55 protein-coding genes and 2 tRNA genes (1 of these 57 only partly in view) are annotated in these 55531 nt (G+C 64.2%); 25 read left to right on the top strand and 32 right to left on the bottom strand.

Going from position 1 to position 55531, the window contains the following annotated elements; genetic code table 11:
• Positions 1–77: 77 nt before the first annotated feature.
• Positions 78–1148, bottom strand: coding sequence for a PQQ-dependent sugar dehydrogenase (locus LPA37_RS08045; protein WP_228975718.1), 1071 nt, complete (start codon positions 1146–1148; stop codon positions 78–80).
• Positions 1149–1411: 263 nt separating this feature from the next.
• On the opposite strand from LPA37_RS08045, the gene rpsP reads away from it, so the two are divergent.
• From rpsP to LPA37_RS08015, 6 genes are all read left to right on the top strand, one after another.
• Positions 1412–1666, top strand: a complete 255-nt coding sequence (gene rpsP / locus LPA37_RS08040) for a 30S ribosomal protein S16 (protein WP_006476550.1) — start codon at positions 1412–1414, stop codon at positions 1664–1666.
• Between the two features lie 105 nt (positions 1667–1771).
• Entirely contained in the window at positions 1772–2467 is a 696-nt protein-coding gene (gene rimM / locus LPA37_RS08035; RefSeq protein WP_228975675.1) for a ribosome maturation factor RimM, read from the top strand.
• A 52-nt stretch (positions 2468–2519) separates the two neighbouring features.
• Complete coding sequence (trmD, locus tag LPA37_RS08030; RefSeq protein ID WP_229012207.1) at positions 2520–3287, top strand: tRNA (guanosine(37)-N1)-methyltransferase TrmD; 768 nt, start codon at positions 2520–2522, stop codon at positions 3285–3287.
• Positions 3288–3443: 156 nt separating this feature from the next.
• Positions 3444–3830 (top strand): 50S ribosomal protein L19, encoded by a 387-nt coding sequence (gene rplS / locus LPA37_RS08025; protein WP_011489456.1) that lies wholly within the window; start codon positions 3444–3446, stop codon positions 3828–3830.
• A 105-nt stretch (positions 3831–3935) separates the two neighbouring features.
• On the top strand, positions 3936–4616 hold the full coding sequence (locus tag LPA37_RS08020) for a CoA pyrophosphatase (RefSeq protein WP_229012202.1): 681 nt from the start codon (positions 3936–3938) through the stop codon (positions 4614–4616).
• A gap of 115 nt (positions 4617–4731) precedes the next feature.
• Positions 4732–5670 carry a CobD/CbiB family protein gene (locus LPA37_RS08015; RefSeq protein WP_229012201.1) on the top strand — a complete coding sequence of 313 codons (939 nt, stop codon included), beginning with the start codon at positions 4732–4734 and terminating at the stop codon, positions 5668–5670.
• Between the two features lie 92 nt (positions 5671–5762).
• On the opposite strand, the gene LPA37_RS08010 is transcribed toward LPA37_RS08015, so the two are convergent.
• Genes LPA37_RS08010 through LPA37_RS08000 form a run of 3 tightly spaced genes read right to left on the bottom strand, consistent with a single transcriptional unit; the run spans position 5763 to position 8304 of the window.
• Entirely contained in the window at positions 5763–6083 is a 321-nt protein-coding gene (locus LPA37_RS08010) for a putative signal transducing protein (RefSeq protein ID WP_228975716.1), read from the bottom strand.
• A 23-nt stretch (positions 6084–6106) separates the two neighbouring features.
• Positions 6107–7048: a ribosome small subunit-dependent GTPase A gene (gene rsgA / locus LPA37_RS08005; RefSeq protein ID WP_228975664.1), complete on the bottom strand. Its 942-nt coding sequence runs from the start codon at positions 7046–7048 to the stop codon at positions 6107–6109.
• On the bottom strand, positions 7045–8304 hold the full coding sequence (locus LPA37_RS08000; protein WP_228975663.1) for a M48 family metallopeptidase: 1260 nt from the start codon (positions 8302–8304) through the stop codon (positions 7045–7047). The genes rsgA and LPA37_RS08000 overlap by 4 nt, the downstream gene beginning before the upstream one ends.
• Before the next feature lie 154 nt (positions 8305–8458).
• Between LPA37_RS08000 and orn the strand changes: the two genes are divergently transcribed.
• A complete protein-coding gene (gene orn, locus LPA37_RS07995; protein ID WP_229012200.1) occupies positions 8459–9076 on the top strand; it encodes an oligoribonuclease in 618 nt (205 codons plus the stop codon).
• A gap of 51 nt (positions 9077–9127) precedes the next feature.
• Here orn and mog read toward each other — a convergent pair whose 3' ends face one another.
• Both mog and yjgA read right to left on the bottom strand, forming a co-directional pair.
• On the bottom strand, positions 9128–9790 hold the full coding sequence (gene mog, locus LPA37_RS07990) for a molybdopterin adenylyltransferase (protein WP_228975714.1): 663 nt from the start codon (positions 9788–9790) through the stop codon (positions 9128–9130).
• On the bottom strand, positions 9729–10343 hold the full coding sequence (gene yjgA / locus LPA37_RS07985; protein ID WP_228975659.1) for a ribosome biogenesis factor YjgA: 615 nt from the start codon (positions 10341–10343) through the stop codon (positions 9729–9731). Before yjgA ends, mog begins: the two co-directional genes overlap by 62 nt.
• Before the next feature lie 182 nt (positions 10344–10525).
• Between yjgA and pmbA the strand changes: the two genes are divergently transcribed.
• On the top strand, positions 10526–11902 hold the full coding sequence (gene pmbA, locus LPA37_RS07980; protein ID WP_228975657.1) for a metalloprotease PmbA: 1377 nt from the start codon (positions 10526–10528) through the stop codon (positions 11900–11902).
• 116 nt (positions 11903–12018) lie between these two features.
• Here pmbA and LPA37_RS07975 read toward each other — a convergent pair whose 3' ends face one another.
• From LPA37_RS07975 to LPA37_RS07935, 9 genes are all read right to left on the bottom strand, one after another.
• Entirely contained in the window at positions 12019–12519 is a 501-nt protein-coding gene (locus tag LPA37_RS07975; RefSeq protein ID WP_228975655.1) for a dihydrofolate reductase, read from the bottom strand.
• Between the two features lie 111 nt (positions 12520–12630).
• Positions 12631–14001: a sigma-54 dependent transcriptional regulator gene (locus LPA37_RS07970; RefSeq protein WP_228975712.1), complete on the bottom strand. Its 1371-nt coding sequence runs from the start codon at positions 13999–14001 to the stop codon at positions 12631–12633.
• Positions 14002–14220: 219 nt separating this feature from the next.
• Positions 14221–15696, bottom strand: coding sequence for a DUF4813 domain-containing protein (locus tag LPA37_RS07965; RefSeq protein ID WP_228975653.1), 1476 nt, complete (start codon positions 15694–15696; stop codon positions 14221–14223).
• Between the two features lie 117 nt (positions 15697–15813).
• Positions 15814–16647, bottom strand: coding sequence for a peptidase C39 (locus LPA37_RS07960; protein ID WP_228975650.1), 834 nt, complete (start codon positions 16645–16647; stop codon positions 15814–15816).
• 7 nt (positions 16648–16654) lie between these two features.
• Complete coding sequence (locus LPA37_RS07955; protein WP_407672500.1) at positions 16655–17377, bottom strand: C39 family peptidase; 723 nt, start codon at positions 17375–17377, stop codon at positions 16655–16657.
• A 67-nt stretch (positions 17378–17444) separates the two neighbouring features.
• Positions 17445–19028 (bottom strand): hypothetical protein, encoded by a 1584-nt coding sequence (locus LPA37_RS07950; protein WP_229012199.1) that lies wholly within the window; start codon positions 19026–19028, stop codon positions 17445–17447.
• 28 nt (positions 19029–19056) lie between these two features.
• Entirely contained in the window at positions 19057–19656 is a 600-nt protein-coding gene (locus LPA37_RS07945) for a hypothetical protein (protein ID WP_229012206.1), read from the bottom strand.
• Positions 19657–19682: 26 nt separating this feature from the next.
• Positions 19683–20189, bottom strand: a complete 507-nt coding sequence (locus LPA37_RS07940) for a hypothetical protein (RefSeq protein ID WP_228975709.1) — start codon at positions 20187–20189, stop codon at positions 19683–19685.
• A gap of 71 nt (positions 20190–20260) precedes the next feature.
• The gene (locus LPA37_RS07935) at positions 20261–20716 is read right to left on the bottom strand and encodes a hypothetical protein (RefSeq protein ID WP_228975644.1); all 456 of its coding nucleotides are present in this window, start codon (positions 20714–20716) and stop codon (positions 20261–20263) included.
• 540 nt (positions 20717–21256) lie between these two features.
• Between LPA37_RS07935 and LPA37_RS07930 the strand changes: the two genes are divergently transcribed.
• Together LPA37_RS07930 and LPA37_RS07925 are read left to right on the top strand one after the other, a co-directional pair.
• Entirely contained in the window at positions 21257–22654 is a 1398-nt protein-coding gene (locus LPA37_RS07930) for a sigma-54 dependent transcriptional regulator (protein WP_228975642.1), read from the top strand.
• A 178-nt stretch (positions 22655–22832) separates the two neighbouring features.
• Positions 22833–23804 carry a thymidylate synthase gene (locus LPA37_RS07925; RefSeq protein WP_228975639.1) on the top strand — a complete coding sequence of 324 codons (972 nt, stop codon included), beginning with the start codon at positions 22833–22835 and terminating at the stop codon, positions 23802–23804.
• Positions 23805–23911: 107 nt separating this feature from the next.
• Here LPA37_RS07925 and LPA37_RS07920 read toward each other — a convergent pair whose 3' ends face one another.
• Together LPA37_RS07920 and LPA37_RS07915 are read right to left on the bottom strand one after the other, a co-directional pair.
• Complete coding sequence (locus LPA37_RS07920; protein ID WP_228975638.1) at positions 23912–26431, bottom strand: DUF6600 domain-containing protein; 2520 nt, start codon at positions 26429–26431, stop codon at positions 23912–23914.
• 157 nt (positions 26432–26588) lie between these two features.
• The gene (locus tag LPA37_RS07915) at positions 26589–27308 is read right to left on the bottom strand and encodes an ArsR/SmtB family transcription factor (protein WP_228975636.1); all 720 of its coding nucleotides are present in this window, start codon (positions 27306–27308) and stop codon (positions 26589–26591) included.
• A gap of 172 nt (positions 27309–27480) precedes the next feature.
• Here LPA37_RS07915 and LPA37_RS07910 point away from each other — a divergent pair, with 172 nt between their 5' ends.
• The 4 genes from LPA37_RS07910 (at position 27481) to LPA37_RS07895 (ending at position 30975) form a co-directional block, all read left to right on the top strand.
• The gene (locus LPA37_RS07910; RefSeq protein WP_228975634.1) at positions 27481–27627 is read left to right on the top strand and encodes a hypothetical protein; all 147 of its coding nucleotides are present in this window, start codon (positions 27481–27483) and stop codon (positions 27625–27627) included.
• A 130-nt stretch (positions 27628–27757) separates the two neighbouring features.
• Positions 27758–29014 carry an MFS transporter gene (locus tag LPA37_RS07905; RefSeq protein WP_229012198.1) on the top strand — a complete coding sequence of 419 codons (1257 nt, stop codon included), beginning with the start codon at positions 27758–27760 and terminating at the stop codon, positions 29012–29014.
• Positions 29015–29047: 33 nt separating this feature from the next.
• The gene (locus tag LPA37_RS07900; protein ID WP_229012197.1) at positions 29048–30229 is read left to right on the top strand and encodes a GlxA family transcriptional regulator; all 1182 of its coding nucleotides are present in this window, start codon (positions 29048–29050) and stop codon (positions 30227–30229) included.
• Positions 30230–30456: 227 nt separating this feature from the next.
• Entirely contained in the window at positions 30457–30975 is a 519-nt protein-coding gene (locus tag LPA37_RS07895) for an acyl-CoA thioesterase (RefSeq protein ID WP_228975626.1), read from the top strand.
• A 193-nt stretch (positions 30976–31168) separates the two neighbouring features.
• Here the strand turns inward: LPA37_RS07895 and fumC are convergent, their stop codons facing one another.
• The 5 genes from fumC to LPA37_RS07870 form a co-directional block, all read right to left on the bottom strand.
• Positions 31169–32569 carry a class II fumarate hydratase gene (gene fumC, locus LPA37_RS07890; protein ID WP_228975624.1) on the bottom strand — a complete coding sequence of 467 codons (1401 nt, stop codon included), beginning with the start codon at positions 32567–32569 and terminating at the stop codon, positions 31169–31171.
• A 49-nt stretch (positions 32570–32618) separates the two neighbouring features.
• Positions 32619–34235, bottom strand: coding sequence for a phospholipase D family protein (locus LPA37_RS07885; protein WP_229012205.1), 1617 nt, complete (start codon positions 34233–34235; stop codon positions 32619–32621).
• Between the two features lie 413 nt (positions 34236–34648).
• Complete coding sequence (gene panS, locus LPA37_RS07880) at positions 34649–35620, bottom strand: ketopantoate/pantoate/pantothenate transporter PanS (RefSeq protein WP_229012196.1); 972 nt, start codon at positions 35618–35620, stop codon at positions 34649–34651.
• Between the two features lie 113 nt (positions 35621–35733).
• Entirely contained in the window at positions 35734–37170 is a 1437-nt protein-coding gene (locus LPA37_RS07875; RefSeq protein WP_229012195.1) for an MATE family efflux transporter, read from the bottom strand.
• Positions 37171–37286: 116 nt separating this feature from the next.
• Positions 37287–37505 (bottom strand): RNA-binding S4 domain-containing protein, encoded by a 219-nt coding sequence (locus tag LPA37_RS07870; protein ID WP_228975618.1) that lies wholly within the window; start codon positions 37503–37505, stop codon positions 37287–37289.
• Between the two features lie 285 nt (positions 37506–37790).
• On the opposite strand from LPA37_RS07870, the gene LPA37_RS07865 reads away from it, so the two are divergent.
• From LPA37_RS07865 to LPA37_RS07855, 3 genes are all read left to right on the top strand, one after another.
• Positions 37791–38267, top strand: coding sequence for a hypothetical protein (locus tag LPA37_RS07865; protein WP_228975617.1), 477 nt, complete (start codon positions 37791–37793; stop codon positions 38265–38267).
• 115 nt (positions 38268–38382) lie between these two features.
• Positions 38383–38655, top strand: coding sequence for a hypothetical protein (locus LPA37_RS07860; protein WP_228975616.1), 273 nt, complete (start codon positions 38383–38385; stop codon positions 38653–38655).
• A gap of 230 nt (positions 38656–38885) precedes the next feature.
• Complete coding sequence (locus LPA37_RS07855; protein WP_229012194.1) at positions 38886–41063, top strand: ATP-dependent helicase; 2178 nt, start codon at positions 38886–38888, stop codon at positions 41061–41063.
• Between the two features lie 103 nt (positions 41064–41166).
• On the opposite strand, the gene LPA37_RS07850 is transcribed toward LPA37_RS07855, so the two are convergent.
• The 5 genes from LPA37_RS07850 to LPA37_RS07830 all read right to left on the bottom strand — a co-directional run bounded on the left by LPA37_RS07850 (position 41167) and on the right by LPA37_RS07830 (position 44848).
• On the bottom strand, positions 41167–41925 hold the full coding sequence (locus LPA37_RS07850; protein WP_228975612.1) for a DUF4088 family protein: 759 nt from the start codon (positions 41923–41925) through the stop codon (positions 41167–41169).
• 344 nt (positions 41926–42269) lie between these two features.
• Positions 42270–42593: an AzlD domain-containing protein gene (locus LPA37_RS07845; RefSeq protein WP_228975610.1), complete on the bottom strand. Its 324-nt coding sequence runs from the start codon at positions 42591–42593 to the stop codon at positions 42270–42272.
• Positions 42590–43267, bottom strand: a complete 678-nt coding sequence (locus LPA37_RS07840; RefSeq protein WP_228975706.1) for an AzlC family ABC transporter permease — start codon at positions 43265–43267, stop codon at positions 42590–42592. The genes LPA37_RS07845 and LPA37_RS07840 overlap by 4 nt, the downstream gene beginning before the upstream one ends.
• Positions 43268–43459: 192 nt before the next feature.
• On the bottom strand, positions 43460–44299 hold the full coding sequence (locus LPA37_RS07835) for an AraC family transcriptional regulator (RefSeq protein WP_228975607.1): 840 nt from the start codon (positions 44297–44299) through the stop codon (positions 43460–43462).
• A 60-nt stretch (positions 44300–44359) separates the two neighbouring features.
• Complete coding sequence (locus tag LPA37_RS07830; RefSeq protein WP_407672497.1) at positions 44360–44848, bottom strand: CreA family protein; 489 nt, start codon at positions 44846–44848, stop codon at positions 44360–44362.
• Between the two features lie 177 nt (positions 44849–45025).
• Here LPA37_RS07830 and LPA37_RS07825 point away from each other — a divergent pair, with 177 nt between their 5' ends.
• Genes LPA37_RS07825 through LPA37_RS07815 form a run of 3 tightly spaced genes read left to right on the top strand, consistent with a single transcriptional unit; the run spans position 45026 to position 47740 of the window.
• Positions 45026–45769 carry a (Fe-S)-binding protein gene (locus LPA37_RS07825; protein WP_228975605.1) on the top strand — a complete coding sequence of 248 codons (744 nt, stop codon included), beginning with the start codon at positions 45026–45028 and terminating at the stop codon, positions 45767–45769.
• Positions 45766–47157, top strand: coding sequence for a lactate utilization protein B (locus LPA37_RS07820; RefSeq protein WP_229012193.1), 1392 nt, complete (start codon positions 45766–45768; stop codon positions 47155–47157). The genes LPA37_RS07825 and LPA37_RS07820 overlap by 4 nt, the downstream gene beginning before the upstream one ends.
• A complete protein-coding gene (locus tag LPA37_RS07815) occupies positions 47144–47740 on the top strand; it encodes a LutC/YkgG family protein (RefSeq protein ID WP_229012192.1) in 597 nt (198 codons plus the stop codon). Before LPA37_RS07820 ends, LPA37_RS07815 begins: the two co-directional genes overlap by 14 nt.
• A 106-nt stretch (positions 47741–47846) precedes the next feature.
• Here LPA37_RS07815 and LPA37_RS07810 read toward each other — a convergent pair.
• The 3 genes from LPA37_RS07810 to fdxA form a co-directional block, all read right to left on the bottom strand.
• Positions 47847–47922, bottom strand: a tRNA-Asn gene (locus LPA37_RS07810).
• Between the two features lie 77 nt (positions 47923–47999).
• A tRNA-Asn gene (locus LPA37_RS07805) sits at positions 48000–48075 on the bottom strand.
• Between the two features lie 124 nt (positions 48076–48199).
• Positions 48200–48523 carry a ferredoxin FdxA gene (gene fdxA, locus LPA37_RS07800; RefSeq protein WP_228975599.1) on the bottom strand — a complete coding sequence of 108 codons (324 nt, stop codon included), beginning with the start codon at positions 48521–48523 and terminating at the stop codon, positions 48200–48202.
• 314 nt (positions 48524–48837) lie between these two features.
• Between fdxA and pncB the strand changes: the two genes are divergently transcribed.
• The 5 genes from pncB (at position 48838) to LPA37_RS07775 (ending at position 54822) form a co-directional block, all read left to right on the top strand.
• Entirely contained in the window at positions 48838–50034 is a 1197-nt protein-coding gene (gene pncB, locus LPA37_RS07795) for a nicotinate phosphoribosyltransferase (protein WP_228975597.1), read from the top strand.
• 112 nt (positions 50035–50146) lie between these two features.
• Positions 50147–50809 (top strand): LutC/YkgG family protein, encoded by a 663-nt coding sequence (locus tag LPA37_RS07790; RefSeq protein ID WP_229012191.1) that lies wholly within the window; start codon positions 50147–50149, stop codon positions 50807–50809.
• Positions 50810–50852: 43 nt separating this feature from the next.
• Entirely contained in the window at positions 50853–52283 is a 1431-nt protein-coding gene (locus LPA37_RS07785) for a sodium:proton antiporter (protein WP_229012190.1), read from the top strand.
• Positions 52284–52351: 68 nt separating this feature from the next.
• Positions 52352–53341 carry a 2-hydroxyacid dehydrogenase gene (locus LPA37_RS07780; protein WP_229012189.1) on the top strand — a complete coding sequence of 330 codons (990 nt, stop codon included), beginning with the start codon at positions 52352–52354 and terminating at the stop codon, positions 53339–53341.
• Positions 53338–54822 carry a DNA recombination protein RmuC gene (locus LPA37_RS07775; RefSeq protein ID WP_228975591.1) on the top strand — a complete coding sequence of 495 codons (1485 nt, stop codon included), beginning with the start codon at positions 53338–53340 and terminating at the stop codon, positions 54820–54822. The genes LPA37_RS07780 and LPA37_RS07775 overlap by 4 nt, the downstream gene beginning before the upstream one ends.
• A gap of 147 nt (positions 54823–54969) precedes the next feature.
• On the opposite strand, the gene LPA37_RS07770 is transcribed toward LPA37_RS07775, so the two are convergent.
• Entirely contained in the window at positions 54970–55467 is a 498-nt protein-coding gene (locus tag LPA37_RS07770; protein ID WP_228975589.1) for a GNAT family N-acetyltransferase, read from the bottom strand.
• Positions 55467–55531, bottom strand: partial view of a hypothetical protein gene (locus LPA37_RS07765; protein ID WP_090529165.1) — the 3' end only. The gene runs 211 nt beyond the window's last position; the window shows 65 of its 276 coding nt (coding positions 212–276); its start codon lies off the right edge, out of view — the gene reads right to left on this strand; it ends in the stop codon at positions 55467–55469. The genes LPA37_RS07770 and LPA37_RS07765 overlap by 1 nt, the downstream gene beginning before the upstream one ends.

Here is a 55531-nt window from a genome sequence, read left to right as displayed (position 1 = left end):
GGCGCGCGCCGTGGGTCACTTTGGAAGTCCCGGCGCGGGTGTCGTTCTTGCCTCGTGCGCCTGGCTGGGTGAACTGGTCAAGGCGCCGTCCAGGTGACACGATAGATCGCGCCCGCATAGTCGTCGCTGATCAGAAGCGAGCCGTCGGGTAATGGCAGCACGTCGGCGGGGCGACCCCACACGCTTTCATCCGGCATCAGCCAGCCTTGGGCGAAGACCTCCTGGCGCGGATTGCTGCCGTCGGCGTTCACGATCACCCGCATGACACGGTATCCGACTTTCCGGCTGCGATTCCACGATCCGTGCTCGGCGATGAAGATGTTGTTCCGGTAGTCGGTCGGGAACATCGTACCGGTGTAAAAACGCATCCCGAGCGATGCGACATGCGCGCCGAGCTTCGCGACCGGCGGCGTGAATTCGCTGCACGGGTGGTTCTTGCCGAATTCCGGGTCGGCGATGTCGCCCGCATGGCAGAACGGATAGCCGAAATCCATGCCGCTGCGCGGAGCGCGATTGAGCTCGTCGTCGGGGCGATCGTCGCCGAGCATGTCGCGGCCGTTGTCGGTGAACCACAGCTCGTGCGTCACCGGATGCCACGCGAAGCCGACCGTGTTGCGAATGCCACGCGCGATCGTTTCGTAGTGGCTGCCATCGGCGTCCATGCGGCCGAGCATGGCGTAATGGTCACGATCCGGCAGGCAGATGTTGCAGGGCGCGCCCTGCGGCACGTACAGCTTGCCGTCGGGGCCAAAGGCGATGAATTTCAAGCCGTGGTGATGCCCGGTGGGCAATCTGTCCGTGACGACCGCCGGCTTTGGGGGATCGGCCAGATGGTCGTCGATCGCATCGAAACGCAGAATCTTCGACACCGCTGACACGTACAGCGCCCCGTCGCGCCACGCGACGCCGGCCGGCATGTCGAGTCCGGACGCGATCACGTGCCGGGCGGTGACCCGCCCGGCACGCAGTTCCAGGGCGTAAACGTGGCCGTCGATGCTGCCCGCATACAGAATGCCCTTCGGCGACAAGGCCATTTCGCGTGCCGAAGGCACGTTGTCCGCCAGAACTTCGATGTGAAATCCGGGCGGCAGCTTGATTCGCCCGATTGGCAACGACGCTGCCGTGGCGGCGGTTGCAGTCAGATTCATCAGGAAAAATGCGATGACGAACAGCCAGTCATGCCGGCTGTCCGGGCGTCCAGACCGCAGTCCGGGCATCGTCAGAAAAGCAGTTTTCATGTGCCTCCCGCATAGATAACCGGGCGAGCCCGCTGCCGCTGCGTCGGGCGCGATGTCTCGTCGCAGCGGCCCGGCATTGCAGTTTATCCCCGTAAGTGTTTGTTATGGCATTGCTTTCGGGCTATAATCTCGCGTTTCAGTGGTTTCGAACCCCGGATTTCAAGGATTCCAGTATGGTCATCATCCGCTTGGCTCGTGGCGGCTCCAAGAAGCGCCCGTTCTACAACATCGTCGCAACCGATTCGCGTAACCGTCGTGACGGCCGCTTTATCGAACGCGTTGGCTTCTACAACCCGGTCGCTACGAAGGGTGAGTCGCTGCGTATCGCTCAGGACCGCCTGACGTACTGGCAAGGCGTTGGCGCGCAGCTGTCGCCGACCGTCCAGCGTCTCGTGAAGGAAGCCCAAAAGGCGCAGCCGGCTGCCTGATGGTAGCCAGCATGCGCATCGCGGGCGTGTCGCGCGAACTGTGCGGCGTGCCGGATGCGCACGTATTGTCTGAAGTTGGCCCGAAGCAGGCTGCGAGGTTGACCCATGTCCACGCGTGATTCTGACGGCTCGGGCCGTAGCAAAACCGCGAACCGTGGCGAAGCTTCATTTGGCGCCTTTGTCCGCAAGCCGGTAGCGCGGGTTGCTCCGGCAGCGGCGGGTCCGGTTGCAGCAGAAATGCGCGCTGAACCGGCAGAAAGCTGGCCGGACGACGCTGTCGAAGTCGGTGCAATTGTCGACTCGTATGGCCTGAAGGGCTGGGTGAAGGTGGCCGCGCATGCGGACGCCGGGCGAGGCGGCGACGCCTTGCTGAGCGCAAAACGCTGGTGGCTGCAGAAAGGCCGCGAGCGTCGCTCTGCAACCGTTCTGCAGTCGAAGATACACAGCGATAGTATCGTTGCCCATCTGGGCGGCACGGCCGACCGTGACGAGGCGTTGTCGCTGCGCGGTCACAGCGTGTACGTGCGTCGCAGCGACTTCCCGGCACTCGATGCCGACGAATTTTACTGGGTCGACCTGCTCGGCCTCTCTGTCGTCAACGAATCTGGCGTCGCGCTGGGCACGGTTGCCGACATGATCGACAACGGTGCGCATTCGGTTCTGCGCATCGAGTATCCGACCACGGGGAAAGACGGCAAGCCGGTTACTGGCGAACGTCTGATTCCGTTTGTCGGCGTCTACGTCAAATCGGTGGATCAGGCGGCGAAGAAGATCGTCGTCGACTGGGAAGCCGATTATTAATCGCGGTGCCGGCATCACGGTACCGGGCACGATTCGCTGAATGGGGAGAGCGATGCAGTTCGATGTCATCACGCTCTTTCCTGACATGTTTCATGCATTGACCGATTGGGGTATCACCAGCCGGGCAGCGAAGCAGCAGCGATACGGTTTGCGTACGTGGAATCCGCGCGATTTCACGACCGACAACTACCGTACCATCGATGATCGCCCGTATGGCGGCGGCCCTGGCATGGTCATGCTTGCAAAGCCGCTTGAAGATGCGATCGGTGCAGCGAAAGCCGCGCAGGCGGAGCAGGGTGTGACCGGTGCGCGCGTCGTGATGATGTCGCCGCAGGGCGCAACGCTCAATCACGATCGCGTGATGCAGTTCGTGCAGCAACCGGGTTTGATCCTGCTGTGCGGTCGCTACGAAGCGATCGATCAGCGTCTGATCGAACGGGTTGTCGATGAAGAAGTCAGCCTGGGTGATTTCGTACTGTCCGGTGGAGAGTTGCCGGCGATGGCGTTAATGGATGCTGTCGTACGCCAGTTGCCCGGCGTACTGAACGATTCGCAGTCGGCGGTGCAGGATAGTTTCGTCGATGTATTACTGGACTGTCCGCATTACACGCGGCCTGAAGAATATGATGGCGTGCGCGTGCCCGATGTGCTGCTCGGCGGCCATCATGCGGAAATCGAGTTGTGGCGTCGGCGCGAAGCGCTGCGCAACACAGTGGTCAAGCGCCCCGATCTGATCGAGCGCGCGAGAAAGAACAAGATGCTGAGCCGTGCCGATGAGGCATGGCTTGCAAGTCTCGCGAAAGAAGCGTCGAAGGCGTAAGCCTTCACGATTCCGAGTGAGCACCAGGCGGTGTCGCACATGCGTGTGCGGCGCCAGATGTGAACCCATCCTCTATCGGGGCCGTAGCCGCGCGCAGCAGGCAAAGCCAGCGCAAGGCAGGTACGAACGCCGACAAGATGGACATAGGAGTCAGTGATGAATCTGATTGCAAAACTCGAGCAGGAAGAAATCGCGCGCGCCCTCGGCGAGAAGACCATCCCCGAATTCGCCCCCGGCGATACGGTGATCGTCAGCGTGAACGTGGTTGAAGGCACGCGCAAGCGTGTGCAGGCTTATGAAGGCGTCGTGATTGCCAAGCGCAATCGTGGCCTCAACTCGTCGTTTATCGTCCGCAAGATTTCGTCGGGCGAAGGCGTCGAGCGTACGTTCCAGACGTATTCGCCGCTGCTGGCAAGCATCGTCGTGAAGCGTCGCGGTGACGTGCGTCGCGCAAAGCTGTACTACCTGCGCGATCGTTCGGGCAAGTCGGCCCGGATCAAGGAAAAGCTGGTCTCGAAAGGCCGTGCTGCTTCGCAGGCTTGAAACCTGTAAGAGCTGTAAGAAAAAGCACCCCTCGCGGGTGCTTTTTTCTTTGGTGCGTCAGAATAGCGCCTTGTCCAATTCAATCGCCCGATTCCGGGAAACCCGTTGACCCGCCCCGTTTTTGAACCCGAAGCCCTGCCTGTCGAATCGACGGGTATCGATCTGCCTGCCGTTGCGCCCGAACGGCTGACGCCCGACGGTCTGCGCGCGCGTTTTGAAAAAACGCTCGCGTGGGCGCCGGAGCCGCTGGTGGAAACGCGTCTGCATGACGGCGATCCGCGACTGGCCGCCGTGCTGGTGCCGCTGATCGTGCGCGACGAAGGGCTCACCGTGCTGTTGACGCAGCGCGCCGACCATCTCAACGACCATGCCGGCCAGATCAGTTTTCCGGGCGGCCGCCGGGAATCCTGGGATGCGGACGCAACCGCGACCGCGCTGCGCGAAGCTCAGGAAGAGGTCGCGCTGGATCCTGCGCGCGTCGAAGTGCTGGGTTCGCTGCCCGACTACCTGACGGGTACCGGTTTTCGCATCACGCCCGTGGTCGGTCTCGTGCATCGGCCGTTCACGGTCGAAGCCGATACGCTCGAAGTCGCCGAAATCTTCGAGGTGCCGCTCGCCTTTCTGATGGACCCGGCGCGTCACGAAGTCCGCGTGTTTCGCTGGGAAGGTGGGGAGCGTCGTTTTTTTGCGATGCCTTATCCGCGTGGCGAACCGGACGGTCATCACTTCATCTGGGGTGCAACGGCGGGCATGTTGCGCAATTTCTATCGCTTCCTCGCCGCGTGACCCGAAAGGCAGTCTTGCGCCCCAGGCGTTTGCGCCCCTTGCACGCTCAGGCTCATCCGACCCTGTGCTATCGTTATAAAAGAATCACATAAACCTGAATGGCACGGCGCACCGCATGACATTTTTCTCCGTATTGCTGGCTCTTATCATCGAACAGTTACGCGCGCTGTCGCCTGGCAATCCGGTGTCGGCGCTGCTTCAGTACCATGCGGAGTCTGCCGCGCAAGGCTTTGACGCCGGCAAGCAGAAGCACGGAATCCTCGCCTGGCTGGTCGTGGTGCTGCCATGGACGCTCTTCGTCGGCGCCGTTTACTACGTGTTGTATGAGATCAACTTCGTGCTCGCGTTCCTCTGGAACGTCGCGATCGTGTACTTCACGCTCGGCTTCCGGCAATTCAGCCACTATTTCACCGACATCCATCTCGCGCTCAATAACGACGATGTGCCGCGCGCGCGTGAAATTCTCAATGAGTGGACTGGCCTTGAGACCATCGATATGCCGGTCAGCGAGATCGTGCGTCACACGCTGATTTACGCGGTGATCGCGTCGCATCGTCACGTGTTCGGCGTGTTCTTCTGGTTTCTCGTGCCGGTCGGGCCGGCCGGCGCGGTGCTGTATCGCATCGCTGAATATCTCGCGAGGACGTGGTCGAAGCCGGCCGACGACCGCACGCCGGCGTTCTCGACGTTCGCGCAGCGGGCGTTTTTCGTGATCGACTGGATTCCGGCGCGTTTGACGTCGCTGGGTTTCGCGATCGTCGGCAATTTCGAAGATGCCATCTACGCGTGGCGCAATCACGCCCGCCAGTGGCCCGATGCGAACGATGGCGTCCTGCTCGCCGCAGGCAGTGGTGCGCTCGGTGCGCGTCTGAGCGGGCCGCTTGCCGAACCGTCGAGTCTCGATGCGCTTTCGACCGGCGACGGTGGCCCAATGCAGGTCGGCGACGACTGCACGCCGCGCACGCTGCAATCCGCGGTCGGGCTGGTGTGGCGCGCGGTTATCCTGTGGATGATCATCCTGCTCATGCTGACGATCGCCGTGTGGCTGGCCTGAGTCTCGCGCCCCGGAACCATCAGTCGCAAAGCAGAAGAGGCCGGAATGAAAACCCGGCCTCTTTTTTTATTCGCTAATCGAGCTGGTGACGATCAGCCGTCAAGCGGATCCCGTGCGGTTCCACATTGCCAGCACACCGTGAACTGCGCTTCCAGCGTCTCTCCACACCCGGCACAACGCCACGCTGGCGCGCCCGCGGCAGGACCGTTCGTGGCGGCGTCGATCAACCGGCGCGCAAGCGCTTCGTCGCGTTCATCGACGAGCCACAGTTCCGGCGCGCACTGTTCCGCTGGAATTTCGCCCAGCGCGCCGTTCAGATAGCGGTTGTGCAACTCGCACGCGACGCCCGCCGCCGACAGCACGTTGATCCAGTGCTGTCCGGTCACCACGTTCGGTGCGCGCATCAGTTTCATCATGGCGGGGCGGGAGTCGGCGCCTAGCGCACGATCTGGCTGGCTTCGTGGACAAGTTGCGCATAGAGCGCATGACGTTCGCGCGCGATGCGACCGCTGGCGACGGCTTCGAGGATCGCGCAGCCCGGCTCGTGCAGGTGATGACAGTTATAGAAGCGGCAATCCGCCAGCAGCGGACGAAACTCCGGAAACGCGCGTTCGAGGCGCCCTTCGGTGAGATGGTGCAGGCCGAATTCCTGAAAACCGGGCGAGTCGGTGAGCGAGCCGCCTTCGGGCAATCGATGAAGACGCGTGTACGTGGTCGTATGGCGGCCGCTGTTCAACGCGGTCGAGATCTCTCGCGTCGCGACTTCGGCGTTCGGGACCAGAAGGTTCACGAGCGTCGATTTACCCATGCCGGATTGCCCGAGCAGAAGCGTCGAATGCCCGGTCAGATGTTCACCGAGTGCCGCACGGGCCTCGTCGGGCCGTGTCCTGACCGACACCTCCACGACCGGATACCCGAGTTCGCGATAGCGTGCGAGCCGCGCGCGCGCGCCCGGGAGCGCGGCCTCGACGTCGGTTTTGTTCAACATGATGAGCGGCTTCAGCGCGTTGGCTTCGGCCGCGACCAGCGCGCGGCCGAGCAGGTCCTCGCTGAAATGCGGCTCGGTGGCGAGCACGATCAGCAACTGGTCGAGGTTCGCCGCAAAGAGCTTCGACTTGTACTGGTCGGACCGGTAGAGCAGGTTGCGCCGCTCGTCGATGGCGACGATCACGCCCTGGTCGGCAGACGCCGCTTCGTATGTCACGCGATCGCCGACGGCGACCTCGCTCTTCTTGCCGCGTGGAAAGCATTGCAGCGGCGCGCCGCCGTCATCGGGCACGACGAGGTAATGGCGGCCATGCGCCGCGACGACGAGACCGTGTACCTGCTTTTGGGCGCTGGCCGCGGCGCGGGCCGCTTTCGGCGAACGGCCGCTCATGCGTGCCGCAGCAGGCGGTCGATCCGCTGCGACGCCGGCGGATGCGAATAATAGAACGCGGTGTAGAGCGGGTCGGGCGTGAGCGTCGACGCGTTGTCCTCGTACAGTTTGACGAGTGCGTTGACGAGGTCTTTGGCATCCGTCTGCGTGGCGGCGAAAGCGTCGGCCTCGAACTCGTGCTTGCGCGAACTGAGACTGCCAAGCGGTGTCACGAAGAACAGGAACACAGGGACGGCGAGGAAGAACAGCACGAGCGCAAGCCCGCTATTGCCGCCGATGAGCGACGGGCGCACGCCCAGCCCTTCGTAGAACCACACGCGCTGCGACAGCCAGCCGAGCAATGCCAGCATCACGAGGCTGATCGCGAACGTGACCACCATCCGCTTCACCACGTGACGACGCTTGAAGTGGCCCAGTTCGTGCGCCAGTACCGCTTCGATCTCGTTGCCCGACAGGCGCGCGAGCAGCGTGTCGAAAAACACGATGCGTTTGGCCGCGCCGAAGCCCGTGAAATACGCGTTGCCATGCGCCGAACGACGGCTGCCGTCCATCACGAAGAGGCCCTTGGCGGCGAAGCCGCAGCGCTTCATCAGCGCCTCGATGCGGGCTTTCAGCGCTTCGTCCTTGAGCGGTTCGAACTTGTTGAAGAGCGGGGCGATGAACGTCGGATACAGCACCAGCACGAGCATCTGGAACGCGACCCACACGATCCACGTCCACAGCCACCACAGGCTGCCCGCCTGGTTCATCAGCCACAGCACGACGAACAGCAGCGGCAGGCCGAACGCTGCACCGAGCAGCACACCCTTGATACGGTCGACGAAGAAAATACGCCGGCTCATCCGGTTGAAGCCGAAACGGTCTTCGATCACGAACTGACGGTAATAGTCGAACGGCAGATCGATCACGCTCGTGATCGCGACCACCGCCGCGACCAGCGCGATCTGGCCGCTGTAGCCGCGGCCGAGCCAGTCGGTCAGGCTGAGATCGAGCCACTGGACACCGCCCAGCAGCGTCAGCCCGATCAGCACCGCGGCGCTGACGACGATTTCCGCCATCGTAAGGCGCGTGCGCTCGACGGTGTAATCGGCGGCGCGCTGGTGTGCCGGCAGCGGAATGGCGGTGGAGAACTGCGGCGGCACCTGGTTGCGGTGCGCCGCCACGAAGCGGGTTTGCCGCGACGCGAGCCAGAGTTTGGTTCCGACCATCGCCACAACGGCGATCACGAACAGAACGGTGAAGTACAGGGTAGGCATCCGGGAGGTCCGTGGTATCTATGCGAGAATTATATGTTTCTTCCCGCCGGCTGGCGGGTTGCGCTCATACGAACTATTTTGGCGGCTTTAGTGACGTCCGGGCGCACCGTGCGCACGCAACGCCCACCGCCTGATAACAACCAAGGTTGCCTTCATGACTGACACCCCCGACGCCGCTGGCCAGACCCCGCTCGTTCGCAGCGACATGAATCTCATCTGGCTCGACATGGAAATGACGGGCCTCGAACCGGACACGGACCGCATCATCGAGATCGCTGTCGTCGTGACCAGTTCGACGCTCGATAAACTGGTGGAAGGCCCGGTGCTGGCCATTCATCAAAGCGACGAAACGCTGGCTAAAATGGATCAGTGGAACCAGAACACGCACGGCCGCTCGGGTCTGATCGACCGGGTGCGCGCGTCGACGGTCAGTGAAGCCGAAGCCACCGAACAGATTCGCGCGTTCCTCGGCGAATACGTACCGCCGGGCAAATCGCCGATGTGCGGCAACTCGATCTGCCAGGACCGCCGTTTCATGGCGCGCTGGATGCCGGACCTCGAACGCTTTTTCCACTATCGCAACCTCGACGTCAGCACGCTGAAGGAACTGTGCCGCCGCTGGCAGCCGACGATCTACAAGGGCTTTCAGAAGCGCGCGATGCATACGGCGTTGGCCGACATCCATGAATCGATCGACGAACTCAAGTACTACCGCGAGCACTTCCTGATTCCGCAGGCCAGCGCGCCCGGCGCTGCCGCGGTCGCCATCTGAGCCGCTGCGGTCCGGGCCGCCATCGCAGGCGCCCGTTAGCAGCCTGAAACGCTACCGGGGAGTGCGCTGCGCGCTCTTCGGGCGAAATGCCGCGACCACGCTCGCGTTCGTTTCCACGTACGGGCCACCGATCAGGTCGATGCAATACGGCACCGCCGCAAAAATGCCTGGAACGACGACCGCACCGGCTTCATCGCGCAACCCCTCCAGCGTTTCCCTGATCGACTTTGGCTGACCCGGCAGATTGACGATCAGCGCGGCGCGCTCCGCCGTTTCGCGGATGACCGCCACTTGCCGCGAGAGAATCGCGGTCGGGACGAAATTCAGGCTGATCTGCCGCATCTGTTCGCCAAATCCCGGCATTTCCCTTGTGCCCACCGCGAGCGTGGCTTCCGGCGTGACGTCGCGGCGCGACGGGCCCGTGCCGCCCGTTGTCAGCACCAGATCGCAGCCCACGGTGTCGGTGAGCTCGACGAGCGTGGCCGAAATGGTGGCCGCGTCGTCCTGTATCAGCCGGGTCTCGACGCGCCATGGCGAGGCGAGCGCCGTGCCCAGCCACGCCTCGAGCGCGGGAATGCCCTTGTCCTCATAGACGCCGCTGCTCGCCCGGTCGCTGATCGACACGAGGCCGATCAGGATCTCGTCAGGGTGGTTACGCGCCAGTTTCGTCATCGTCGTCTTCGCGGGGTTCACCGGATTCGTCGCTGTCGTCATCATCGTCGCCGGTTTTGCTCGTGTCCTTGATCCACTGGAACAGTTCGCGGAAGTAGCGCGGCGGCCTGGCCTGCTGCTGCTCCTTGCGCGCGTTACGAATCAGCGTGCGGCCTTCCTGCGGGTCGGCGGCGGGGTGCTGGCGGATGAATCCGGTCAGCGCCGCGTCGTCGGCGAGCAGCTTCTCGCGGGTGCGCTCGATCCAGTGCAGACGGGCCGTTTCGGCCTTGTTGATGCCCTTGTAGCTGTCCAGCGCGGTACGCAGCGCGGCCGTTTCCGCATCCAGCAGCCCGCGCATCACGCGGCCGACGTACTGCACCTGACGGCGTTTGCCTTCGTGATCGGTAATGCGGCGTGCCTCGCGGACCGCGTCGTTGAGCGCTTCGGGCATCGGCATGCGCTTGAGCGCGTCTTTCGGTAGCGCGATCAGCGCCTCGCCCAGTTCCTGCAGCGCGTGCATGTCACGCTTGAGCTGCGATTTGCTGGGACGGTCATACCCGTTCTCGTCGACTTCCGGAGCGGGTTGCATGGGTTGAGTGCGGGTTTTGCGTGTCATGTCCATATTGTAACGTGCCGTGTCCCGCCAACCCCCATGCCGGATGGCTAACGCGCTGGCTTGAAGACGGTCGAAGGTCAGGTACGGCGGCGCGGACCTTGCTATGATCGCGAGATGCGGAATTTCACCGATGCGAACAACAGGCGGGCCGGTTTCCGGCCCCGAACCGGACGGTAACGACGATGGCAGCAGACACCGACATGGACGTTAAACAGCGCTTTTTCCCGCACACGCAGGACGAACTGAAGCAGATCGCCGAAGACATCCTGCGCCACGCGAAGGCGATCGGCGGCAGCGACGCGGCCACTGAAATCTCCGAGGGCGACGGTCTGTCGGTCTCGGTGCGGCGCGGCGAAGTCGAAACGATCGAGCACAACCGCGACAAGATGGTCGGCGTGACGGTCTTTATCGGCAACAAGCGCGGCAACGCGAGCACGTCGGATTTTTCATCCCAGGCGCTGAAGGACACCGTTGCGGCCGCATACAACATCGCGCGTTTCACGGCGGAAGACGACTGCGCCGGTCTCGCCGAAAAGGAACTGCTGGAAACCAGCCCGCAGGATCTCGATCTGTATCACCCGTGGAATCTGTCCGCCGACGAAGCGGTCGAAATCGCCCGTCGCGCGGAAGACGCCGCGTTTGCCGTCAGCCCGCAGATCCGCAATTCGGAAGGCGCGAGCGTCTCCGCACAGCATTCGCAGTTCGTGCTCGCCACCTCGCGCGGTTTTCTCGGCGGCTACCCGTATTCGCGGCATTACGTGGCGTGCGCGCCGATCGCCGGCAGCGGGCGCAACATGCAGCGCGACGACTGGTACACGTCGAAGCGCAGCGCCGGCGATCTGGCCGATCCGGAAGCCGTCGGCCGTTACGCCGCGCATCGCGCGCTTGCGCGCACGGGCGCGCGCGGTCTCGACACGCGCAAGGTGCCGGTGCTGTTCGAGGCACCGCTTGCCGCGGGCCTGCTCGGCGCGTTCGTGCAGGCCACGAGCGGTGGCGCGCTGTATCGCAAGACAACGTTTCTCGTCGACAGTCTCGGCAAGCCGGTGTTCGCGCCGCACGTTCAGGTGGTCGAGGATCCGCACACGCCGCGGGCGATGGGCAGCGCGCCGTTCGACGAAGAAGGCGTGCGCACGCAGCGCCGTTCGGTGGTGAAGGACGGCGTGGTCGAAGGCTACTTCCTGTCGACGTATTCGGCGCGCAAGCTCGGCATGAAGACGACCGGCAACGCCGGCGGCTCGCACAACCTGTCGCTGCTCAGTTCGAGCACGCGGCCGGAGGACGACTTCGAGGCGATGTTGAAGAAGCTCGGCACGGGTCTGCTGCTGACGGAACTGATGGGACAGGGCGTCAACTACGTGACGGGCGACTATTCGCGCGGCGCGTCGGGCTTCTGGGTGGAGAACGGCAAGATCCAGTACCCGGTCGAGGAAATCACCGTCGCGGGCACATTGCAGGAAATGTTCCGTCATATCGTCGCGATCGGCGCGGATACGATCGTGCGCGGCACCAAGCAGACCGGCTCGGTGCTGATCGAGCGGATGACGATTGCCGGGCAGTAAGCGCTCGTCAGCATGAAGAGACGCATGCCGTCTGCACAAAAAAACGCCACGGCGCAATCCAGCCGTGGCGTTTTTTCATGCGCCCGTCAAAAGGCGCGACGTGCAGTCACGAAGATTCAGTCGTGCCGGCGCTGATACGTCACGAACGCGTAGTCGAATTCGTTCGGCGCATGCGCGCGATGCGTCTCGCGTGCAACTTCGTCCCAGTGCCCAGGGTCCGGCGCGGGAAACGTCGCATCGCCTTCGAAGTCGGCGGAAATCTCGGTCATCACGAGCTTGTCGGCGTGGTGAAAACCTTCGTGATAAAGCTGTGCGCCGCCGATCAGGAATGCTTCGGGCGCCTGATCCTGCTGGGCGAGCGCGAGTGCTTCGTCGAGACTCGTGACCGTGTCGCAGCCGTTGAAGCGCCGGGTGGCATCGTGCGTGACGACGATATTGCGTCGTCCCGGCAGCGCGCGACCGATCGATTCGTGGGTCTTGCGGCCCATGATGATGGGCGCGCCCATCGTCGTGCGCTTGAAGAAGGCGAGGTCTTCGGGCAGGCGCCAGGGCAACTGGTTGTCGCGGCCGATCACGCCGTTGCGGGCGCGAGCGACGATCAGGGTCAGCGTCGTCATCGAGTAGTCAGTGAACATAATCGTCCTGATTCTACCTGACGGGCGCATCGCCTCTTTTCGCGGAACCGGCCGCTTGCGTGCAATGTCCGCTGCGTGGGGAACGCGCCGCGCTCACTCCGGATGCTCGCTGTCGCCGTGCAGGCCCGCCTTGTCCTCCGGCGCGATACATTCGCGCAGACCGTGTGCGCCCATCAACCGGTACAGCGTGACGCGCGAAATGCCGAGGTCGGCCGCCGCTTCGTTCAAACGATGACGATGGCGCAGCAGCGCCGATTCGATCGCCCGTTTTTCCGCGGCTTCGCGGGCCTGCGAGAGGCTCATCGTCTGCTGCTCGGTGAAGTGCGCGAGATCGAGGTCGTCGGCGGAGATCAGCTTGTTCTCGGCCATCACGATCGCGCGCCGGATCCGGTTGATCAGCTCGCGCACGTTGCCGGGCCAGTTGTAGTTGTACATCGCCTCGATCGCCGAGGGCGTGAAGCCGCGAATCTTCCGCGCGCTGTCGGTCTTGAACTTGTGCAGGACGTGATGCGCGATGATTTCGATATCCTTGCCACGTGCGCGCAGCGGCGGTTCGTCGACGCGCAGCACGCACAGACGGTGAAACAGGTCGGCGCGAAAGCGTCCGTCGCGCATCGCGAGTTCGAGGTCGATGTGGGTCGCGGAAATGATGCGCACGTCGACCGTGATCGATTCGCGGCCGCCCAGCCGCTCGATCTTGCCTTCCTGCAGGAAACGCAGCAGGCTCGCCTGGCTTTCCATCGGCAGATCACCGATTTCGTCGAGCAGCAGCGTGCCGCCGTCCGCCGCCTCGACGCGGCCGATCTTGCGCTGGTTCGCGCCGGTAAAGGCGCCGCGCTCATAGCCGAACAGTTCGGATTGCAGCAAGTGATGCGGAATCGAGCCGCAGTTGATCGCGACAAACGGCGCCTTGCGGCGTGGCGAACGTTCGTGAATCGCGAGCGCGGTCAGTTCCTTGCCCGTGCCCGATTCGCCGGAGATGAACACGCTCGCGTCCGTGTTGGCGACCTTGCGGATCGTGCGAAAAAGTTGCTGCATCGCCTCGCACGTGCCGACCATTTCTTCGTCGCCGGTTACGGCGGCGCTCGCGGCGAGGTCGGGATCGCACAGCGAGACCATGCCGAACGCGTGGCCCACGAGGTAATCGATCGTCGCGCTCGCGACGGGCGTTTTCACGTAGTCGAAGCAGTAATGGCGGATCAGGCGCCGCGTTTCAGGATCGGTGAGGCGCTCATCCGTCGCGAGCGCGATCCAGCCGACCTGCTGCTGGCGCAGGCTCGCTTCGAGGCCCGCCAGGTCGCGCGGCACGAAGCTCGTCAGATCGACGATGCCGGCACACGCCAGATCCGGCTTCAGGAGCCGGCTGAGTTCATGCGCCGAGCGTGCGACCACGACGGTCCAGCCTCGGCTTCGCAGGTGGGCGGCGAGCGTCTCGTCGGGTACCCGCGCGACGTACAGCAACATGCGCGCGGCCTCGGTGTCGGGATGTCCGGCGCGTTCGCCCGCATCGATCCCTGGACCCGACTCACGGGCGAGCGAGAGGCGTTGCTCCGTCTTCTGCTCGCGCTGCGCGACGGTTTCCTTGCTGCGGGCGAGCGAAAGCCGCGAGCCCGCGCCAGCGAGCGGAGTGACGGTAGTCAGATGGGGTGATTCGCGCACGATCGACCTCGTATCGGTGGCACGTCAGAAAGTGTAGGGGAACCGCATGCCGACGACGAAATTCGGTGCGTCGGGCGTCAGGCCCACCGACACCACGCCGTTGATCGTCAGGTGCTTGTTCACTACGTGATTCAAGCCAAAATTCAGTACCGACGCGGTGGTTTCGCTGCCCGGCACACTGACGTAGCCGCCGCCCGGCGACTTCGTCTTCGATGACGGTTCAATAGCCATCGTGTAGGAGATGCTTGCGGAATCCTTGTCCGAGAACGCCAGCGCGACGCCGCCGCCGAACTGCACGATGTCGCCGAGCTTCACGGTTGCGGGCTGTGTCTGGCCGGCCACCGACGAGATATCCGCAAACGAACGGGCGATGTTGTAGGTATAGGACACACTGCCGAACAGCACGACCGGGTCATAGGTTTTCAATACCGACATACCCGCCGTGATGTTCCAGAAACCCGTGCCGGTGGGCAGCTTGCTCGGCGCGACCAGATTCGTGTTGTCGGGCGTGAGCTGGACGACCTTGATGCCGAACGGCGACGTGCCGGTCGGCGCCTTGACGCGCAGGCTGCCGACCACGTCGGGCAGGTTGTTGGTTTCCTTCAGGAACTGGTAATAGATCCCGAAGTTGACGTCGCCGATCGCACTGGAATTGACCGACGCGTCCGACAGGGAATTGGCCGCGCCGCCTGCGCCGCCCACGATGAAGTCGCTGTGACGATAGATGTACGGCACGTCGACATCGACGCTCATGCGGTCCGTGAGACCGTAGCGCGTGTCGAGGTCGGCCATCACCTGGTGCGACTTCGTCTGACCGAGGTTGATGTTGCCGAGGAAAATCGCGTCGAGCGCGAGGAACCCGGACAGTTGCAGCTGGCGGCGGTCGTAATAGGTATCGCTGATACCCCAGTCGAGCGTCAGCTTGTGGTCGAAGAGCGGTGCGTGTTCGCGCTGTACGACGGCTTCCTCGGCCTGGGTACGGACGGGTTCGGCCGCTTTCTGGGTCTGGCCGACCGTGCCGTCCGTGCCGGCGGAGCCGGCCGGTCCCGACGTGCCGGCCGTGGCCGGCGTGGCACCCGCGGGCACGCCCGGCGCGCCGTTACTGGGCGAGGGCGGGTTGACCGGCACGCCGGTCGCCGTACCTGTCGAACCGCCCGGCGCCGGTGCCCCCGGGCTGACCTGGGCGAGCGGCGGAAGCGGCACGGGCAGGCCGTCCGCGCCGGGCTGCTCTGCGACCGCTTCCGAGCCGGCGGGGCCGCCATAACCCGGCGCGCCGCGTCCGCGCTGCGCCATCTCGAGGTTCGTGACCTGCCGCTCCAGCGAGTGAATCTGCCTTTGCTGTTCGTCGACGACGCGCATCAGTGTGTTGAGCCGTTCGTCCACCGACTGGCCCGCAAGCGCCTGCGCACTCGCCCCCTGTGAAAGCGCGAACAGCATCACCGCGACTGGAATGGCCGCCAGTGCGCTGCGCGGCGCCCTGGTTCCTGAATCGTTCTTCATTCTTGTTCCCCCGGGAAAACAGCCGCGCGCCGCGGGTCTCCTTGTCGCAACGCGTTGCCGTTGGTACTGCCTGCGTCTCTTTTTACTGCGGTCTCAGGTCACGGGTGGCGGCCCGCCTTATCTCCTCGAGTTCTGCAGAGCCTGCAGGACGCCGATCTGTTGCAGCATTGCCGGTGTCATCTGTTGCGTCTGCAGGTGCAACATCAACTGGTTCCCGACCTGCTGGTTATTCCCCGCGATCTGTAGCATCTGCGCGATCGAACTGACCTGCTGCGCGGTGCTCGGGACGATGGTTTGCGTCGCGATGCCGGCCGGCGTCTGCAGTGCGACGGTGACGCCGCCCGTGCCGAACGCGATGCCAGCCTTGATCGTGCCGGAAGCGTTCGATGCGTTCGACGTCGCCGAATTCGTGCCGCCTGGTACGTTCGCCAGTTGTGCAGCGTTGTTGTTGAAATCGATCGTTGCCGCGTTCACGCCGATGTTGTGGTCACCCGCCACCTGCGTGACCTGCGATACGCCGTTCACCGAGACGCCCTGTCCGCCGCTGGTCGTTGCGTTCGGACTGGCGCCGCTGTTGGCGGCGTTGGTCGCGTTCTGCTCGATGACTTTCGTCATCGTGTTCACCTGCGCGTTGATCTGGTTAGTCAGATTTTTCGTGACGGTGAGGGCGCCCTGGGCGATCGCCGCCGCACCATTGGGCAACTGCCATTGGGAAAGGACACTCAGCACGAACCCGGAGATCATCGGGGCACCGGCGAATTTGCCGGTCTGATGCTCGAGTACGTCGTCGTCCACCATTTGCCACTTGAGTTGCTGAGGGGCAACATCGCGCGTCGACAGAAAACCGGGAACCGGTGAAGTGCCTGTTCCGTCGGCGGCAAAAGCCCCACTTGCGAAGACGCATGTCGATGCGCACAACGCGAAGCCGAACCGGGTGAATGTAAGCTTCATGGTCGGGTCAGAACAGGTCTGCCTTGGTCAAGCCAAATTCGACAAAAGGAGTCGCCGCCGTCCCGTTGTTCAGCGCGTTGGTGCGCAGCTTCAGGGCCAGCGACTCGTTGTCCTGCAACAGCGGTGAATCCTCCAGAAATGGTTTTCCGAGGACAGCGAACACGAGACCGTTCCAGGTCTTCGCGAAGTCCTCTTCGAGCACAATGCGATTGCCAAGGGCAGGATCCGCGATGAAAATGCGGCCGTCCTGCGCATGCTTGACGATCACGAAATGCTCATACCCTCCGATATTCATCAGAACCATGACGGGGATCTGCAGGTGATACAACGCGTCGACATTGACCCGATAACCTCTGCCGCGCAGCCCGATCGTCTCGACGAACTTCTTCATGTCGAGCATCGAAAAACCATTCTTCACGACGACGTCGGGCGTTGAAAACACCATCATGCGGCGGATCAGTTCCGTCTCGGGGATGTCGATGCCGTAGCCGTACTTGAGGAGTGTGGCGAGCGCAGCTGCACCGCAGCTGTAATCGAACTGCTGGCTGACGATGTGGCCGTAACGAATGTCCTTCATCGAGCGCACCGTTTTATGAAGCGGGACGCCCATCAGGGTAGACGTATCGATGACAGCCTGTGCGTGGCCTGCCGCACACATCGTGCAACTTGCCAGCGCTGCGGCGAGCCTGACGACGCGCCGCGACACGAGAGGTGGGACAAGCCCGGACATGCTGGTCTCCTGCTGATTCACGCCGGCCGCTTCCGTGGCGGCCGGCGCGTTCCCCACTGTGATTCGATCAGTGACCGCTGTTGAGGGCGGCGATCGCCAGACCGTTGTGCTGCAGGTTGCCGGCGCCACCGGCGATGTTCACGCCGATGTTGCCGGTTGAGCCCGCCAGTGCGCCGGCGCCGAGCATTGCCGTACCCTGGAACTGACCCTGCACCGCCATTGACGCGCTTTGCGAGTTGTTGTCCGTGGCGACCATGGCCGTCGTCTGCGCCTTGCCTGGCGATGTCGTCGTGACCGCGCCGGCAAGGCTGTTGTTCTGCGCATTGCCGATACCGGACGCGACGTTCACACCAACGTTGCCCGACACGTGTTGCAGCGAGTTATCGCCGATCGAAGCGTTCAGGTTGAAGTTGTTGATCTTCGCGTGGCCGGAAGACGACTGCACGTTGAAGACCTGCGCATTGCCGAACACGTTACCGATGTCGACCGAAGCGAGCGACGTGTCGTTGCTCTGGGCGTTGTCGATACCTTCCGCGATGTTGATACCGAGGTTGCCCGATACACCCGAGCCCGCACCCGCACCCGTGGTGGCGTTCAGCGTGCCGGCGACGCGCGTGTCATAGACCTGCGTGACGGAGCCGGTCGTCTTCACGTCGGTGGTTGCCAGCGTGTCGTTCACGCTGTAGCCCGAAGAGCGCGATGCCTGCGACGACTTGCTGTACGAAGAGGAGCTTGCGCTTCCCGTCGCATGCGTGGACGAGTCGTTATGAGCGTAAGTCGACGTGGAGCCCTTCGACTTGTTGCCCGAGCCGCTGTTCGATGCCGTTGCCGCCCAGCTTTGGGATGCGTCGCCATACGAAGCGTGGTTTGCATCGGCGCTCTTCGTCGAGTTCGACGTGTCTTCCGAGTTCGAGCCGTGCGAGGACGTCGACGAACCGCCGTTGTTGTGATTGCTCTTGTAGTTCGACGCGGTGCTTTCCGAACCCGAAACCGAGACGCCAGCGTGGCCATTGAAGATGTTGCCGCCGCTCGAGGTGGCGATACCTGCCGAAGCCGTGCCTGCCGCCGCCTGGCTATGGTTGCCATTCGCGTAGTTGGAGCTCGCATTCTGCGACGAAGAATTATTCGTGTGCGTCTTCGACGTGTCGCTTGCCGAGGCGCTGTTGCTGGACCAGCCGTTGTCGTTCGCGCTATGTGCCTGGCTCGCTTCCCCCGCGCTCGCCGTGTTGCCGTACGCGTAGTTGCTGGCCGAACTCTTCGTCGTCGTCGAGTTCGATGCGTTCGTCGTGGTCGTTGTGTAGCCGTGCAACGAGGCTTCGTTTGCCGTGAACGACTTGTTGTCGTACGAGGTGTTCGTGCCCGTGCCGACAACGCCGCTTGAACGGTTGTTATAGCTCGTCGTGACGGCGCCCTTTATATAGCTCTGTGCCTGTGGATCGAGCGATGCAAAGACGCTGGTGTTCTGGGTGTTGTTCACGACGGCGCCGGCGGTGCTGGACACGTTCACGCAGCCGAACAGCGTGACCCAGCCTTCGATGCCGACCTGTTCGCCGACCATGGTGGCGTTGAACAGGTAGGGGTTCTGCGGCGATGCGAAGGCGGAACCCGAAGCTGCCGCAAACACTGCCGCTGCAATAATTGTGCGTTTCATTTTTTCGCTCCGATACGAGTGTGGCTATTTAGAAAAGAGTGCCCGCCGGGGGACGGAGCACAAAACTGTTTGCCGTTGCATTACCGGCTCCTGCAGCCTGGTTGATCTGGACGATCCCGCTGACGTTCTTGAAAGCCTCATTGGAAATGCTGGCTTCCCTGACGCCCTGAACCCCGATGGATTGACCCGAACCACCGTTTTTCGCGGCCGTCGCGGATAGCACCCCATCCGGAACGGTCTCGACTCCGAGCACCGCAGTGCCAAGCTGCACACTGTTTTGCTGGAGATTTCCCGCGCCCGCAGACTGGTTCAACATCACCGCTCCGGACGTACTGGAAAATGCATTACCTTCGATGGAAGCGCGCGCGGCCTTGACCTTCGCGGCGACCGTCGAGCTCTGGGCGCTGAAGTTGTCGTTCGCCACCGCGCCGCCTGTCGTGATCGTCAACTGGTTGGCCTGGGCGTTGTCGAGGCCGGCTGTTTCGTTCATCGCGATCGCACCGTGCACGCTGGTCGCGGCGCCGTTCGCGATCGTCGCATCGGCGGTGACGCGCGGGACGGACTGCGCATGGGCGACCGGCACGAGCAGTGCGCCGAGTACCGCGCACGCGGCGATCGAACGGCGCATGCCGGGGGTGCGGTTCGGAAGGCGGCTCATTTCAGGCCTCCCAGCGCACCGCCGAGGGCGGTCGACAGCGGCGCCAGCGCGCCCGATACCGATGAGGAAATCGTGCCGCCGATACCCGCCGCCGGCGCGCCGATGTTGCCGCTGTTCAGCGCGATGTTATTGCCGGTGGCGTTGCCGCTGAGGATGCGTGTGACCGCCTGCAGGCCGGCTGCGCCGACGCTGCCGTCGGCCAGTCCGGTCGAGCCGTGCGCGCTCGTCAGGTCCGCGTCGGAGACCATCGTCGCCATCATCGGATTGAAGCTGCTGGCCGGGAACGTCGTGGCGCGCACCAGTACCGGGTCCTCGCTCTTCGGCACGTTGTCGTAGGCGATGCGCGGGGTGATCTGACGTTCGACGATGATGTCGCCGGGATTGACGGCCTGCTCGGCGCTCGCGAGCGTCGCGGCACCGGCGGCCAGGGCGCCGAGCAGCAGGGCTGCAAGGCGCGGCGCGGATGGCCGGCGGGCACGCGTGGTCTGGGTTGAAGCGGTCATGTCAGGGTCCCCGATAGCGAACCGAAGTGCCGGTGCCGGGCAGCGGCGATCGTGTTCGTTGTTCATTCGCGTTACTGTCTTGTGAAGCTCGCCACGTTGCCTTGCGCCGCGCGGGCCGCATCCACCGGAACCGGCAGCGGCGTGGGCGGTGCAATCTCGTCCCACAGCGTCACCGACCCGCCCCGCATCTGCGGCGTCGCCGCCACCATCACCATGCCGACCGCGCCGCCGCGCTGCCGCGACAGCATCTGGTCGTCGAGCACCATGCCGTTCGACGCGGCGACGTCCGCGGCCCCGGTGGAATCGGCAGACGTCTGTGCGGCGACCGACGATGTGTCCGTCGCGTTGTCGTCCAGACTGGCGAGCACTACGGGCGTTACGGATGCAACGGCAGGTCTACTGCTGTCTGATGCGGGAGCAACCACCTGGGCAATGGCGTCGACAGGCAGCGCCGTCGAGGCCAGCAAGACGCAGATTGCGGCGCCCAGCGTGGACAACTTCATGTCGATGCGGAAAACAGGTCGCATGGTGTGTCTCCTTGGTGCAGGACATTTAGCGAAACGTGTGCCATCTGCCGCAATCCATTGATGGGACTGGGCAGCTTCTAATTGGCGTGATGGATGGATTAAGAAAACGACTGAAAATGTTTCAGGTCTGAAACGAGTGGCAGAAAATACCGGAGATTCCGGAAAGCAGCGGCGGGACGTGAAACGGAGTGAAAACGTTTAATCGTGTGATGGAATCGGTTTATTAACAGGATGCAGACAACCCGAATCGCCCGCTCAGCCTTACCTGTGGAGGAAGAGATATTTAATTTGCATAAATGTTTTCCCGGGCGGCGCGCGTATAGTAAGCTCTGGAAAACAGCAGCACATTTTAAAAATGTCCGGACCAGGGACGTCTCAATACACACACGCCGCTTTTCGGGGATCCGCTGTCCGCACGGAATGGAATGGCCGTTCGGTTTTTTGCCAACGCGAAATCCCGACGTGAGCCGGCGTGTCTGAAAACAACTGTTCAGGTACGTGCCGTCATCCTTAACGTTCGTTGACGAGAGGATCTGAATAATGGAATCCGCACCGCGGCAATTGATTTACGTGACTCGCGATCCAAGCGCGGACCTGAATTCGCGCTTTCACGAGCGCGGCTGGCATGTGGAAGTGGTCAATTCGGCGCGGGACGTTCGTCGCGCTGTGCGTGCCGGTACGGCAGCCGGCGGCCTGCTCGACCTGTCGAGCCGTTTTCAGCCGCATGAAATCGTCGGGTTCGAGTCGTGCCTGACGATGCCCAATGTCGGCTGGGTAGCCGCCACCACGCCAGGCCAGTTGCAGGATGCAGCACTGCGTCGTCTGGTGCGTGACTACTGTTTCGATTACGTAACGGTCCCGTATGCGGGCGATCGCATCGTCGATTCCGTCGGTCACGCTTACGGAATGATTTCGCTTGGCGAACCCGCCTCGAACGATGCCACGTCCACCGCTGGCACCGAAGGTGAAATGGTCGGTTCGTGCGACGCGATGCTCGCGCTCTTCCGCTCGATCCGCAAGGTTGCGATGACCGACGCGCCGGTGTTTATCTCCGGCGAATCCGGCACGGGCAAGGAACTGACGGCGGTGGCGATTCACGAACGCTCGGGCCGTCGCGCCGCGCCGTTCGTGCCGATCAACTGCGGCGCGATCCCGCCGCATCTGTTGCAATCCGAACTGTTTGGCTATGAGCGCGGTGCCTTTACCGGCGCGAACCAGCGCAAGATCGGCCGCGTCGAGTCGGCGAACGGCGGCACGCTGTTCCTCGATGAAATCGGCGATCTGCCGATGGAAAGCCAGGCCAGCCTGCTGCGTTTCCTGCAGGAAGGGAAGGTCGAACGGCTGGGCGGCCACGCGTCGACGTCTGTCGACGTCCGGATCATTTCGGCCACGCACGTCGACATGCATACGGCGATGATCGAAGGGCGGTTTCGTGCCGATCTGTATCACCGTCTGTGCGTGCTGCAGATCGACGAGCCGCCGCTGCGCGCGCGTGGCAAGGACATCGAACTGCTCGCGCGTCACATGCTCGAACGCTTCAGGAAGGATGCGAGCCGCCGTCTGCGCGGGTTTTCGCCGGATGCGATCGCGGCGCTGCATAACTACAGCTGGCCGGGCAACGTGCGCGAGCTGATCAACCGCGTGCGCCGGGCAATCGTGATGTCCGAGGGGCGTGCGATTACCGCACGCGACCTCGAGCTCGCGGATTACGTGGAGATCGTGCCGGTTTCGCTTGCGCAGGCGCGTGAAGCGGCCGAGCGTCAGGCCATCGAGCTGGCGCTGCTGCGTCATCGCGGGCGCCTCGGCGACGCGGCGCAGGAACTCGGCATTTCACGCGTGACGCTGTACCGGCTGCTGTGCTCGCATGGCATGCGACATATCGATGGCGATCCGATCGCCGTGCATGCGGATCTGCCCGCCACCATCCCGCATCTCTGAAGCGCATCGGGCGCTTCGTTCACCCTCATCCTCATCGGGAAGTTCGCCGGCATGCGCCGCGACCCCCTCGATCGACAGTAAAACAGCGCGGCCGGACGGGAGTCCGCCGCGCTTGCTAGAATCAGGGATTCTCTGCTGCCAAAAACGGGTGCGTCCGCGCCCGGCCGAAGGAACCCGAATGAAACAATACCTCGACCTCGTCCGCCAGATTCTCGATACCGGCACGTGGCAGGAAAACCGCACGGGCATTCGCACGATCAGCATGCCCGGCGCGATGATGCGCTTCGATCTGCAGCAGGGTTTCCCGGCTGTCACCACGAAGAAACTGGCGTTCAGGTCCGCCGTGGGCGAACTGGTGGGCTTCCTGCGCGCGTCGCGCAGCGCGGCGGAGTTCCGCGCGCTCGGCTGCAAGGTCTGGGACGCGAACGCCAACGACAATCCGCAATGGCTCGCGAACCCGTATCGCGAAGGCCCGGACGACCTCGGCGACGTGTACGGGGTGCAGTGGCGCAAGTGGCCGGCCTACAAGGTGCTGGACGCAGGCGCCACCGCACGGATCGCGGATGCGACCTCGCGTGGCTTCAGTATCGTCACGTCATTCGATGAAGGCGGCAGCCAGAAAGTGCTGCTCTACAAGGCGGTCGACCAGTTGCGCCAGTGTCTCGACACGATCATGCGCAACCCGTCGGACCGTCGAATCCTGTTTCACGGATGGAACCCGGCGGTGCTCGACGAAATCGCGCTGCCTGCGTGCCATTTGCTGTACCAGTTTCTGCCGAACGCGACGAAGCGCGAAATTTCACTCTGCCTGTATATCCGCAGTAACGACGTCGGGCTCGGTACGCCGTTCAATCTGACCGAAGGCGCCGCGCTGCTGCATCTGGTCGGACGGCTGACGGGCTACACGCCGCGCTGGTTCACGTATTTCATCGGCGACGCGCACATCTACGAAAACCAGCTCGACATGCTGCAGCAGCAGCTCAGGCGCGAGCCGTTCGACAGCCCTTCGTTCGCGATCAGTGAGCGCGTGCCGGCGTATGCGCAGACGGGCGTCTATGAGCCGGAATGGCTCGAGAAGATCGAGCCGTCGGATTTCTCGCTGGTCGGCTACCGTCATCACGAGCCGCTGACGGCGCCGATGGCCGTGTAGTCTCTTGTTCCGTTTCACGTCGTGCCGGCTGGGCATGACGAAAAACCCGCATCGCTGCGTGAGCCGATGCGGGTTTTTTCATGGAGTCGACGTTGACGAAAAACGTTTCAACCTCTCTGATGTTCCTGATGTTCGCCTCCGCCCGTGGCGTGCTGGTCCGGGTGTGGTTGCGCATGCGGCTGCTGGACCTGCGGCGGCGGTTGCGGATGAGGCTGGGGCGCTGGTTGTGGACGCGGCTGCTGCGCCTGTTGCGGATGAAATTCCGGGCGCGGCTGGGGTTGCGGCTGCGGACGCGGTTCTGGCCGCGGCTGCTGGGCCTGTTGCCGTGGTTGCGGCTGCGGATGAAACGCCTCGCGAGGCGGCTGCTGCACGGGTTGAGGTGCCGGCTGTGGCCGGGGCTGTTGCTGCGCGTGCATTTCCGGCGTGTGTGGCGCCTGTGCGGCCTGTTGAGGTGCGGGCTGCGGATGCGGCATTGATTGCGCCTGTTGCGGTTGATGCATCTGCTGCGCTTGCGGCGGCTGCGCCTGCGGATGGAATTCCTGACGCGGCTGCTGGGCGACGGCCGGATTCTCCGCATGATTCGGCGGTTGTGGCGCGCCGCGATCTGTCTGCGCCGGATGGCCCTGCATCGGACTGCCCGGCTGCTGCGGACGCGGGGCCTGCTGCGCCATCGGCGCATGAGGCTGCGTCCATGCCGGCTGCTGGCGTGGCTGACCGGCCGCTGCTTCTGGTTGCGGATGCGGTTGCCCCCCGTTCGGAACATTGCCCCAGACCTGTGGCGGACGCGGCACGCCGTTTGCCGGCTGCGGATGTGCGTTAGCCATTTGCGGAGGCTGACCCGGGTGTTGCGGGGCCGCGCCCGGCGCCCGCGCAACTGCACCGGGACGTTGAGGCGCCGTACCCGGACGCTGCGCCACTTGACCTTCACCGCGCGCTGGCGTCGCGCCCGGACCATGCGCCTGTACCACACGCACGTTCTGCGCCGGCGCGTCCGAGCCAGCCTGCCGCGGCCGGTTGCCCAGATGCGCCGGTACGGAAGTGCGCACCACCGGATTTCCCGCGTTCGGCACGCGTCCGCCGCTTCGCGCGAAACGTTGTGCGAGGTTGTCGTGATACACCGCCGGCATGACCGGACTACGGGTTGCGATGACGGGCCGTTGCGTCACGTTCGAAGGCGGCCTGGAGTTCGCGTTACGCATGCCGGGGTTGAAGCTCTCGCGAACCGGTGCGATGCCCGGGGTGCCCGGATTGATCCGCGCATTTCGCCACTGACGCGGATCGACCTTCTGCGCATAACGTCCCACCGGCTGACCATGGACGAACGCGGTCGCCGGGACGGCGGTCACGCCGCCGGGCGCGCGATAGTTGACATACGTGTTGTGGACGTTGATGTTCGTCACGTTCATCTGGCGGTTGTCATTGTTCACCACCACCGTCCGGTTCACGCGGTCGTAATAGTGCGGGCTCCAGTCGCCGCCGCGCGGATGCCACGGCTCACCCGGACCGAGCGGAAACCATGCGACGCCGGCGGCTGCCACCGCACCGCCGATCGCCAGATTCACGCCCCAGTTGAAATGACTGTCGCCACCGCCCACGAACGCGACGAGGGCCGGCGCATACACCGGCGGCTCTGCTTCGACGATCGGCCCCGGCGCCCACGCCCACGCATTGTCGACATAAGCCCAGCGGCCATAGTGATACGGCGCGAAACCCCACGGCGCGTCGTCGATCCATGTCCAGCCCCACGGCGCCTGCCAGATCCAGTGGCCGTCGCGATACGGCGCCCAGCCCGTCGGCACCGCGTTCGGTACCCACACTTCGCCGTATTGCGGATTGTCGCGCCACGTGCCGTTGGCATCGAGATCCTGATAGCCGGGAATGTCGCGCGATACGTAGCGCGCCGATACCGAGCGGTCTTCGGCCGCGTCGCGGCTCGATGCCCACTGATCGAATGCATCAGGCTGCGGCGCGCCGTTGTCGGCGGTCTGTTGCAGGTTCGTACCGGTGAACGTCACCTGCTGGCCGGCCTGCACGGGCACCTGTGCGTTGTCTCCATACACGGTTGCCGCGCCGCTGCGCACGGTGACGGTCGTACTGCTGCCGTCCGGCGCGACGTCGACGCGGTAATCGCCAGCAGCGCTCACGCCGAGCGCGAGGTTCGGCGTGTCGATCTCATACGTCGAACCGGCCGGCAACGAACGCACACGCGTCGACAGCGTGCCCTGCGCGACCTTCAACTGGGCGTTGCTGTCATCGAGATTCAGGACGTCGAGGCTCGTCGATTCGCCGAGGCGAACCGCCGTCGAGCCGAGATGCAGTTCCGAACGCGCGCCCTTGTCGTTCCAGAGCTGGTCGCCGGTGGTGAGCGGCCGGTTGATCTGCGCGTACGACCAGTCGGTTGCACCGGCGGGCTGGGTGGTGACCGTGCCCGCGGTGTAGTTCAGGCGCGCGACGCGTCCCGGCGGATCGTTCTGGGCCGTCTGCGGCGCCTGTGCATCGGGCGGGGCGTCCGGTGGCGCGGCCTGCGCGAACGCGGCCTGGGCAGCAAGGGAAAACGGCACGGCGGCGAGGAGGAGATAACCCGTGATACGGCGGAGCGCAAGCAGGTGTGGTGTGAGTGTGTTCATGTGTTCTCTCCATCGGATGCAGCCGCATGGCCGCATCCTGTGAAGTCACTCTACCTGCCGTGCCTGTATCAAGGCGCGCTCATTTGTAAGTCTCGCCGGGAGGCCTGTAACAAAATTTATCGACGGTCGCGCGCAGCGGAAAATCCGGCCCGCCGCCTTATTGCGCGAGGAACTGGTCGAAGTGGCGCCGTCCGGCAGGCGTGATTCGCAGGATGCGCGGCCGCTCCGTGCGTTCGACCCAGCCGTGCGTCTTCCACGCTTCGAGAAGCGCCGCGCCGAGCGCGCCGCCCAGATGCGGCCGGCGTTCGCTCCAGTCGAGGCAGGTGCAGGCGAAGCGTCGCCGCCGCGCCTGCTGTCCGCCGACGTCGATGCCCCAGCCCGCGAAGCGGGCCGTGCCGGCGGGCGTCGCGTCGAGCGTGTCGCCGTTCTGCGTGAGCAGACCGTCGCCGACCATCCGTTCGAAAACGCGCACCGCGAGCTCACCGGCCATGTGGTCGTAGCACGTGCGCGCGTAACGCATGTCGACCGGCACCGTGCGTGCGGGACGCAGCACCGGACGCTGCGGCGCCGTGGCCTGCGCGACGTTGGCGAGCGCTTCGATCGTGGCGGCGATTTCCGGCGAAGCGATCCTGAAATAGCGATGCCTGCCGCGCACTTCGAGCGCGAGAAGGCCGCCATCGGTGAGCCGCGCCAGATGGGCGCTGGCCGCCGACGGCGAGAGACCCGCGATCAACGTCAGTTCGCCGGCGGGCCTGGCGCTGCCGTCCATCAGCGCCCACAGCATCGCGGCGCGCCCCGGATCGGCAAGCAGCGCGCCGAGCCGGCTCAGACCTGGGAAATGGCTCTGGCCGCGCTCGTCGAGCAACGGATTGGACATGGCGTCTCCACATGGGTAGCGGCCGATAAGGCGCGCGATGACCTCACTTTAGCGCGGCATCGCATTCCATGTTTCACGATGAGGCGAAATGTCGAATGCAATGCCGCTACCGGGTGCGGGACGTCCGCCAGGCTAGAATCGGATCCTCTTCTCGCCGGACAGCAAGGCAGTCATGAAACGCTATTTCGCCATTGCCGCAGCCGCGTTTGCGGTGCTTTGCGCTGGCTGCGCACAGGGCGGCGCGAGTTCCTCGCAATCGGATTCGAGCGGTATCACGATGTACGGCACCATCGACGAAGGCGTCACCTTCCATAAATAATCGCAACCGCGATGCCGTGGCCGGTGGAAACGACTGGTCTGGCTGGAATTGATGCATCATTGGCATTCCTGCCATCGACGGGCATGTGACGATCAGGACTTTCGTCACCTTGACCGCATGAGGTTCGCCAATGTCGCCCAACGCTGCTGCTTTTTCATCCACGGTTCCGGATCCGCGCCCGTCCGACGCCAGCGGCCGGCGCGGCGCGCGCGTGCTGGCGGTATGCCAGGCGCTTTATACGTCGTCGGTGTCCATCGATCTGACGTTGACAGGGCTGGTCGGCTACACGCTCGCCGACGACAAGGCGCTCGCGACGCTGCCCTTTTCGCTGATCACCGTCGCCGCCGCGCTCACCACGATTTTCGCGTCGTTCCTCATGGCCCGCGTCGGACGGCGCGCGGGGTTCGTGCTGGGCGCGGGCGTCGGGGCGGTGGGCGGCGCGATCTCCGTGTATGCGATCTTTCATCACAGTTTCTGGGCGTTCTGCGCCGGCACGGCGACGGTCGGCGTGTTCCAGGCATTCGCGCAGTACTACCGGCTTGCCGCCGCTGACGCCGTCGGCGGCGAGGCGAAAGGCCGTGCGATCTCGACGGTGCTGGCGGGCGGCGTCTTCGCCGCGGTGGCCGGCCCGGCGCTTGCCGCGTGGAGCCGCGACTGGCTCGCGCCAGTGGCGTTCGCCGGGTCGTATGCGCTCGTGACCGTGTTTGGCCTCCTGTCGATCGTGCTGCTCGCGCTGTTCTACCGGGATCACGTGCCGGCCCACGCGAGCGCGGCCGTGGCCGCCGAGCCGGCGCGACCTCTCGGGGACATCGTCCTGCAGCCGGTTTTCCTTGCCGCGCTGGCGAACAACGCGCTCGGTTATGCCGTGATGATGTTCGTGATGACAGCGACGCCGATCGCGGCACTCGCCTGCGGACACACGATCGGAGACGGCGCGCGGATCATTCAATGGCACCTTGTCGGCATGTTCGCGCCGTCGTTCTTCACTGGGCGACTGATCCGGCGCTTCGGCGTGCTGCGTGTGATCGGCGTGGGCATCGTGTTGTCGGCGCTGTGCGCCGTGATCGCGCTTCGTTCGACCGACCTGCCGCACTTTTATGCGGCGCTGGCCTGCCTTGGCGTCGGCTGGAACTTCATGTTCGTAGGCGGCTCGACGCTGCTGTCGCAGTCGTACCGGCCGTCCGAACGCGCGAAGACGCAGGCCACGAGCGAATTCACGACCTTCGCGTTTTCCGCGCTCGGATCGCTTTTCGCGGGACAGCTGCTCGCGCACTTCGGCTGGGCCGTGATCAATGCGGCGATCCTGCCGTTGCTCGGCGTTGCCGCGCTCGCGACGCTCGCCTTTGCGTGGTCGCGCTCGCGCGTCGTCGCTGCTGCGGCTTCCTGATTGCTGTTCCGACTGGACGACAAGCCTGCTCACATGAATGCTTCTGTCACACCTGTTTCAATGGTTCGCCACATCGTGATCGCCGTGGCGCCCGATCTCGTGCTGCTCGACGCCTGCGGACCGCTGGAGGCGTTCTGGCGAGCCGAGCTGACGCTCGCCGAGGCTGCGCGAAAAGCGGCCGTTCCGGACGCAACCGGGATGCCGGCGCACGAGCCGGTTGCCTATCGCCTGACGGTGGCGTCGATCGAAGGCGGTGTCCTGCAGACGTTTCCGGGTTTGCCGGTCGTCACGCAACGGCTCGATGCGCTGGATGACGAACCCATCGATACCGTGATCGTGTCCGGTGTGCCGATCGACGAGCGGATCGCGCTGCAGCCCGAGCTCGTCGCGTGGCTCGCGCGTCGCGCACCTCGCGTGCGCCGCGTGTGTTCGGTGTGCACCGGCGCGTTTTATCTGGCGGCGGCGGGCCTTCTCGACGGACGCCGCGCGACGACGCACTGGCGCAGTGCCGAACTGCTCGCACGGCATTTTCCGAAGGTGCATGTGAATGCGGATCCGATTTTCATCCGCGATGCGCGGGATTTGCGCGTTGCAGGCGACGTGTCCGCGCGGCGCTCCGGAGGTGATCCGAGCGATGCGGATGATGGGCGCGGCGGGCAGGGCGCGGCCATGTCCGCGCGCGACGATGAAGCGCACGACCCGCGGCAGACGCACGCGGTCTGGACTTCGGCGGGCGTGACCGCGGGCATCGACCTCGCGCTGGCGCTGATCGAGGAAGACGTCGGTCACGCGATCGCAATGCAGGCCGCGCGGCGGCTGGTGGTTTTCATGAAGCGTCCCGGCGGGCAGTCCCAGTTCAGCGCGGCACTGGCCGCGCAGGCAACGGCCGGCGGCCCGTTCGACGCGCTGCATAGCTGGATGGCGGTCAATCTGCGCGACGATCTTTCGGTCGAGCGGCTGGCCGGTCAGGCGCGCATGAGCCCGCGTACCTTCGCGCGACGCTACGTCGAGGAAGTGGGGCGTACGCCCGCGAAAACCGTTTCATCGATGCGACTCGAAGCGGCGGCACAGTCGCTAGCGGCTTCGCGCGCGCCGCTCAAGCGGATCGCGCTCGACTGCGGCTTTGGCAGTGAACAGAATTTAAGACGTGCGTTCATGCGAAGGTTCGGGGTGTTGCCGCTTGATTATCGCGAGCGGTTTGCGTCCGCTGCCTGAAGGGTTTTGACGTATCTGACGGCGTGCACGGTGCGTTGAACCGCTTGTGACCCGTGTGCAGACGGTTCAGGTCACGCGGCCGGTGCGTTTTGTGCGCTCGTGCGTTCGTGCGCTTGTTCGTTTGTCTTCGCGCACAACGTGGTATCTCCGGATCGTGTATCGCGCTGTTTCTGGCACTCGTATAATCGGCTCCTTTCGATAATCTCAATTCCCGAACGGAGTGCAGGATGAGTAGAGTCAAGACCCACAACCCTGCGGCCCCGATGGACCGTTCCGAAACCACCTTCCGCTTTCTCGCCGAGCCGACCTCGGTGAACTTCGGCGGCAAGGTTCACGGCGGCGCGCTGATGAAGTGGATCGACGAAACCGCCTACGCGTGCGCGGCGGTCTGGTCGAGCCGCTACTGCGTGACGGTAAGCGTCGGCAACATCCGTTTCCGTCGTCCGATCCTGGTCGGCAATCTGGTCGAACTGCGCGCCCGCGTCGTCGCGACGGGCCGGACCAGCATGCACATTCACGTGTCGGTGCAGGCCGGCGACCCGAAGGGCGGCGAGCTGCTGCAGACGACTGATTGCCTCGTCGTGATGGTCGCCGTCAACGAGAACGGGCACCCGATTGGCGTGCCGTCGTTCGAGCCGGAAACCGACGAGCAGAAACGCCTTGCGAAGTACGCGATGGACGTCAAGGACGCGCTCGATGCCATCGTCGAACTGAAGCCTGAAGAGGTGGTGAAAGGCGCGGTTTGATGGGGCGTCGCTGCGGGCCCTGAACGCGCGCGCCGGGTGAGTGCGCGTGGCCTGAGCCTGCCAGGTAAAGACACCAGTAAGGACACCAGTAAAAAACGCTGCGCCGGTTCACGCCGGCACGGCGTTTTTCGTATCGGTATCCGGGCCGGAGATCAGGCATCGGATCCGGCAAAAGATCGACCCCAGCCGGACGTCAGGTCTTGATCGTGCCGACCATGTCGGCTGGCTTCACCCAGTCGTCGAATTGCTGTTCTGTCACGTGACCGAGCGCGAGCGCCGCGGCTTTGAGTGTCGTGCCTTCCTTGTGCGCTTTTTTCGCGATCTGCGCGGCCTTGTCGTAGCCGATGTGCGGATTGAGCGCGGTGACGAGCATCAGCGATTCGTTCAGCAGCGTCTCGATACGGTCGTGGTTCGGTTCGATGCCGACCGCGCAGTTGTCGTTGAAACTCAGCGCGCCGTCAGCGAGAAGCCGGATCGATTGCAGCACGTTGTGGGCGATCATCGGACGGAACACGTTGAGCTCGAAATTGCCGCTCGCGCCGCCGAAGTTCACGGCGACGTCGTTGCCGAACACCTGGCAGCACAGCATCGTGAGCGCTTCGGACTGCGTCGGATTGACCTTGCCCGGCATGATCGAGCTGCCCGGTTCGTTCTCCGGAATCGACAGCTCGCCGAGGCCGCAGCGCGGACCGCTCGCGAGCCAGCGGATGTCGTTCGCGATCTTCATCAGGCTTGCGGCCACCGTTTTCAGCGCGCCGTGCGCGAAGACGAGCGCATCCGCCGCGGCCATCACCTCGAACTTGTTCGGTGCCGACACGAACGGCACGCCCGTCAGCTTGCCGATCGCAGCCGCGACCTTGCCGGCGAACTGCGGATGCGCGTTGAGGCCGGTGCCGACGGCCGTGCCGCCCTGCGCGAGTTCATACAGATGCGGCAGCGCCGATTCGAGATGCTTCGCGCACTGATCGAGTTGCGCGACGTAACCGGAGAACTCCTGACCGAGCGTGAGCGGCGTCGCATCCTGCAAGTGCGTGCGGCCAATTTTCACGATGCCAGCGAACGCTTTCGCCTTCGAGTCGAGGGTATCGCGCAAGGTCTTCACCGCCGGCAGCAGATTTTTGACGATGCCGACAGCCGCCGCGATGTGCATGGCCGTCGGGAACACATCGTTTGAAGACTGCCCGCGGTTCACGTCGTCATTCGGATGCACCTTGCGTGCTTCGCCGCGCTCGCCGCCGAGCAGTTCGCTTGCCCGGTTCGCGATCACCTCGTTGAGGTTCATGTTGCTTTGCGTGCCGGAGCCGGTCTGCCACACGGCAAGCGGAAATTCGTCGGGGTGCTTGCCTGCGATGATTTCGTCGGCGGCTTCGATAATCGCGCGGGCTTTCTTTTCGTCGAGTACGCCGAGGCCCTGATTTACTTCCGCTGCCGCGCGCTTGATGATGGCGAGCGCGGTAATCAGTTCGGGCGACTGCTTTTCAGTCGAGATCTTGAAGTTCTGCAACGAGCGCTGCGTCTGGGCGCCCCAGAGTTTTGCATTCGGCACGGCGATTTCGCCAAACGTGTCGCGCTCCATCCGTACATCTTCAGTCATGATTCAACTCCACTTGAGAAAGTGTTGCGGCGCGCGGCACTACCGCACGTCAAAGCTGGCTGTCGACTGGCAGCAGCATGAAAATTCCCGTCATCAGGTTCCTGTAAAAACCGGCGCCCGGATCCAGATTCCAGGTGCGTAACTGGCCTTCGACCTCGCCGGTCCAGACAAGGTCGCTCGGCGGCGCATCCGTTGCCTTGAGCCGCGCAAGCTGCGCGGGCGTGGCAAGTTCCACGCGATAGCTGACCGACGGAGCCGTTGCATGGTCGAAGATCGTTGCCAGCTGCTCCGCGAGCGGCCGGCTATGGATCACGAGCACCAGTTCCGTGTTGAGATTCGCGGAGCGCGGATCGAGATTCATCGAGCCGATCACAAGGATCCGCCGGTCGATCACGAATGTCTTGGCGTGCAGGCTCGAGTGCGAGGCCGAACCGATGAAATTGACCCGCGATCTACGCTGTTCCTGCTGCGGCATGAATTCGTAAAGCTCGACGCCGTGCGCGAGCAACGGTTCACGATATGGACTGTACCCGGCCTGCACGGCGACTGCATCGGTGGCGGCAAGCGAGTTCGTCAGCACGGCAACCCGCACGCCACGCGCCGTGAGCTCGCCGAGCGCCTTGACGCCGGCATCGTGTGGCACGAAGTAAGGCGACGTGATCAGCACTTCTTTCTGCGCCGCGTTCGTGAGCGCGATGACGCGCTCCAGCGGCGGGCTTTTGTAGTCGGGCGAAGGATGCGTGATCTTGTCGGGCGTGTCGGCCTTGAATTCGGCTTTCGCCCACGTGAGCCCGAGTTCGTCCTTCTGGATCTGCGAGGCAAGCGGCGTGGCGTTGAGCGGTTTCGCGTTATACGGATCGGCGTTGGCGCGCCAGTGTGCCCGCAGTTCGTCGCGCATCGCATCGAGATCGGCGGCGTCGAATTTCTGCTTGTTGAGCGCGCGTAGCGGGTACGAGGCACTGCTGTTCCAGTACGCGTCGAAGCTTGCCGAAATGTCATTCGTGACCGGGCCTGCCGCGAGCACATCGATGTCGCGGAACTGCAGCGTTTCGCTCGCGCTGAAGTATTCGTCGCCGAGATTGCGGCCGCCGACGATCGCGAGCTGGTTGTCCGCGATCATGGCCTTGTTGTGCATGCGCCGCGTGAAATGGTCGAGCTGCGTCAACACGTTGCTCGTGCGCTCGTAGAAGCTTTCCTGCGCCGAACCGAACGGATTGAAGACGCGGATTTCGATGTTGTCGTGGGAATTGAGCGCGGCCATCACGCGATCGATGTCCTTGAAGTTCAGGTCGTCGACCAGCATGCGCACCCGCACGCCGTTATCGGCCGCGTAGAGTGCGGCGGCGAGCAGCAGCTTGCCCGTGGTGTCCTCATTCGCGATGTAGTACTGCATGTCGAGCGTCTTCGTCGCGGCGCGGGCGAGTGCGATGCGCATCTGCAGCGCGTCGGTGCCGCTCGCCAGCACACGGAAGCCGGATTCGCCGGGATGCATGCGTTCGAGCGGGGCGAGCGCCGCGCCGAGCGCGGTGGGTTCCGACGCCGGCAGCGCGTGCGTGATGTCGCGATGAAGATCGGTTGCCGGTGGGCGCGTCGCGCAGCCGCTGACGAACGCAAGGAACGCACACGCGAATGCGAGGCGCAGGCTGGCGGCCCAAGCGACGTAAATATCGTGAAGCCGAACGCTGTTCTTGTTGCTGTTGTATCCCGGCACCTTGGCGCTCTCCCTGTGAAACGGCTGCTACCGCCTGGCAACTGGCGTACCGCGAGTCACCGCCGCAGCCTGAAAAGCATTCTAAGGGGAATCGGGCGGCCAGACCCACCTGGCCGTTCGGCAGATTGTTTGCGCCGGCGCGTCGCTTCAGAATGCGTGAACGCGTCGGGCGGATGGGGTGGTCGAGCGGTGACGGGCACGTCACGGGAAGGCGTGGGGAAAGGAAGGGTAACGCGAAGTGCGGCGAACAGGCGGAATCGAAGGATAACGGAGGACGCAGCGCCGGCGGCAAACACACGGCAACAGGCTTGAGGATCAGCCGCCGCCGTGTGAGCGCGGTCATCGGGACGATGACCGCGAATGGCGGATTACGACGCGCCCTGGCTGCGCCCGGGCGCGAGCGGGGCGGCACCGTCAGGGTGCGTCGACCCCTTCGCCGGGCGGCCTGCCCAGTAGCCCGCGAGCAGCGACCCGGACAGGTTGTGCCACACCGAGAACAGCGCGCCCGGGAGCGCGGCGATCGGCGTGAAGTACAGCTTGCCGAGCGTGGCGGCAAGGCCGGAGTTCTGCATGCCGACTTCGATGGCGAGCGTGCGGCACACGGCCTCGTCGAAGCCGAGCAGGCGGCCGCCCCAGTAACCGCCGAGCAGGCCGATCCCGTTATGCAGCACGACGCCGAGCATCACCAGGAGGCCGACGGACGCGATGCTCTTTTGCGTGCCGCCCACGACTGCCGCGATGATCAGCAGAATGGCGACCATCGAAACGAGCGGCAGCACGGGCTCGATCCTGCGCACGAAACGGCTGAACAGATGGTTCACGATCAGGCCGACGACGATTGGCAGCGCGACGATCTGCAGGATGCTCATCAGCATGCCGTGGACGTCGACCACGATCGAGGCGTCGACGTACAGGCGCGTGAGCAGCGGGGTCGCGAACACGCCGACGAGCGTCGACAGCGCGCTGATGGTGACGGACAGCGCGACATCGCCGCGCGCCAGATAGATCATGACGTTCGACGCCGTGCCGCTCGCCACGCTGCCGACGAGCACCATGCCCGCCGTGAGGTCGGGCGGCATGCGCAATGCCTTCGCGATGGCCCACGCGGCAAGCGGCATCACGAGGTAATGCAGCACGATGCCGGCCACGACCGGAGCCGGCCGCGTGAACACACGCTGGAAATCGGCCACTGAGAGCGTGACGCCCATGGCCAGCATGATGATCGTGAGCAGCGTGGTGACGTGCGGAGCGATGGGTGTTACGGACGTCGGCGAAAAACAGGCCGCGAACGAGACGAACACGGCCCACAGGGGGAAAAGGCGGGTAGCGCGGGCGAGCATGAAAAGATCCTGTTTGCCTGGATTGACGGTAAATACGGCGCCGCTATGTAGCGGACGCTTATTTTACCGGCCGGTTTCCAGTCGACAGGCGTTTCCAGCCATGTTTTCAGCGTTTACCGGGTAAGTCCTGGGTCGGTCGCGCTATCGGTGCCCGGCTGACCGGCCGGGATGGCGGGTACGCGTCGCAGGCTCAGGTGGTGAAAGCGCAGCGTCATCAGGAGCGCCACGCTGGCGAGGCCCGCGGCGAGGCCCCACCACAGGCCGCGCGCCCCGAGGCCAAAGTGGAACGCCAGCGTGTAGCCAGTCGGAAAGCCGATGCCCCAGTAGCCGAATGCGGCGGCGATCATCGGCACGCGGGTGTCTTTCAGGCCGCGCAGGCAGCCGGAGCCGACCGTCTGCATGCCGTCGACGATCTGGAAAATCGCCGCGACGCCAAGCAGGGACGCGGCGAGCGACACCGTCGATGCGTTCGCCGGGTCGTCGAGATGCAGATACAGACCGACGATCGCGTGCGGTGCCACGATCAGCACGGTGCCCGACAGCACCATGAAGCCGACGCCGAGCGCGATCGCCACGAACCCGGCGTGCCGGGCGGCAAGCGGTTGTCCGGCGCCCGACCAGTAGCCGACTCGCACGTTCGCTGCCTGGCCGATCGCGAGCGGCACCATGAACGCCACCGAAGCAACATTGAGCGCGATCTGGTGCGCGGCGAGCTGGGATTCGCCGAGCAGGCCGACCATCAGGCCGGTCGCGAGAAAAAGCGTCGACTCGACGCCGTAGGTGATCGCAACGGGCCAGCCGATGCCGAACAGCTCGCCCATGAGCGGCATCTCCGGACGTGTCGCCGTCACGAAATGGCGATATCTCGGACGCAGGTGGAGAAGCGCCATCAGGATGAGCGCCGTCAGCCATACCGTGATGGTCGTCGCCGCGCCCGAGCCGAGAAAGCCGAGCCTCGGCAGGCCATACGCGCCGTGAATCAGGCCGTAGTTGAGGAACGCGTTGACGCCCACGCCGCCAATCGATACCCAGAGCAGGCGCTTCGCGGCGCCGATCGCGGGCAGGAACGAGCGCATCAGGCCGATCCCGATCAGACTCGCAGGCGTGCCCCAGCGCAGCATCGCGCAGTATTCGCCGACGTTATGGGCGAGCAGCGTGGGCTCGCCGAACGCGAGCAGGATCGGACTCGCGAACGACAGCAGCGCGAACGCGGGTATCGCCAGCAGGATCGAGAGCAGGAGACCTGTCCAGTAGATGTGCGGCACGCGCTCTTCCGCCTGCGCGCCGCGCGCATGCGCGACGCTCACGCTGACGGACGTCAGCACGCCCTGCAGCAGCGTCACGACGACGAAGAACAGGTTCGCGCCGAGGCCGCCGGCCGCGAGCGCGTCGGGACCGAGCGAGCCGAGCAGGACGGTATCGGTGACACCCATCGCCATCTGCGAGAGCTGTGCGATGGCGAGCGGGGCGGCGAGGCGGGCGGTATCGGCGGCATGCCGCGATAGCGACGGTTGCGCGGCGGTTATGTGGGGCAAACCGGGTTGGGTCATGAACGAGGAACGGCGCGCGGAACGCGGTCCGCGCCGTTTTCTTCTAAAAGAGACAGCTTATTGGGAAGCTGTGCCGCTGTCGATCACGAAGCACATTTCTGGTGCAATTTCTTTCGCTAACCTTCGTGGACGGCGATCCGCGTGTCGCCCAGCAGCACCACCTGGCCCGCGCGGATCTTGCAGGTCTTGCGCGTTTCGATCTGGCCGTCGACGGTCACGGCGCCGGAAGCGACGATTACTTTCGCCGAGCCGCCGCTGTCGGCGAGGCCCGTGATCTTGAGCAGGTTGTGCAGTTCGACGTAGTCGCCGGTCAGCGTGAAATCGAGGTTGGGCATGGCGCGCGCCAGTCGGGATACGACATCGAATCATAAGCCAGAAGTCTCATGGACGCACTCTGCGTGCCTGCTTTGGCCCGCTCTGCAAGCAGATGTTATCGAGTTGTCAGGAAATGAAACGTTGAGTAACACCCGGTGTTTGCGGTCGAACTTCACTCTCCAGAGGGCAGTCTGTAGAAAAGCCTGCTGCATTTTGTAGCGAGGCTCAACAGACCGGACGCGGTGCGCATTGAATGCGGCACGCCAGATTCGACGCCCGGCCGGACAACTTGAGAGAGGAAAGCCATGACCCAGATTCGTTCGCTTCTGATCGGTACCGCCCTGACCGCCCTTGCTTCGAGCGCTGCGTTCGCGCAGACAGGCGCGCAACCGGCTCCGGGCGCGACAGCCCAGCCCCAGTCCCAGATGCAGATGCCCGCCGCGCAAGGCGCTGACATGGCGCCGGCCGCACCGGCCGCGCAGGGTGTAACGCCCGTCACGCCGGCGCCGCAACGACTGGTCGCGCCGGGTTCGGCCGATCCGCTCGTCCAGAAGCGTGATGCCAACGCGCAGGCAAACGCCGAATACCGCGCGTCGAAGAAGGCTTCGAAGGCGCAGATGAAGCAGGAACAGAAGGATGCGAAGGCGCAATACAAGCAGGACGTGCGCAACGCGAAGATCAACAAGCAGGCTGACAAGGCCGCCGCGAGCAACGAAATGAACGCGCAAATGCAGGGCACGCAGGGACAGGGCGCGGCTCCGGGAACCGATACACACCAGTAACCCGTCGGTAATCGCGTCTCTTGCCCGCGCCCATTTTCCGGGCCCCGTTTCAGCCGTTTCCCCTGCCGGGACCGTTTCATGCGGAGAATGCAGACGGCACAACAGGAGGTATCCCATGAAAACCAGCACACTCATCGCGGCGCTTGTCGCAGGTTGCCTGTCGGCCGGCATGCCGGCCGCCGCTTTCGCGCAAACCGCGCCTTCGCGTGATCCGGTATCGGAGCCTGTCACGCATGCAGACAGCAAGGCCGCGAAGGAACAGTCGAAGGCTGATAAAAAGGCGGCCGTCGCTCAGGCAAAGGCGGACAGGAAGAAGACCGATGCGCAGTCCGATGCCGACAAGGCAGCGGCCGACGCTCGCGTGAAGGACGCAAAGAAGCAGGATTAACCACGCACGCCTCTCGCGTCCCCGACCCGCGTCACGGTTTCGTCCGAGCCAACGGCGTGTCGCAACGAGCGGCCCGGAGCGCTATGCGCGTCCGGGCCGTTCCTGTCTGCGTGAGCTGAAAATCCCAAAGAAAGCGCGGATCGCTTCGGTCGCCGCCATGGAGCCCCAAACAGGGCGCTTGTCGGCACGGGTTGTATGGATATACAGTATGCGTCGCCCTCCGTCACCTTATGCTCCCGACCACTGTGCTCTCCACCGCCGATTCCCCGCCCTCCAATGCCGCCGCCTGGCTCGCGAAGCTCAACGAGGCCCAGCGCGAGGCCGTCGAATTCGGTGCGGACGATTCTGGAGAACCATCCGGCGCGCTGCTGGTGATTGCCGGCGCGGGTTCCGGCAAGACGAATACGCTGGCCCATCGCGTCGCGCACCTGGTGATGAAGGGCGCCGACCCGCGTCGCATCCTGCTGCTCACGTTTTCGCGGCGCGCCGCGCAGGAAATGATCCGGCGCGTCACGCGCATCGCGGGCGCCGCGCCCGGCGCGCGGGCGGCGTTCGCCCAGGGGCTCACCTGGTCGGGCACGTTTCACAGCGTCGGCGCGCGTCTGCTGCGCGAATACGCCGATCTCATCGGCCTGTCGCCCACCTTCACGATCAACGATCGCGAAGACTCCGCCGATCTGATGAACCTCGTGCGTCATGAACTCGGGTTGTCGGCGAAAGAGAAGCGGTTCCCGTCGAAAAACACCTGTTTTTCGATCTATTCGCGCGTCGTGAACACGAGTGCAACGCTCGCCGACGTGCTCGACACCGCGTTTCCGTGGTGTCGCGAATGGGAAGCCGAGCTGCGCGCGCTCTTTGCCGCGTACGTCGCGGCCAAGCAGACGCAGAGCGTGCTCGATTACGACGACCTTCTGCTGTACTGGTCGCACATGGCGGCGGAGCCGTCGATCGCGGCCGACCTGTCGGGGCGCTTCGATCATGTGCTTGTCGACGAATACCAGGACACCAACCGCCTGCAGGCGTCGATCCTGCTCGGCATCAAGCCGGACGGGCGCGGCCTGACGGTTGTCGGTGACGACGCGCAGTCCATCTATTCGTTTCGCGGCGCGACGGTGCGCAACATCCTCGATTTCCCGGCGCACTTCGATCCGCCGGCGAAACAGGTCACGCTCGAGCGCAACTATCGTTCGACACAGCCGATTCTTGCCGCATCGAACGCCGTCATCGATCTCGCGGCCGAGCGCTTCACGAAGAACCTGTGGACCGATCGCGCATCGGCGCAACGTCCGCGTCTTGTCACCGTCGCCGATGAAGTCGATCAGGCGCGTTATGTGGTCGAGAAAGTGCTGGAGGCGCGCGAGGACGGCATGAAGCTGAAATCGCAGGCCATCCTGTTCAGGGCCGCCCATCACAGCGCGACGCTCGAGATCGAACTGACCCGGCGCAACATTCCGTTCGTCAAGTTCGGCGGCCTCAAATTCCTCGATTCGGTCCATGTGAAGGACGTCCTCGCCGTATTGCGCTGGGCGGAAAATCCGCGCGACCGGGTGGCGGGTTTTCGCGTCGTCCAGTTAATGCCGGGCATCGGGCCGGCAACGGCCGCGCGCGTGCTCGATCAGGTCGCCGAACGCGCTGGCGCGACGCCGCCGGAAGACACGGACACAGCCGTCGGCCTGTATCGCGGTGCGCAGCACACAGCGGGCGCGCTGGCGTCGTTCACGCCGCCGGCCCGCGCGGCGCAAGACTGGCAACCGTTCGTCGAACTGATGTCGCAGTTGTGTGGGCGCCAGTCGGCCTGGCCGGCGGAGTTCGAGTTGATCCGCCGCTGGTACGAGCCGCATCTGGAGCGCAATCACGAAGATGCTTCGATCCGTCAGGGCGATCTGCTGCAGATGGAAAGCATCGCGGGCACCTATGCGTCGCGCGAGCGCTTTCTGACCGAGCTGACGCTCGATCCGCCCGACGCCACCAGCGATGAATCGGGCGTGCCGCTGATCGACGAAGACTATTTAATCCTGTCGACGATCCATTCTGCGAAAGGGCAGGAGTGGCGCAACGTGTTCGTGCTGAACGGCGTCGACGGCTGCATTCCGTCGGATCTCGCGACGGGCAACGACACCGAACTCGATGAAGAACGGCGCCTGCTCTATGTCGCGATGACGCGTGCAAAGGAGGACCTGCATATCGTCGTGCCGCAGCGCTTCTACGTGCACAACCAGACGCAACTCGGCGACCGTCACGTGTGGGCGCAGCGTACGCGGTTCATTCCGGCGCATCTGCTGCCGCTCTTCGACGCGCACGCATGGCCGCATGTGCCGGTGCCCGCCGCGCCGACGGCCGCCGGGCTTGCGGCAGCGGCCCACGCGAAGATCGAGATCGCGGCGAAGCTGAGAAAGATGTGGGATTGAGCGATGCGCCCAGCGCCGCGGGCGTGTGATCGACGCGGGCCTGCAGCGGCGCAGTGACGGCTCAGCGGCGGCTCAGTTACGGGCGCTCCGACCGCGGTCACGCTTAGCGCGACTGCCGTTGCTGGGTGCGCGGCGGCGGGGTGAAGATATTGCGCAGCCACGCGGCGAGCCGCGTGAACATGTCGTACGGTTCTTCGACGAAGATATCCGGCTTCAGGAGGCGCAGGTATTCCATGATCTGCTGCGCTTCCTGCTTCTGGAACGAGCCGTGCGAAATGCCGAGCCGCAGCAGTCCGCGCAGTTCGCCCAGCTTTTCACGCGCCATGCTGCCGACGCTCGTTTCGCAGCCGATCTTCGCTTCGTACACGCGCTGGCGCAGCGATTCCGCGAGCCGCCACGCGGGCGTCTGCATTATCTCTTCGAGCGCCTGGATGTCCTGCGCCGCCGACTTGATCTGCGCGGCGAGCGGATCGACCAGCGTCGGGTCGCCCTGTGCTTCGGTGACGATGGCCGCCGCCCAGTCGCGGCACTGCTTCGCCAGCTCTTCGGGCGTCCATTCGGAGCGCGCCGCGAAGCCGAAGCCGAACTCGTTCGCCTGACGCATCAGGATCGCGACGACGTCGGGGAATTCCTTGTCGAGTGTGCGCTTGGCCCATGCGTACTGGCCGCCCTGCAACATGCGCTGCACCGCGTGCTCCGTCAGCGGGACCATATTGTCCAGCAGCTTGGCGCGCAGAAAATCCTCGAACGAAGGCGTCGCGAACTGCGGATCGAGCTTCAGCGATACGCGCAGAAACGCGTCGAAATCCTTGCGCAATGACGCAATGGTTTCGTCTTTCAGTGAAAGGGTGATGTGACCCATAGCTTTCTGTCCCGAGTGGTCGTCCCGCGCTGCGTCTGTCTGGCGTCGCCGGCGGCCCGCCGATGGGCGATCCGCCAGACACATTGCGCGGCTGGTCCCTGTTTTCTGGCGAAACCGGCGATCGCGCCGGTCCGGCAAGGGGACGTCGACTGTTTATCGGCGGACGTCGCCAAAACTTGAGCCGGATTGATGGAGGAAGGCCACGAGACAAGGCGGGGCGGTCTGGCCCCGGTGCGCAGGTGGGCTCCGGGCGAGTGCTGTGGAACTGGCGTTATAAAAGCGATGCGGGCTGGCGGGAAGAGCCAGCCCGCGCCCGGCCGTGGAAACTGCCCGCGCCGCCGGCGCTACCTCAGCACGACGCCTTGCCACAAAAAGAAGACGGCCAGCCCGACAGCGATCGTCAGGAGCGGCCGGCGCGTGAGCGCGCTCACCAGGACGGCAGCCAGTGCGCCGACCAGTTGCGGATTGCGCCATGTCAGTTCCGCGCCGCCGCCATGAGGCGACACCGCCATCGGCACGATGATGGCGGTCAGGACGGTGACCGGCACGAACCCGAGCGCGGTGCGCACGAGCGGCGGAAACACCAGCCGGTCGCCGACGATGAAAACCGTCGTGCGAATGAGCCAGGTGATCAGCGCCATGCCGAGAATGACCAGGACGTAGCTCATTGCGAGGCCTCCGCGGTGCGTCGGCGCGCGCGCTGCATTTCCGGCCGCGACAGCGCCACGCCGATCGCGACACCCGCGATCACGGCGCCGAGCAGACCGAGCTTGTACGGCCAGCCCTGCCAGAAAAAGGCGAGCGCGCCCGCGGTCGCGGCCGCGGCGATGTAGCGGAACGCGATGAGCTGCGGCACGACGATCGCGATGAACGTCGCGACCATCGCGAAATCGAGCCCGAGGGACTGCAGGCCGGGAAACGCCGCGCCGAACAGCAGGCCCGCGAGCGTCCAGATTTGCCAGTTGACGTACATCGAGACGCCGGAGCCCAGGAAATGCCATGGGCCGATCTCGCCTGGCGCGTGACGCCGGTAGTGCGTCCACGCGACGGCGAACACTTCGTCGGTGAGCAGGCCGCCGAGCACGACGCGCCAGCGCAGCGGCAGGTGCGCGACGTACGGTGCGAGCGTCGCGCTGTAGAGGACGTGGCGCAGGTTCACGACGAACGTCGTCGCCCACAGCACGATGAAGCTCGCATTGCCCGCCATGAGACCGACCGCGATGAACTGCGCCGACCCGGCGAACACGGCGAGCGACATCAGCTGCCCATGCCACAGGTGCAGCGGCCCCGATGTGACGAGCGTGCCGAAAATGACGCCGAACGGCGCGGCGCCGACCATCATGGGGATCGTGTCGCGGGCCCCCGCGACGAATTCACTGAAATGGCTGGACTGGCTCAATCTGACTTCTCCTTTGAACACGGAGCGTAGTCGTCCTGGGCGAAATGGGCTTGTACGTTCTTGCTACGGGTGGCGTTCCGGGTTCCAGGCCGCGTTGAGCAAGGGGGCAGGCGTGCCGGACGCCATCCGGGCCACTTATGCCGACTGCCAGCGCCCCGGCGGCACGCCGAACATGCGCCGGAAATGGCGTGTGAAATGGCTCTGGTCGGCGAAGCCGCTGGCGGCGGCGACGTCCGCGACCGAGGCACCCGCCCGCAGGGGTCCCAGCGCGCGTTGCAGGCGGATCTGGTTGCGCCACGCGTGGGGCGGCATGCCCGTCGCCTGCGCGAAGAGCCGCGCGGCGTGAAAGGGCGACAACCCGACGGCGCCCGCCAGATCCGACAGTTGCACCGGCGCCGCAAGGTCGGCGCCCAGTTGTGCCTGCATCCTCGCGACGCGCGGATCGTTCGCCGCGATTCTTTGCGTTTCGGGCTGCGTGCTGCCGTAGCGGGCGAGCAGCGTCGACAATGCGTCGATCATCGCGGTTTCGGCCGCGAGCAGGTCGTCGCCGGCTTCCATCAGTTGATGCGCGTGCCGCAGGCGGTACGCGAGATCGCGATCGCGAATCACGCCTGGATCGAACCACGGCAACGGTTGCGGCCTGCCGGCGAGGTCGTCGGCGATTCTCTGGAGGAAGTCGACCGGCGCGTACATCACGCGGTAGCGCCAGCCCGCATCGACGGCCCGGGAGCCAGTGTGCAGCTCGCCAGGATTGATGACCGGCACGCTGCCGGCCTCGGCGACATGGGTCGACCCGCGATAACGGTAGGTTTCCGCGCCCGCTTCGATCACCGGAATCGCGTACGCGTCGTGCCAGTGCGGCGTGAACGCCTGATCGTAATACTCGGCCGTGAGCATCTCCGCACCGGGGATGAGCGGCGTGCGCCAGTAGCGGGGGGAATCGCGAAAGCGGGTGGAAGAACCGGTCGAAGTCATGAGCAAAGTCCAGCTGGACCCATCAGTCTAGCGCGAGCGTCCATTCGATGGGCCGACTTGTTACTTCACCGGAATTGTCGTGCCGGCCGGCATCGGTACGGCTGTGACGCTGTTTTTCGCGCTGCCCGTGGCGACGCGGTCGCTGTACGTCAGATACACGAGCGTATTGCGCTTCGGATCGACGACCCGCACCACATGCAGCGTCTTGAAGACCAGCGACATGCGTTCGGAAAACACGTCCGACTGCTGCCTGAGCGGCCCGTTGAAGTGGATCGCGCCGACCTGCCGGCAGGCAATCGACGCCTCGGTCGGATCTTCCGCGATGCCAAGCGTCCCCTTGATGCCGCCCGTGCGCGCCCGCGACACGTAGCAGGTGATGCCGGCCACGTCCGGATCGTCATACGCCTCGACCACCACGCGATCGGAGCCCGTCAGATGGAAGTTCGTATTGACGCTCCCGACTTCCTCGCTGTGCGCGAGCGGCGCGACCCCGGCCAGCCATGCCGCTGACACGGCCATGAACGACGCCCGCAACAATGTATGTGTCATCGCAATTCCATCAGAAAACCGCCATCGTATACCGGCAGGTCGGCGTGCGGACGAGGTTTGACAGCGCCTTGCGTCCCTTTTATATTTGATGGTCAGACCAACTTTACCAATAACGACAGGTGTGTGAATTCCGCATCGCCGTCGCACGACGTCCCCTATAACCCGTCTGGTTTACCCATGAAAGTCGCGCTGTTCATCCCCTGTTTCATCGATGCGTTCTACCCGGAAGTCGGCATTGCGACGCTCGAACTGCTAGAGCGTTTCGGCATCGACGTCGACTATCCGCAGGACCAGACCTGCTGCGGCCAGCCCATGGGCAACAGCGGCGCGCAGGTCGACGCGGCCGGCACCGAGCGCGTGTTCGCCCGCAATTTCGCGGGCTACGACTACATCGTCGGACCGTCGGCGAGCTGCACTCACCACGTGCGCGAGCATTTCACCGCCATCGAGCAGACTGGCGAAGTCTCGAAGGTGCGGGCCAGTGCCTGGGAGCTTGTCGAGTTCCTGCATGACGTAGTCGGCGTGCGGGAATTTCCGTGGGCGGAGTTTCCGCACCGCGTCGGGTTGCACAACAGTTGCAGCGCGTTGCGGCATCTGCATCAGGGATCGGTTTCGGAGATCGCCGGCATGCCGTTCTCGAAATCGCGCACGCTGCTGCAGGGCGTGAAGGGCATCGAGTTCGTGAGCCCCGCGCGACCCGACGAATGCTGCGGTTTCGGCGGCACGTTCTCGGTGACCGAAGAGGCCGTCTCGGTCCGCATGGGGCAGGACAAGGTGCGCGATCATCTGGATGCGGGCGCGCAGTACATCGTGTCGGGCGACATGTCGTGTCTGATGCATCAACAGGGCTGCGCCGAGCGGATGAAGGCGGACGCCCGCTTCATCCATATCGCGCAGGTGCTGAACGGAGCACGCGAATGAAGCGTATCGATCACGCGAAAGCGGCCGGCGAATTCATCGCGAAAGCGGATCACGTCGCGTTTCACGACAAACGGTTGTGGGATTTGCGCCAGAAGCGCGATGCGCAGGCGCACGGCATCGCCGAATGGGAGACGATGCGCGAACTCGCCTCGGGCATCAAGGAACACGCACTGTCGCATCTGTCGTCGTATCTCGAGCAGTTCGCGGATGCGGCCGGGGCCAACGGCGTCGTGGTTCACTGGGCGGCGAACGCGGAAGAGCACAACGAGATCGTCTACCGGCTCATGTCGGAGCGTGGCATGACGGCGCTCGTCAAGAGCAAGTCGATGCTCACCGACGAATGCGCGATGCGCGACTATCTGGAGCCGCGCGGCATCACGGTGATGGAAACGGATCTCGGCGAGCGCATCCAGCAACTCGATCACCAGGACCCGAGCCACATGGTCGTGCCGGCGGTCCACAAGCTGCGCGGCGACGTGGCGGAACTGTTCGGCCGCACGATCGGCACCGATCCGAAGAACAGCGACATTCACTATCTCGCCGAAAGCCAGCGCATGGACACGCGCCCGTATTTCGTGCGCGAGAAGACCGCCGGCATGACCGGCTGCAATTTCGCGATTGCGGAGACGGGCACAGTGGTCGTCTGCACGAACGAGGGCAATGCGGACCTGTCGGCCAATGTGCCGCCGCTGCATATCGCTTCGATCGGCATCGAGAAAATCATTCCGCGGATTGCCGATCTTGGCGTATTCGTGCGGATGCTCTCGCGCAGTGCACTGGGCTCGCCGATCACGCAGTACACGTCGCACTTTCGCGCACCGCGGCCCGGCACGGAGATGCATTTCATCCTCGTCGACCACGGCCGTATCGAGCGGCTCGCGATGGAGGACTTCTGGTACTCGCTCAAGTGCATCCGCTGCGGCGCCTGCATGAATACGTGTCCGGTGTACCGGCGCAGCGGCGGGCTCTCGTATGGCGGCACGTATTCGGGGCCGATCGGCGCGATCATCAACCCGACGTTCGACCTGAAGCGCTATAGCGCGCTGCCGTTCGCGTCGACACTGAATGGCAGCTGCACGAACGTGTGTCCGGTGAAGATCAATATCCACGAGCAGATCTACAAGTGGCGCGAAGTGATCGCGGTGCGCCACGAAGTGCCGTTGGTGAAGAAGGAAGTGCTGAAAATGGCGGGGCGGCTCCTCGCGAGCCCGACGCTGTATCGCGCGACGATCGCGTCGCTGGGCGGCGCGCTGAAGCGCCTGCCGAATTTCGTGCTGTATAACCCGCTCAACATCTGGGGCCGGCAACGCGAATTGCCGGACGCGCCGGCCATGACTTTCCACGAGTGGTACAAAAAGAATCGCGGAGGCCGTGATGGCAACGCGTGACGATTTCCTCGCGAGGGTGCGCGCGGCGCAGCCCGCGGGTCGGCCGCGACCCGATGTGCCGCTGTTCGCTTCGCCCGGCGGCGACCTGCGCGAGCGTTTCATCGCGGCGCTTGGCTTGATGGGTGGAACCTGCGTCGAGGCGGCAACGGCCGCGGACGTGCGCGCGCTGCTCGACGCGCGTTTCGGCGCCGACGCAGTGATTTGCAGCGCAACGTCCGAAGTGCAGGGCACGCGTGCGATGAACCCGGACACGCCGCCGGCTTCGCTGGAGGACGTCGACGTGGGCGTCGTGAGGGCGCGCTTCGGCGTCGCGGAAACCGGCTCGGTCTGGTTCAGCGAGAAAGAGTACGTGGTGAACGCGCTGGGCTATCTGGCGCAGCATCTCGTCGTGCTGCTCGACCCGACGCGGATCGTCGATGGCTTGCAGGACGTCTACCGTCGGCCGGATTTTCGCGATGCGCGCTACGCGGTGCTCGTGACCGGCCCGTCGGCGACGGCGGATATCGAAGGCGTGCTGATCCGCGGCGCGCAGGGCGTGCGGTCGCTGACGGTGGTATGGCTCGGGGGGAATGCGCAGGGCTGATCGTTCCGGCTTTACGCAACCGGTGGCTGCGTAAAGCACGGAAGGCAAAAGAGGAGTGCAGAAACAGAAAACAAAAAGGCCCGCAAAAATGCGGGCCTTCGAATTCTGGCTCCCCGACCTGGGCTCGAACCAGGGACCTACGGATTAACAGTCCGGCGCTCTACCAACTGAGCTATCGGGGAACAACAATGCAACTTGCTGCTGCGGTGCTACTTTACGTAAAAAAGCCCGTTATGGCTAACGGGCCTTTGCAATTTCTTGGCTCCCCGACCTGGGCTCGAACCAGGGACCTACGGATTAACAGTCCGGCGCTCTACCAACTGAGCTATCGGGGAACAACAACAGCAGAGAAGCGAAATTGTATGGGGTGCTTCAGGGCCTGTCAATAGCTTTTGCTCACCCCGATTGTGCTTCCGCTGCACGTGGCGCGCGGCGCTCCGGGGCGCAGACCCGCGCCGCTCAACGCTCGAGCATCGCCAGCTTTTCTTTCACGTCCTTGAAGTCGTCGGCTTCCGGCAGCGGCGTTTTGGTCTTCGTGATGCTCGGCCAGCCCTTCGCGAGATCGGCGTTCAGGGGGATGAAATCCTGCTGGTCGCCCGGCACGTCTTCTTCGGCATAGATCGCGTTCACCGGGCATTCGGCGACGCAAACAGCACAGTCGATGCACTCATCGGGATCGATCGCGAGGAAGTTGGGACCTTCGCGAAAGCAGTCCACCGGGCACACATCGACGCAGTCGGTATAGCGGCACTTGATGCAGCTTTCGGTCACAACGTGAGTCATTCAGGCAGCTCCTGCATGCGGTATCTGGGGAGGCGAAACGCCAAAACCGCTATTGTAGCGTAAGGTCAAGAGCCGTATAGGCTGGCGGTCAATGGGGGTTTATATCGTTTCGTGATTAGTTTATGGAGCGCGGCGGCTGTTGCTGGCGCGAGCCCACCCTGGCGGCCGGACGCTGGCCATCCGGCAGAGGCCCTTCGGCCCGTGTGGCGGCGCGCATTCGGGTAACATGCGACAGGTCGGTCCGTTCGGGGCATCCGGGTTACGAGGTGCCTCCTGCGGCCATCTCCGATTATTGGCAGTCCGGCTTGCACAACATGATTATTAATTCGCTGCTCGATACTGATCTGTACAAGTTCACGATGATGCAGGTCGTTCTGCATCATTTTCCCGCTGCGAATGCGGAATACAGATTTCGCTGCCGGACGCCGAACATCGATCTTGTGCCGTATATCGACGAAATCCGCGATGAGGTCCGTCAGCTCTGCCATCTGCATTTCACCGACGACGAGCTCGATTACCTGCGCCGCATGCGTTTCATCAAGGGCGACTTCATCGAGTTTCTCGCGCTTTTCCATCTGAGCGAAAAATACATTTCGATCAAGCCATCGGAGAAGGGAAACGGCGAGATCGACATCGAAATCAAGGGACCCTGGCTGCATACGATCCTCTTCGAGATTCCGATGCTCGCGATCGTCAACGAGGTGTATTTCCGCAACACGCAGCAAAAGCCGGATTACACGGAAGGGCGCGAGCGTCTGCGCGAGAAGATCCAGCTGCTGGGCGCGCGTCCGGAATTCTCCGAATGCAAGATCGCGGATTACGGCACGCGGCGCCGCTTCTCGAAGCAGTGGCATGAAGAGGTGATCCTCACGCTGAAGGACGGTCTCGGCGAGCAGTTCGCGGGCACGAGCAACGTGTTCTACGCACTCAAGCATGGCCTGACGCCGCTCGGCACGATGGCGCATGAGTACCTGCAGGCCTGTCAGGCGCTGGGGCCGCGACTGCGCGATTCGCAGATCTTCGGCTTTGAGATGTGGGCGAAGGAATATCGCGGCGATCTGGGTATTGCGCTCTCTGACGTGTACGGCATGCAGGCGTTCCTGCGCGACTTCGATATGTACTTCTGCAAGCTGTTCGACGGGGCGCGCCACGATTCGGGCGATCCGTTCGACTGGGGCGAACGCCTGCTGAAGCACTACGAGGCGAACCGCTGCGACCCGCGCACGAAAGTTCTCGTGTTCTCCGATGCGCTCGATATTCCGAAGGTGCTCCAGCTGTATGAACGGTTCCGCGGGCGTTGCAAGCTCGCGTTCGGCGTCGGCACGAACCTCACCAACGATCTCGGCTATAACCCGCTGCAGATCGTGATCAAGATGGTCCGCTGCAATGGTCAGCCCGTCGCGAAACTCTCCGATTCGCCGGGCAAGAACATGTGCGAAGACAGGGCCTATCTCGCCTATCTGCGCCAGGTGTTCGGCATCGAATCGCCCGAGGAAGACGCCGCGAAGTAACGCAACGTCGACGTGCGCGAACACGGCCATCCGGCCAGGTGTTCGCGCGAGGGGCGGCCGGTATAATTCTCCCGATACCGCAAGGTCATGGTCATCGTCACGAGGATTGCACATGGACACACCGGTTGCCCGTCGCAACATTCTGGCTCGCATACGCGCAGCGCAGGGCCGTCCAGCCGAACCTGCCGCGTCCGAACGCGAAGCCGTCGCGGACTATCTCGCGCGCCATCCCGAAGGTCCGCGGCCGCCCATGCCGGATGACCTCGTCGCGCGTTTTGTCGATGAAGCACGCAAGATGTCGACCACCGTCGAGGAAGTCGCGACGTTGAGCGATGTGCCCGCGGCAGCGCATCGTTATCTGCTGGAGCGCAACCTTCCGGTGCAGGCCGTCGCGTGGGAGACGCTGCGCGAACTCGCGTGGGCTGACGCCGGCATCGCAGTCGAATTTCGCAAGCCCGGGAACCTCGACCCCGTCGGCATCACGGGCTGCTTCTGCGCGACGGCCGAAACCGGTACGCTGGTACTGCTGTCGGGACCGCAGACGTATTCATCGGCGGGCCTGCTGCCGGAAACGCATATCGCGATCGTGCCAGCATCGCGCATAGTCGCGGGTCATGAGGATGCGTTCAGCCTGATCCGGGCCGAGCGCGGCGAGTTGCCGCGTGCGGTCAATTTCGTCTCCGGGCCTTCGCGTACCGGCGATATCGAACAGACCATCGTGCTTGGCGCGCACGGCCCTTACCGGGTTCACGCGATCGTCGTCCGTGGCGCGTGAAGCGTTACGCGACCGGTCGCTTATCTCAATTCCGGATCCCCTGATGAAACGACATACCGCGTCGCGCGCGGGCATGGCGCTTGTTGCCTTGCTGGTGGCAACGTGTCCACAACTTGCCGCCGCCGCCACACTCGATGGTGCAACGCTTTCCGCGTCATGGGGCGTGCCTTTTGCGGGCATGCTGCTTTCTATCGCGATCTTCCCGCTCGTCGCGCCGACGTTCTGGCATCACCATTTCGGCAAGATCTCGGCGGCATGGGCGGCCGTATTCCTGATTCCGTTCGCCGTCGCTTTCGGCGCGGATGTGGCGTTCGGCACGTTCGTGCATGCGCTGTTCGAGGAATACATCCCGTTCATCGTGCTGCTGACTTCGCTCTATACGGTGGCGGGCGGCATTTGCGTACGTGGGAACCTGCATGGCTCGCCACGTCTTAACACGGGCATTCTCGCGCTCGGCACCGTGCTCGCCAGCATCATGGGCACGACGGGCGCGGCGATGCTGCTGATTCGCCCGCTCCTGCGCGCGAACGACAATCGCAAACACGTGGTTCACGTCGTGGTGTTCTTCATCTTTCTGGTCGCGAATGCAGGCGGCTCGCTGTCGCCGCTCGGCGATCCGCCGCTCTTCCTCGGCTTTCTCAACGGCGTGAACTTTTTCTGGACGACGACGCATCTCGCGTTGCCGATGCTGTTTGTCTGCGTGGCGCTGCTCGCCATCTTTTACGTGCTCGATTCGTACTATTTCCGCCGTCGCGAGGAGTCGCGCACACCGTTTCTGGATCCGACGCCCGATTCCGCGCCGTTCGGGCTCGACGGCAAGATCAATTTCGTGCTGCTCGGCGCGGTGATCGGGCTCGTGCTGATGAGCGGCCTGTGGAAGCCGGGTATCGAATTCGACCTGTTCGGCACGCACGTCGCGCTGCAAAACGCGGTTCGCGACGCGGCGCTGATCGTCGTGACGCTCGTATCGCTCGCCATCACGCCGCGCACCGCACGCGAAGGCAACGATTTCAACTGGGCGCCCATCGAGGAAGTGGCGAAGCTGTTCGCCGGTATCTTCGTGACGATCGCGCCGGTTATCGTGATCCTGCGCGCGGGCCAGGACGGCGCGTTCGCGGGCATCGTGCATCTCGTCAACGACGCGTCGGGCCAGCCGCACGATGCGATGTATTTCTGGGCGACCGGCATCCTGTCGTCGTTCCTGGACAACGCGCCAACCTATCTGGTGTTTTTCAACCTGGCCGGCGGAGATGCGCATACGCTCATGACCTCGGGCGCCATGACGCTCGCGGCCATTTCCGCGGGCTCGGTGTTCATGGGCGCGAACAGCTATATCGGCAACGCGCCGAATTTCATGGTCAAGGCGATCGCGGAATCGCGCGGCGTGCGCATGCCGGGCTTTTTCGCGTACCTTGGCTGGGCGCTGGTCGTGTTGATGCCAGTGTTCCTGCTGGGCACCTGGCTGTTTTTCTGACTGTATAGATGGGTAACGAGGCCAGCGTCGTGTGCGGGCGGCGCGGGCGGCAACTCCGGAGAATGACAATGCAGAAGATTCTTGTGGCACGTCCGATCTTTCCGGACGTGATCGACCGGCTCAAGCAGCATTTCGATGTGGACTGGAACAACGCAGACGTGCTGGGCGCCGACGAACTTGCCCGCCGGCTTGCCGACAAGGACGGCGCGCTGACAGCCGGCGACCCGGTCGGGGCATCGACACTTGCCGCGGCGCCACGGCTGCGTGTGGTGGCGAACATGGCCGTCGGCTACAACAACTTCGATATGGCCGCGTTCAATCGCGCGAACGTGCTCGGCACGAACACGCCCGATGTCCTGAACGAGTCGACGGCCGATTTCGGCTGGGCGCTGATGATGGCGGCCGCGCGCCGTATCGAGGAATCCGGACACTGGTTGCGCGCCGGCCACTGGCAGAAGTGGAGCTACGACAGTTTCCTTGGCGGCGACGTGTACGGCTCGACCCTTGGCGTGATCGGCATGGGGCGCATCGGGCAGGCGCTGGCGCGGCGTGCGCGCGGCTTCAACATGCAGGTGATCTATCACAACCGCTCGCGCGTCGCGGAGCAGATCGAGGCTGAACTGAACGCGCAGTACGTATCGAAGGAAGAACTGTTGCGTCGTGCCGATCACGTCGTGCTCGTGCTGCCCTATACGAAGGACAGTCATCACACGATCGGCGCGGCCGAGCTTGCCTTGATGAAGCCGACGGCGACGCTCACGAATATCGCGCGTGGCGGTATTGTCGATGACGCCGCGCTCGTCGAGGCATTGCGCGCGAAGCGCATCGCGGCGGCAGGCCTCGACGTGTACGAAGGCGAGCCGAAGCTCAATCCCGATCTGCTTACCGTGCCGAACGTGGTGCTCACGCCGCATATCGCGAGCGCGACCGAAGCCACGCGGCGCGCGATGGCGAATCTCGCGGCGGACAATCTCATCGCGGCGCTCGGCGAGGGTCCGCGTGCCGGGCGGCCGCCCAGTCCGATCAATCCTGAAGTGCTGGGGAAAGGGCGTACATGACCACTCTTTTGCTCGCGGCCGTCGTCATTCTGGCGATCGCGCTTGTCGTTGCCTTGCTCGTGTTGATGCGCGGCCGCAACGGTGCCGATACGAACGACTCTCTCGCGGCGCTCGGCGGGCGGATGACCGACGCCGCCGACGCGCAGGCGCGTGCTTACGAACGGCTCGAACGTGAACTGCGCAGCGAGATCACGGAGACGGCGCGCACGTCGCGGCTGGAACTGGCCAGCGGCTTTTCGCAGTTCCAGACGACACTTGCGTCGCAGCTCACGAGTATCGCGACCGTCCAGAACAACCAGATCGACGGCTTTGCGCAGCAGCTCGTGAAGCTCACCGAATCGAACGCGCAACAGCTCGAAGCCGTGCGCCAGAGTTTGCAGCAGCAGTCGTTGCAGGCGCGAGAAGAGCAGGGCGTGACGCTCAAGCGCTTCGGCGACACGCTCACGATGCAGCTGGCCCAGCTGACCGAGGCGAACGACCGGCGTTTCGCCGAGGTCCGGGCGACGATCGAGCAGCGTCTGAAGGACATCGAGGCGAACAACTCGACGAAGCTCGAGGAAATGCGTCGCACGGTCGACGAGAAACTGCACGCGACACTCGAGCAGCGTCTTGGCGAATCGTTCAAGCAGGTCTCCGACCGGCTCGAGCAGGTGCATCGCGGGCTGGGGGAGATGCAGACGCTCGCCGCGGGCGTCGGCGATCTCAAGAAGGTGCTGACGAACGTGAAGACGCGCGGCACGTGGGGCGAAGTGCAGCTGGAGGCGTTGCTCGAACAGTTGCTGACGTCCGACCAGTACGCGAAGAACGTCGCCACGATTCCGAAGAGCGGCGATCGTGTGGAGTTCGCGATCAAGCTGCCGGGGCGGCAAGATTCAGCCGATGGCGTCGCGATTCCGGTGTGGCTGCCGATCGATGCCAAATTCCCGCGCGAAGACTATGAGCGTCTGATCGATGCGCAGGAGCGGGCTGATCCGGTGGCGGTCGAAGACGCGTCGCGCGCGCTCGAAGCGCGTATCCGCGCGGAGGCACGGACCATCGCGGAAAAGTACGTATCGCCGCCGCATACCACTGATTTCGCGCTGCTGTTCCTGCCAACCGAGGGTCTGTATGCGGAGATCCTGCGTCGCCCTGGCCTGACCGACCTGTTACAGCGTGAATACCGCGTGACGATTGCTGGCCCGACCACGCTGACAGCGTTGCTCAACAGTCTGCAGATGGGTTTTCGCACGCTGGCGATCGAAAAGCGTTCGAGCGAGGTCTGGCAGGTTCTGGGCGCGGTGAAAACGGAGTTCGGCAAGTTCGGCGACGTGCTGTCGAAGACAAAGGCGCAACTCGAAACCGTCACGCGTTCGATCGAACAGGCAGAAACGCGTACGCGGGTGATGAACCGCAAGTTGCGCGATGTCGAGGCGTTGCCGGGCGAAGCGGCGAGTGGGCTGCTCGGCGATACGCTCTCAGGCGCGGATGCGGACGAACCGTGATCCGGTCTTCACGCACCGCACGCTGCGGCGGGGTGAAGATGCCCAGCGTGTGCAACGTGGTTGACGCTAGCTGACTGACGACGGCGGGCCCATCGAAGGAAAACTTCGCTAACCCGACACCAATGGCGGCGCGGCAGAGCCAGGCAATCAACCCGCCTTGATACGCCCAGGCGCGGCCAGCTTCTCGAGCGCGTCGCCCGTGATGCGCACGATGCGCCAGTCGGGCATTACGCTCGCGCCCATCTTCTCGTAGAAATCGATGGCTGGCTGGTTCCAGTCCAGCACGGACCATTCGAAGCGTCCGCACTGGCGTTCGACGGCCAGCGCGGCGAGGCGCTGCAGCATCGCCGTGCCGAGACCCGTGCCGCGTTGTGAAGGCTGGATGTAGAGATCCTCGAGATACAGCCCACGGCGACCGAGGAACGTCGAAAAATTGTGGAAGAAGAGCGCGAAGCCCACGACGCATCCGTCTGCTTCGGCAACCAGCGCTTCTGACGAAGGCTTCTCACCGAACAACGCATCGTGCAGGCCCTCTTCGGTCGCGACGAACAGATGCGTGAGCTTTTCAAATTCGGCCAGCTCGTAGATGAGCGCGAAAATCGCGCCGATGTCGGCGGGCGTCGCTGAGCGGATGGTGGCGGCCATCAGGCTTCTTCCGGCGCGTCGGACAGATGAATCTCGATGCCGCCAAAGCGCGACGCAACCCAGT

Origin of the sequence: Paraburkholderia gardini (assembly GCF_907164545.1) — a bacterium.
Classification (GTDB): domain Bacteria; phylum Pseudomonadota; class Gammaproteobacteria; order Burkholderiales; family Burkholderiaceae; genus Paraburkholderia; species Paraburkholderia gardini.
Note: the sequence above shows the minus strand (reverse complement) of the source record. Positions and strands in the feature narration are given on the sequence as shown.

Bases quoted from the DNA above. Each gene is read 5' to 3' on its own strand.
- LPA37_RS07945 (WP_229012206.1), bottom strand. From the start codon at position 19,656: ATGCGCCGTTCGATCGCCGCGTGCGCGGTACTCGGCGCACTGCTCGTG.
- LPA37_RS08000 (WP_228975663.1), bottom strand. From the start codon at position 8,304: ATGCCTACCCTGTACTTCACCGTTCTGTTCGTGATCGCCGTTGTGGCG.
- pncB (WP_228975597.1), top strand. From the start codon at position 48,838: ATGATTATTAATTCGCTGCTCGATACTGATCTGTACAAGTTCACGATG.
- LPA37_RS07770 (WP_228975589.1), bottom strand. From the start codon at position 55,467: ATGGCCGCCACCATCCGCTCAGCGACGCCCGCCGACATCGGCGCGATT.
- LPA37_RS07905 (WP_229012198.1), top strand. From the start codon at position 27,758: ATGTCGCCCAACGCTGCTGCTTTTTCATCCACGGTTCCGGATCCGCGC.
- LPA37_RS07790 (WP_229012191.1), top strand. From the start codon at position 50,147: ATGGACACACCGGTTGCCCGTCGCAACATTCTGGCTCGCATACGCGCA.
- LPA37_RS07940 (WP_228975709.1), bottom strand. From the start codon at position 20,189: ATGACCGCTTCAACCCAGACCACGCGTGCCCGCCGGCCATCCGCGCCG.
- LPA37_RS07875 (WP_229012195.1), bottom strand. From the start codon at position 37,170: ATGACCCAACCCGGTTTGCCCCACATAACCGCCGCGCAACCGTCGCTA.
- LPA37_RS08045 (WP_228975718.1), bottom strand. From the start codon at position 1,148: ATGAATCTGACTGCAACCGCCGCCACGGCAGCGTCGTTGCCAATCGGG.
- LPA37_RS07935 (WP_228975644.1), bottom strand. From the start codon at position 20,716: ATGCGACCTGTTTTCCGCATCGACATGAAGTTGTCCACGCTGGGCGCC.
- LPA37_RS07845 (WP_228975610.1), bottom strand. From the start codon at position 42,593: ATGAGCTACGTCCTGGTCATTCTCGGCATGGCGCTGATCACCTGGCTC.
- LPA37_RS07965 (WP_228975653.1), bottom strand. From the start codon at position 15,696: ATGAAGAACGATTCAGGAACCAGGGCGCCGCGCAGCGCACTGGCGGCC.
- LPA37_RS07920 (WP_228975638.1), bottom strand. From the start codon at position 26,431: ATGAACACACTCACACCACACCTGCTTGCGCTCCGCCGTATCACGGGT.
- LPA37_RS07975 (WP_228975655.1), bottom strand. From the start codon at position 12,519: ATGACGACGCTGACCCTGATCGTCGCTCGCGCCCGCAACGGCGTGATC.
- rpsP (WP_006476550.1), top strand. From the start codon at position 1,412: ATGGTCATCATCCGCTTGGCTCGTGGCGGCTCCAAGAAGCGCCCGTTC.
- rimM (WP_228975675.1), top strand. From the start codon at position 1,772: ATGTCCACGCGTGATTCTGACGGCTCGGGCCGTAGCAAAACCGCGAAC.
- LPA37_RS07960 (WP_228975650.1), bottom strand. From the start codon at position 16,647: ATGAAGCTTACATTCACCCGGTTCGGCTTCGCGTTGTGCGCATCGACA.
- LPA37_RS07850 (WP_228975612.1), bottom strand. From the start codon at position 41,925: ATGGGTCACATCACCCTTTCACTGAAAGACGAAACCATTGCGTCATTG.
- LPA37_RS07865 (WP_228975617.1), top strand. From the start codon at position 37,791: ATGACCCAGATTCGTTCGCTTCTGATCGGTACCGCCCTGACCGCCCTT.
- LPA37_RS07785 (WP_229012190.1), top strand. From the start codon at position 50,853: ATGAAACGACATACCGCGTCGCGCGCGGGCATGGCGCTTGTTGCCTTG.
- LPA37_RS07930 (WP_228975642.1), top strand. From the start codon at position 21,257: ATGGAATCCGCACCGCGGCAATTGATTTACGTGACTCGCGATCCAAGC.
- LPA37_RS07840 (WP_228975706.1), bottom strand. From the start codon at position 43,267: ATGATGGTCGGCGCCGCGCCGTTCGGCGTCATTTTCGGCACGCTCGTC.
- panS (WP_229012196.1), bottom strand. From the start codon at position 35,620: ATGCTCGCCCGCGCTACCCGCCTTTTCCCCCTGTGGGCCGTGTTCGTC.
- LPA37_RS07775 (WP_228975591.1), top strand. From the start codon at position 53,338: ATGACCACTCTTTTGCTCGCGGCCGTCGTCATTCTGGCGATCGCGCTT.
- LPA37_RS07825 (WP_228975605.1), top strand. From the start codon at position 45,026: ATGAAAGTCGCGCTGTTCATCCCCTGTTTCATCGATGCGTTCTACCCG.
- LPA37_RS07860 (WP_228975616.1), top strand. From the start codon at position 38,383: ATGAAAACCAGCACACTCATCGCGGCGCTTGTCGCAGGTTGCCTGTCG.
- orn (WP_229012200.1), top strand. From the start codon at position 8,459: ATGACTGACACCCCCGACGCCGCTGGCCAGACCCCGCTCGTTCGCAGC.
- LPA37_RS07970 (WP_228975712.1), bottom strand. From the start codon at position 14,001: ATGTTGCTGTACGTCGCGCGGGTACCCGACGAGACGCTCGCCGCCCAC.
- trmD (WP_229012207.1), top strand. From the start codon at position 2,520: ATGCAGTTCGATGTCATCACGCTCTTTCCTGACATGTTTCATGCATTG.
- LPA37_RS07910 (WP_228975634.1), top strand. From the start codon at position 27,481: ATGAAACGCTATTTCGCCATTGCCGCAGCCGCGTTTGCGGTGCTTTGC.
- LPA37_RS07925 (WP_228975639.1), top strand. From the start codon at position 22,833: ATGAAACAATACCTCGACCTCGTCCGCCAGATTCTCGATACCGGCACG.
- LPA37_RS07950 (WP_229012199.1), bottom strand. From the start codon at position 19,028: ATGAAACGCACAATTATTGCAGCGGCAGTGTTTGCGGCAGCTTCGGGT.
- LPA37_RS08010 (WP_228975716.1), bottom strand. From the start codon at position 6,083: ATGAAACTGATGCGCGCACCGAACGTGGTGACCGGACAGCACTGGATC.
- rplS (WP_011489456.1), top strand. From the start codon at position 3,444: ATGAATCTGATTGCAAAACTCGAGCAGGAAGAAATCGCGCGCGCCCTC.
- LPA37_RS07855 (WP_229012194.1), top strand. From the start codon at position 38,886: ATGCTCCCGACCACTGTGCTCTCCACCGCCGATTCCCCGCCCTCCAAT.
- LPA37_RS07955 (WP_407672500.1), bottom strand. From the start codon at position 17,377: ATGTCCGGGCTTGTCCCACCTCTCGTGTCGCGGCGCGTCGTCAGGCTC.
- fumC (WP_228975624.1), bottom strand. From the start codon at position 32,569: ATGACTGAAGATGTACGGATGGAGCGCGACACGTTTGGCGAAATCGCC.
- LPA37_RS07780 (WP_229012189.1), top strand. From the start codon at position 52,352: ATGCAGAAGATTCTTGTGGCACGTCCGATCTTTCCGGACGTGATCGAC.
- mog (WP_228975714.1), bottom strand. From the start codon at position 9,790: ATGACGACAGCGACGAATCCGGTGAACCCCGCGAAGACGACGATGACG.
- yjgA (WP_228975659.1), bottom strand. From the start codon at position 10,343: ATGACACGCAAAACCCGCACTCAACCCATGCAACCCGCTCCGGAAGTC.
- LPA37_RS07915 (WP_228975636.1), bottom strand. From the start codon at position 27,308: ATGTCCAATCCGTTGCTCGACGAGCGCGGCCAGAGCCATTTCCCAGGT.
- fdxA (WP_228975599.1), bottom strand. From the start codon at position 48,523: ATGACTCACGTTGTGACCGAAAGCTGCATCAAGTGCCGCTATACCGAC.
- LPA37_RS07900 (WP_229012197.1), top strand. From the start codon at position 29,048: ATGAATGCTTCTGTCACACCTGTTTCAATGGTTCGCCACATCGTGATC.
- LPA37_RS07815 (WP_229012192.1), top strand. From the start codon at position 47,144: ATGGCAACGCGTGACGATTTCCTCGCGAGGGTGCGCGCGGCGCAGCCC.
- LPA37_RS07835 (WP_228975607.1), bottom strand. From the start codon at position 44,299: ATGACTTCGACCGGTTCTTCCACCCGCTTTCGCGATTCCCCCCGCTAC.
- LPA37_RS07830 (WP_407672497.1), bottom strand. From the start codon at position 44,848: ATGACACATACATTGTTGCGGGCGTCGTTCATGGCCGTGTCAGCGGCA.
- rsgA (WP_228975664.1), bottom strand. From the start codon at position 7,048: ATGAGCGGCCGTTCGCCGAAAGCGGCCCGCGCCGCGGCCAGCGCCCAA.
- LPA37_RS08015 (WP_229012201.1), top strand. From the start codon at position 4,732: ATGACATTTTTCTCCGTATTGCTGGCTCTTATCATCGAACAGTTACGC.
- LPA37_RS07870 (WP_228975618.1), bottom strand. From the start codon at position 37,505: ATGCCCAACCTCGATTTCACGCTGACCGGCGACTACGTCGAACTGCAC.
- pmbA (WP_228975657.1), top strand. From the start codon at position 10,526: ATGGCAGCAGACACCGACATGGACGTTAAACAGCGCTTTTTCCCGCAC.
- LPA37_RS07820 (WP_229012193.1), top strand. From the start codon at position 45,766: ATGAAGCGTATCGATCACGCGAAAGCGGCCGGCGAATTCATCGCGAAA.
- LPA37_RS07895 (WP_228975626.1), top strand. From the start codon at position 30,457: ATGAGTAGAGTCAAGACCCACAACCCTGCGGCCCCGATGGACCGTTCC.